Source organism: Alteromonas sp. S005 (genome assembly GCF_036864475.1).
In the GTDB taxonomy this organism is placed as follows: domain Bacteria; phylum Pseudomonadota; class Gammaproteobacteria; order Enterobacterales; family Alteromonadaceae; genus Alteromonas.
Genome location: NZ_JAZETN010000008.1, coordinates 115,343 through 173,013 on the forward strand (window position 1 = coordinate 115,343; position 57,671 = coordinate 173,013).

The window sequence follows — 57,671 nt, forward strand, 5'->3', positions numbered from 1 at the left end:
CATGGCGGTTTCGTTTTTATACCAAAACGATACGCCATGCGCGTGCGGAATCGATTTTACCGCAAGTACCTTGCTTCGCGCGGGTGTGGTTTTACTGGGCTTAAGAATAGCGTTAGGTGACCTGGCAGTGCTAGGTTGGCAAACAGCGCTCATGCTCGCTGGCGCCATTTTTACGACCATTGTTTTGGGCGTAGGCTTGGCAAAAGCGTTGGGGCTTCAAAAACGCTTTGGTGCACTTACTGGTGGCTCTGTCGCTATTTGCGGTGCTTCTGCTGCGCTAGCCATCTCTACCATACTGCCAAAAGGTGAAAACCACGAACGAGATACCCTGCTTACCGTTATAGGTGTAACGGCTATGTCCACTATCGCCATGGTGCTTTATCCCATAATCGCGGGGCAATTAGGTATGACAGACACTGAAGCTGGTATCTTTCTTGGGGGCACAATTCACGATGTGGCGCAGGTGGTAGGTGCTGGTTATTCGGTGTCAGAAAGCGCGGGTGATATGGCAACCCTTACCAAATTGGTGCGCGTAGCCATGCTGATGCCGGTAGTACTGATCATGATGCTTGTTATCAAAAGATTCTATAAAGCCAGTACCCAAGCAGAAGGCGGTGAAGTACCTAAAATGCCTCTGTTTCTCATCGGCTTTATTGCATTGATGCTGCTCAATAGCTTTGTAGCGTTACCTGAATTTGTGGTTGAAGCAGGCACGCAAGTTTCTCGTTTCTTTCTAGTTGTTTCCATTACTGCAATCGGTATGAAATCAAACTTAGGAAAGCTTGCCGAAGTCGGCATGCTCCCCATAGTCATGATAGTGGTTGAAACCCTATGGATTGCACTGCTTATTCTCGGTTTTCTTTACACCATGTAAAGGCTGTTCATCATTTTGCAGCAGTATGTTTTAAATAAAAATCGTTTGCACTGATAAGGTGATCTAAGTGAAAAAACACGGTCTTCACGAACTTTACGCCAAAGACCCTGTAAAAGCCGACGAGCAGGTTTTTCAAAGAACCAGCAATACACTGACTCGCCGTGGCTTTATAAAAGGTTTGAAGTCACTGTCTTTGCTACTCGGTGCCGAAGTGGTCTACGGACAATTTATGCCAGCAGGCCTCATTCCTGCAGCGTTTGCTCAGGCCGACACGCCTTTTTCTATTAAAGGTAAAAACGGCTTAACCATACTCAATGACAGACCATTAAACGCAGAAACACCAGCACACCTATTAGGTGACGCAGTCACACCCGCATCGCGCTTTTTCGTGAGAAATAACGGTATTCCCCCGCAAGCACCAGATGCAAATAGCTGGACGCTTACTGTTGAAGGGGAGTCTGCAACACAGTCAAAAACCTTTACTCTTGAAGAACTAAAAGCTCAATTTAAGCATTACACCTATCAGCTTACATTAGAGTGTGGTGGAAATGGGCGTGCCGAGTTCTCACCGGCCGCTACAGGTAACCAGTGGACAACGGGAGCGGTAGGCTGCCCACGCTGGACAGGGGTGAGGCTAAAAGATGTTTTGGAGTCAGTGGGTGTTAAGGATGATGCGGTTTACATTGGTTATTACGGTGACGATCAGCACTTAAGCCGAACGCCGGGCAAAGCGGCTATTTCGCGAGGCGTGCCCATCGAAAAAGCGATGGAAGATGAATCCTTAATCGCGTGGGCAATGAATGATGAACCCCTTCCCTTAATGAATGGTTATCCGCTGCGACTGGTATTTGGTGGCTGGCCTGCTTCAACGTCAGGTAAGTGGCTTAAGAAAATAGTAATTCGAGATCGCGTTCACGACGGTGCGAAAATGCTAGGGAAAGCTTATCGGGTACCATGTAAACCTGTTGCGCCTGGCGCGAAAGTTGACGACGAAGAGATGTGTATTATCGAAGCCATGCCGGTTAAATCGCTAATTACATCTCCAAAGTCAGGCAGTGATCATCCTGTGGCAAAAAGTCTAGACGTGCGCGGTCATGCATGGTGTGGCGAGGGCAAAATTGCCAAGGTGTTTACTTCTATTGATTTTGGTCAAACCTGGCAGCTTGCTGAGCTGAATGCACCGGTAAACAGGCATGCATGGCAGCAGTTCAGCACGCAGATAAACTTTCCTCAGCAAGGCTATTATGAGGTGTGGGCTAAAGCACAAGATGAGCATGGAAAGTCACAGCCTATGGTGTTACCGGGCTGGAATCCGAAAGGCTATTTAAACAATGCCTGTCATCGTGTCGCTGTGCGTGTGGTGTGAGCTAAATGACGCGATATTTGATTAAAAGGGGCCGTTAAGATGGATGGCTTAACAGTTCGTCTTATATTACTAATAGTGTTCCTTTATTTGCCACATTTAGCTATTGGGAGTGGTAATAAAGTCGTAGAGAAAAATGGAAGCGAATCAACAATACATGAGCAACCCGCTCTCGACGCTCAATCTGGCCTTGTAAAAGCAGACGGTTTTACTTTAGTGCTAGCCCATTGCAGTGCCTGTCACTCACCCTCCCTTATTACTCAAAATGCCATGAACCGTGAACGGTGGCTTGAGACTATCCGTTGGATGCAAGAGACGCAAAAGCTATGGCCACTGGGAGAAGCAGAGCCTTTAATTTTAGATTATCTATCCACCTGGTATGGTCCCAAAAAAAGCGCCCGTCGTGCACCTCTGCCGCCTCATTTGCTGCCCGCCAACTAAAAACAGAATTAATAGTTTTATTAATCCCCCACAGTTTTATGAATTTCTGCCGATAATCAAACAATAACGCTACTTCAGACTAATGGCTAAAATGATTAAATTTCTGTTAGTCTGAACAAAACAAATCTATAAAAACCATTGGTAACCAAACATGTTTGTATCACGCAGCAAATTCGAAGAAAAAGAATCGCAAGTTCAGTTGTTAGAAAAGCGACTTCAAGAGATGTTAGACAAGGTTTCATTACTTGAAGCTGAAAATGCAGAGTTAACTGCGGCTTTAGAGACTGCCAATCATAAAGATGCTACATCTGCCAATGCCACTGTGGTCAAATGTTTAGTTGATTCACTGTCACAGATTGAGGGCGTTCGTGAGACAGTTTTACGTTCTTACGAACGAATTAATGAGGAAAGTAAGTCTATTGTTAATATAAACGACTTATTTAGCGAATCGGCCTCCACATTGAGCAAAATCGTATCGGATATGAGCGGTTTGAATGTTCAGATGGGCAGTATGAGCGAACGCATCTCAGGTCTTTCCACAACGGCCGACAATATCAATAAGTTTGTGACAACCATTACCAGCATTTCTGACCAAACTAACTTACTTGCCTTGAATGCAGCGATTGAAGCTGCCCGTGCTGGTGATGCTGGGCGAGGCTTTAGTGTTGTTGCTGATGAAGTACGAGCACTGGCAACAGAGACCAATAAGTCTGCAACAGAAGTGTCAGAGCTTGTAAACGGGATAATTCAATCCACTTCAAAAGCGGTGTCAGGCGTTAATGAACTGCGCGGTAATAACGAAGAACTAGAAACAGGCATTAACCAGCTAAATAGTAGTTACGAAACTATGGTGCAACATTGCGACAGCATGAAAGCTACAATTAGTGAAGGCGCAATGGCTACGTTTATCCAAACGGTAAAGCTAGATCATGTAGTGTGGAAATCTGGAGTTTATGAAGTGTTGTGTGGATTTAGCAATAAATCGCCTGCTGACTTCAGTGATCATGTAAATTGTCGTTTAGGGCAATGGTTTAATCAAAATGCAAACACTTCAATTGGCCAAACCACAGCTTTTAGAGAAATTGAAGCACCCCACGCAAAAGTGCATAGTAGTGGTATTGAAGCTATCAGAGCAAAACAAGCGGGTAATAATGCAGAAGCAGATGCTAAACTGATAGAAATGGAACAGGCGAGCGAGCGTGTAATGATGCTTCTGGATCGCTTAGCCGGTTAACTATCAAGTGGTGAAGCACACATAAAAAGCGTGCCCTTATTCTTAAATGGGTACGCACATTGGAGGGCTTTTAGGTGAGTGAGAATTCGTATTCCACCGAAAACGAACGCATTCGAGCGCTTGAAGCCCGTGTTAATTCGCTAGAGCGGCAGCTTAAACGTCAAAAAATTGCACGTAAAAACGCTGAATCTTTCTTAGAAACTTATTCACAGGATGCCTATTTAGTCAATCAGGCATTACGCAAAGCACTTAAAGACTCTAAACAAAGGGAACGAGAGCTTCTTTACCTCAATCGAACAGCGTCCCAACTTACCCAAGCAATCTCCGGAGAAAATTACATATTTTCGGCGCTTGAATCTGCCGTAGAGTTTAGCGGTGCGTTTTGCGGTAAAGCCTTTACCGTTAAAAATGGTGAACTAATTATTGGCAATGATGATAGTGTGCTGGTTCAGGGGAAAGGCTGGACAACGTCTCATACTTTAGCGCAATTTATCCAACAGGAAACGCCACTAGATTTACGAGAAAGCTATTCCCACTGGTGTGTTAGTGCGGTAGTACAGCCTGAAACAGATAAAGAATCTCGCTTACTCCACTTTATGCATGAAATGTCGAAGGGGGAATACACGTGGTTAGTATTGTTGACCAAAGACGATAACCTAGAAGAAGAGACGCTTTACGTTTTAGATACCACAAAGCATTACCTCAACATCACCTCTCGATACCAAAATAAGAAAAGTGAATTAGATACCAGGCAGCTAGAGCTGAGTAACGTGAAAAAGGATAGGGATTTCCTTGAAGAAAGGTTAGTCAGTGCTGACAAAATGGCCATGCTAGGTCAGTTAGCTGCTGGTATCGCCCATGAAATTAACAACCCAATCGGTTATGTGCGAAGTAACACTGTCGTTGCAAAAGATATCTTTAATGATTATCAACGCGCTCTCGAGGAAATAGGTAGCCTTTGTAAAGAAGCGGGCGGTGAAATTGAAGTGCAGTTCATGGCATTAGAAAAGCGTTTTTCGCTCAAAGACAGCGCGACCGAAATTGCGGAAATGTTTGATGAGTCTCATGAAGGTATTGAGCGCATAATCGAAATCGTGAAAGCGTTAAGAAGTTTTTCTTATCCAGGCTCAGGCAAGCACTCTGAAATTAGCGCTATCGAAGCCATGAATATAGCGATTAAGCTCACCAATAATTTGCATCGTTATCGCAATGTGGTGCGCTTTGAAGTGCCTGAAGAAGACGCTTTCTTCAACGGTAACTCAGGGCAAATTCAGCAGGTCCTTGTAAACTTCTTAACCAATGCGATATATGCCACTCCTGAAGGGAAAGAAATAACGCTCAAAGTAGAGAAGGAGGCGGACAATGTCCGCTTAATCGTTGAGGACGAGGGCGTAGGCATGTCTAAAGAAACACTGAGTAAAGTTTTTACGCCTTTTTTTACCACCAAACCGCCAGGCGAGGGTACAGGGCTAGGGATGTCTATTTCTATGACTATTGTTGAGGAGCACAATGGCAGGATTGATATCGTCAGTACTGAGGGAAAAGGCACGACAGTATCTGTCATATTGCCATTGGTCTAAAGTATAAAGTTCTTTTTTAACTGATTGATAAAATATAAAATTTCTCAAAGTTTTTTCTCAAACTAGACAGCGGCTGTTTATGTTCTAGTCTTATGAGAAAGCAAAGGTTTTATGCTCTATGGATGAGTACTTTGCAAAATGGAGAGAGTATTTAATGAGAAATAACCAGCCTGTTACCCAAAAAGAGTATAAGTTTCCATCTCACCACCGCCTTATTTCATCAACAGATAAGCGTGGGGTCATCCAACACTGCAATAGTGAGTTTGTGGAGGCGAGTGGTTTTACTCGTGAAGAATTAATAGGAAAAAACCATAACTTGATTCGTCACCCCGATATGCCTGCACCCGTATTTAAGGAAATGTGGCGTACTTTAGAGTCTGGGCAAAGCTGGCTGGGGTTAGTTAAAAACCGAAGAAAAAATGGCGATCACTACTGGGTTTCAGCATTCGTAACGCCTGTATATGACGGCAAAACAATCGTGGGGTATGAATCTGTCCGCGTGCCTGCTTTAAATGATGAAATTGCCAGAGCGGCGAGCGTCTATGCGAGAATGCAAGAAGGCAAGTCGCCGGTATCGCCAGTATCTAGAACTGTGCAGACACTTTCTCATTTAGCTCCGTCATTAATGTTAAGCTTTTTAATGGTGTTGGCTCTTGGTTTTACACATGGCGTAGCTGCGGCTGGCATTGCTCTTCTAGGTGCCATTATTTTAATGGTGACTCAACAAGCAAAAGCCAAAAAAGATTGGCGGGAGCTGATTACACTCAGCCCTGAAAGCTATGCCGATGAAACGGTGGCGCAAACTTACTTCCCAGACCCACCTCATATTAGCCAAGCCAAACTCGTGTTAGGCTGTGAACTTGCTAGAAACCGCACAGCATTAACTCGAATACAAGACGCGTCAGCGGGTCTTGAGTCTATAGCTCACGCAACGCATCATCAGGCTGAAAGCACAAGCGCTGCCGTCGTTCAACAAAACCAGGCTACTCAGCAAATCGCCTCCGCGGTTACACAAATGAGTCAAGCTATCCAAGAAGTTGCTGAGCGGGTTGAAGGTAATGCCAAAAGTGCAAAAACAGCAGCGGCCAACGTAGAAACAGGTAACCAAAAAGCAGAAGAAGCCATGCAGGCCATTGTTGCTTTACGCGAAGCTGTTGAGTCAATATCGACAACAGTAACTGAATTAGCTCAGTCAACTAGTGATATTGGTGAAGCGGCCAACATTATTTCTACCATTGCCGAGCAAACAAACCTGCTGGCACTTAACGCCGCGATTGAGGCTGCAAGGGCGGGTGAGCAAGGAAGAGGTTTTGCGGTTGTTGCTGATGAGGTGCGTACCTTAGCTTCGAAAACTCGCGAATCGACCGACAAAATCCACAACATTATTACAGAACTTGCTGAGCGCTCTGACCGCGCGGTGCGAGTTTCAACAGAAGGGTTAGCCTCAGCAGAGCACGGCAGCGCGATAGTAGAAGAAACCCGAGGAGCCTTGTTTGAAATTAATAATGCGGTGAAAGGTATCGCAGATGCTACTGTGGAGATGTCTTCAGCTGTAGAAGAACAAAGCACGGTTGCGGAACATATTAATCAACAGCTAGTAGAAGTGGCTGATGGCGCATCTGAAACCCAGCGTTCCTCTGAGGCATCGCTCGCGGCCAGTAACGATTTGCGCGCCACGGTGAATCAGGTACATGAACTTATTTTGCGTTTTAGCACAAACAAGCGTGTAGGAGAGTAACACTCTCCTACGCGTTGGTTTTGCCTAGTTCGTATTCAGTCCAGCATGCAGACCGCGTTTATAGGCTGCAACGGCCGGGAACAGCGACACTAAATAGGTACACCCTAATATAAGTAAAATGATAATAGCGCTGCTTTGTACAAACAGAGGGCTACTTAAAAACAGTCCATAAGTGCTGCTTAACCAAGGCTTTAGTACACTCATTAATCCGGCAACTAAGCCCAAACTTAGCGCAGCACTCAAAATGGAAAGCAGCATAGCTTCAATTTGAATTAGCAGTAATAAAGTAAATGGTCCGGCGCCAATAGTGCGTAAAACAGCTATTTCTTGGTAACGCTCACGCATAGTTGCAAGTAGCATGGTTGCAAGCCCAATAAGCGCGCAGATGACGATAAGACCGGAAAGGCCAAGTAATAGCGATTCAACATTTCCCATAATTTGCCAAAGTTCTGCGAGTGCCATGCCCGGTAGAATAGCCATTAGCGGCTCATTTTTACTTTGATTGATCTGGTACTGCAGTTGCAGAGCAGTTACCCGATGTTTAAGCCCTAGCATCACCACAGATACAGACTCAGGCGTAAACGCTTCGCTATTGTAAGACGCATGTTCACCGGTATGCTCGTCGTGCTCGTGCTCGTGCTCGTGCTCGTGCTCGTGCTCGTGCTCGTGCTCGTGTTCGTGTTCGTGTTCGTTCGCCTTGTCAGCAGATTTACGTCCTAACATTGAGGTGGGTGAATGCTTGGGCCCTGTGTGGGCCTCTTCAAGGCCCTGCAAAGTGACATAAACAGCCTTATCCACGGGGGTGCCTGTTTTATCTAAGATTCCGGAAATAGTAAAAGGGTGATCGTCATGATTATTGAATGAAACACTGCCTAAGCCGTGAGAAATAATAATCTTATCGCCTACTTCATATCCCAATGATTCGGCTATATCAGCACCAATTACCGTAGATAGCGGCTGTGTAAATGTCGCTCCATCAGATAGCTGTAGTGACTGCATGTCCCCGTATTTAAAGTGATCAAAAAAGCTGTTGGTCGTACCTACCACCCTAAAACCTCGGTGAGTATCACCCAAAGATAGTGGGATAAGCCACGATATCTGCTTGTTAGATTGAAGCGCCGCAATACTTTTATATTCAATACCTTTAGTGGGAGTGCCTATATTAAACACTGACGACAGAAGTAAATTAAGCTGTCCACTTGGTGCGCCAACGATAAGGTCGACGCCTGACACTGTGCGTGTAAAGCTGGTTTTCACTTGGCTTCGAATAATGTCCACGCACAAAAGTAAACTTATGCTGATAGTAATGCTTAGAAGCGTGAGAACTGCCGTGGTTTTTCTGCGCTTTAAACTTTCAATAGCAATGGTACTTAGCATTATGCACGCTCCTGTACTTGCTCGATGCCACCGAGTGAAGACTTTGCATGGCTTGTACTTAGGCTCAATTCACTCATACTGCAATGACGGTCAAAGTAGCTCTCCATTGCTTTATCATGACTAACGAAAATCATGGTGCTCTCACCTGCTACATCTTTTAACAGCGACATAAAGCTATCTCGCGCGTCGCTATCTAACGCCGAAGTTGGCTCATCGACAATCAATAACTCTGGATCATTAATGAGCGCTCGGGCTATTGCTACACGCTGCTGTTGACCAATACTCAAGGCATCGGCTTTAGCATGCAGTACCCGTGAAGGGAGTTGTAGCTTGTCGAGTAAATGAAGAAGCTTCGCATCTTCCGCCGTTTTGCTTATTTTTTTATTCGCAAAATATACTGCGGCGTTAATATTTTGTGCCACAGAAAGGTAGGGAATAAGATTAAACTGTTGAAAAACAACGCCGATATTGCGTGCTCTAAACTTGTCCCGCTGTCGGTTCGATAGTGCGGAGAAAGGCTGCGCTATTAAGGCAATGTCGCCCTGAGTTGGAGTTAATGTTCCGCACAGCAAATTGAGCAATGTGCTCTTTCCGCTACCTGAAGGCCCTGAAAGAAAAACGTGCTCACCTTGCGAAACTTGCCACGCTTTAATGTCAATGATGGGGGGACTTTCTTTGGTGTACGAAAACTGTAAATTGCTAACTTCAATCGCTGTGTTGCGCTCTTTATTCACTGCGTTGTGCTCTTCAGACACTGCGTTGCGCTGGGAATGAGTGCTATTATTTTTATTGATGGTATTCACGCTAAGCCCGACCTGTATTTACGTCTTATATTCACATTAGCAAAAGCGACACGTCTGTTCACCCTGTTAAAAAGCAGAGAAAACACATTGCCGCGTTGAGGTAATGTTATCAAATAACATTTTTGCGTATAGCTATGCTATCAGATCTCATCAGCCTAAAGCGGCAATTGCTCTTATTAATTGCTCATCATAACGACGCAAAGGAGAAGCGCGCCTAAATTATCAGCCGTTAGCTTGTAGCTTTACCACTTCAGCGCTTTCGTCTTCTAATACGCTTTCTGCAGTAGCGCCTTTGAAAATCTTACTGATTTTATCTTTGTTTTTAGACAACATAATGGTGAGCTCTTCCACTACGCTATCGTCAAGCTTGATGCCCTTCGCATGAATGTAGTCAGCGAGGTTATCTGCCGCATCGAGCATTTTGTCATACTGATCAGCTTCTTTTTTGTCGGTAGTTACCAATTTTTCTACCCCTTTGTGCGTAACAACATACTGTGTGGTAATGGCCATGGTAGGTCCCCTGTTTATTAAAGACACAAAAACTGTACAATAATTTACTGTATAAATAAACAGTATTTTAATTAAATGTCTGAGCGTAGTGTTTGGAGAGAGGGCAAAATGATTGTTCTAAAGGTGATTAATGCTTGTGCAATTAGTAACTGCTGCGTATAATGCGCGCCCTTACAGCCATCCCAATTCGTTCCTTGTCTCCATACAGTCGGCTGTACTGTCGAGGCTACAACCGTAAGGAGCTATAATGCGTCATTACGAAATCGTATTTATGGTTCACCCTGATCAGAGTGAACAAGTACCTGGTATGATCGAGCGTTATACTACTATCCTAAAGCAAGACGGTGGTCAGATTCATCGTTTAGAAGATTGGGGCCGTCGTCAACTGGCTTACCCAATTGAAAAGCTGCACAAAGCCCACTACGTACTAATCAATGCTGAAGCGTCTGCAGAAGCTGTTGATGAATTGGAAAATGCTTTCCGTTTCAACGACGTGATCCTACGTAACATGGTTATGCGCACTAAGACTGCTGTGACTGAGCCTTCTCCAATGATGAAAGAAGAGCCTCGTCGTGAGCGTCGTGACGATTCTGCTCCTCGCCAAGATCGCGCGGAAAAGAAAACTGAAACCACTGAAGACAACGCTTAAGGAGATCACCCATGGCTCGTTTTTTCAGACGTCGTAAGTTCTGCCGTTTCACTGCAGAAGGTGTGACTGAGATTGATTACAAAGATATCGCTACTCTTAAGAACTACATCACTGAGAGCGGTAAAATTGTCCCTAGCCGTATTACTGGTACAAGCGCAAAATATCAGCGTCAGCTGTCTTCTGCGATCAAGCGCGCACGTTTCCTTGCGTTGCTTCCGTACACTGATTCACACAAGTAATTTGGCGAATATAAGGGTTAGCTAAGATGAATATCATCCTACTAGATAAAATCGCCAACCTTGGCGGCCTGGGCGACCAAGTGACTGTTAAGTCTGGTTACGCTCGTAACTTCCTTTTCCCACAGGGTAAAGCGGTTCCTGCAACTAAAGACAACGTTGAAAAGTTCGAAGCACGTCGTGCTGAACTTGAAGCGAAAATTGCTGAGCAACTAGCTGCTGCTAACGCACGCGCTGAGAAAGTTGCTGAGCTTGCTGAAGTTACAATCGCAGCACCTGCTGGTGACGAAGGTAAACTATTTGGCTCTGTTGGTACTCGTGACATCGCTGATGCAATTACTGCAGCTGGCGTTGAAGTACAAAAAGCAGAAGTTAAACTACCTACTGGTACTCTTCGTGAGACTGGTGAGTATGACATCGACTTACAACTTCACTCTGACGTTATCACTTCAATCAAAGTGATCATCATTGCTGAAGCGTAATCGCTGACGTATTTGAAAAAAGCCGCTCTTAGAGCGGCTTTTTTTTGCTTAGAATTTGCCATCAATCTTAAAGACCCCCTAACGCTCAAGTCGTGAAAAAGCAAATTGATATGCAGGCTGATGAAGGTTTAGCAACAAATAGTCCAAGTAACCTTGGTGGCTTAATTCAAGCTATTTTTGTTACAAATTTACTGTGGTGCCGATAGTTTCTCGCTTTACAATAGCGGTTCTTTTGATGTCTGCACAATTGAGTAAATAAAACATAGACGCAGCAGCTAACTAAGCGCTTTGACTGCTAGGTGGAGCTACATGGACGTGATGTTGAAAATGGTAATGAGTTTAAAGAGGTTAACGACGTTGTCGGCGTCGCTAGTTGTAGCAGGAAGTATAATGACTGGCTGCGCCAGTTCTAATTATGTTACTCAAATAGAAGGTGAAGATGCGGTAATCAAATACACAGATGAACCGGGTTTCGAGGACAGGTTCAGCAATATCTACAGCGGTTTTAAAGCATACCCTGTTACCTGTACTAATGATTGCTATCCGGCATCTACTGACATTGAGTGCGAAAGTGACATGCAGAATTGTCAGTTTGTTGGCAACAACCCGACATTGAACTCGCAAACCCCCTTTACCGTAACCTGGTTAGGGCACGCCAGTTTTTTACTGAACATTGACGATGGTGAGCAAATACTTATCGACCCGGTGTTTGGCCAGTTTGATTGGCCCGTTAACTGGGCTTTTCGGTTGGCAGAGGGGTTTAACCGCAACGAACCCGCTAAGGTAGGTGGAGACAGGCTGGCTAAAACCGATGCTGTGGTTTATTCCCATATACACTATGACCATTTTAATAAAGCTGATATTGCTGAATTAGGTACAAGGCCTGAGTATCTTGTACCGTTAGGTTTCGCTGAGCACTTTCCAAATAGAGGCTATTCCATCAGTGAGATGGCGTGGTATACCAGCAAAAACGTAGGTAACACCTCTATTCACTTCGTGCCTGCCCATCATTTCAGTAACCGAATTTGGGTGCCTTATTTGTATGAGGACGACAATGCTACATTGTGGGGTGGTTGGGTATTTGAGAATGAAGGGAGCACTTTGTTCTTTGCGGGAGATACGGGATATTCGCCGCACTTCAAAGACATTAAAGCGCGCTTTGGGGAAATAGATGTTTGCCTGTTACCTATAGCGTCTTATTTTAGCGAAACCTCGCCTAAATGGTATCGCAAGGTGCATACTACACCAGAAGATGCCATTGTTGCCGCCCAAGACCTGGGCTGTAAAGCCGTAGTGCCTTGGGGCTATGGAAACGCCAGCTGGATGATGGGAGACAAAACATCACACTCTGCGCTATTTCGACTGATTAAAATGAAGCGGCAGCTAAACCCTTCCATGCCTTGGATTATTTTGAATGAAGGTGAGCGAGCGTCTTTTTAATTTAAGCTAGGGATAAATGGCCTATTTATCCGCAATCTTATCTGCAATTTTTTGGCATTTTCCGCGCCATTCATCATCAAGCGGTTCAAGCGTAGCCAGCTTTTCAGCCAATGCTGGGTCCGCTTTTGTATGGGCACACTGCATTAAGGTGTGAACATTAACAGTGTCACCTTCTCGGTGCAGTAGTGTTACTTCGTCGCCAACGTTAATGGTGCCGGTTTTAATAACTCGGTAGTACCAGCCAGTGATGCCTCGTTCTCCAACAAATCTATCTAAGTTGGGGATGCCAAAGCGGTGGGATATTTTATTGCAAGGGGCACGGGGTGCACTTACTTGCAGTTCTACCTCGCCGAACTTCCATATATCGCCGATATAAACGGTAGCATCGTCCATGCCCTCTACACTGATGTTTTCGCCAATACTGCCTAACGAAAATTCGCCTTCAGGAAAGTGTTTTTTCAATGTTAGATAGTTGGTCGGATTGAACTGATGAAGCACTTTTTCTGGCCCGCCGTGAAGGCGTTTGTTGGCCTGTTCGTCTTCATCGGTTCTGTCCATATGTACCGTTAACGCGTCGACGGGGGCTTTAACAATACTGCTTGGTGCCCCACGAGGGCCAAGCGGCTGAGGTTTTCCAGCAAACAGAGCGTTAACAGAAAATGAGGTAGACATGGCATCTCCAAAAAATTTTTTGTGCATTTAAACCTTTCTACTATAGGGTACGACTAACCTTATAACTCTAACAAGTGCTAATGCTAATCAGCACCACAAATAACAAAGAGAAAAGAATGGAACACACACAACAACGTGTTGTACACGCCAATGTGGTGTTTGGTAACAAAGGCGAAAACGAGCTTATATCTAAAGCGAAAGAGGGCGATAAGCAGGCGTTTAGGTCCCTTTACGATGAACATATTGGGCGAGTCTACGCGCTTTGTTACCGGCTTACAGGTGAAAAGGGAATGGCAGAAGATGCTTCGCAAGAAGTCTTTATTCAGCTTTGGAAAAAGCTCGGTAACTTTGATGGCCAAAGCCAATTTTCCACGTGGTTACACAGCGTTACGGCAAACATTACCATTTCCTATATGCGCAAGCAGAAAGGGTGGGTGCAGCGGATGTTTAACTTAGAAAATAGCGGCATTAATGAAATGCCTGCTCAAGAGAATAGCACCGATGTGGATTTAGAAGCGTTGATTATTCGCCTACCAGAACGCGCCAGAATGGTTTTTGTACTTCACGCACTTGAAGGTTACCGACACGAAGACATTGCCAACATGTTGAGTATGGCAGTGGGCTCAAGCAAAGCGCAATTTTTCCGTGCTAAGCAATTATTGAAAGATTTTATGGGAGTCGATGATGAGTGATTTTGATAACAAGCTTGCTCAGCATGTGTCTGGGTTATCGAAAGAGAAGCAGCCAGAAAGGGACCTATGGCGTGGAATTGAACTAGGCATAGCGTCTCAGCAGAGTGATGCTTCAAATGAAGAGAGCTCACCTTCTACGGTAACTTCAAGGCAGTGGCTGGCTATAGCTGCCAGTGTTTGCTTGGTTACTGTCTTGTGGTTTGCTGCTCCTTTTGTGTTCAAAAGCGATGAAAGTAGAAGCAGCGGGTACGCGTTGATTGACGCAATGAGCAGCCAACAGCAGCAGCAAGTTAACAGCCTGCTAGCAAATTATGAAAGTACACCAGCACTAACACAAGACTGGCAGGAGCAACTTAAAGAATTAGATGATGCCGCTGATGTTATTAAGGCGGCGTTAAAAGACGATCCAGACAACTCAGCATTAATAAAAATGCTGCATCACGTATACCAACAGCAAATTGCCTTGATTGAGCGAGTGCACGCGCCCAAGTGGCAGCAAATTTAATAAGGGCTTCAACATGAATGTAAATATGAAAAACACAGTATCTGATAAGTTAACGCACACGTTCAGCACATCGAACAGGGTTAAAGCTGTGCTAACTACGGCATTATTAAGCATTACTACTGCCGCCTTTGCGGGTGAAAAAGTTGATAAAACCATTGATACCTCATCCTCTCCTAAAGTTGATATTGAACATATCGATGGAAAGGCTGACATCCGAGTATGGGATAAAGCTCAGGTACGGGTAACAGGGGAGCTTGGTGATCAAACCGAAGAATTTATTTTTGAAAAGCGCGGAGATGTTGTTGTTATTCACGTAGAGGTGGAGCACCGCTCAAAGAGCTGGTATCAGAAGAGTCGAGATGGTGATGACCTGATAATTTACGTGCCATCGGCAAGCGATCTTCATTACACCGCAGTCAACGCAGATGTGAAAGCTGAAGGAATAACAAAAGCGGTAGATGTAGAAGTTGTTAACGGCAATGTCACACTGGAAAACATTGGAGAGCGCGTTGAGGTTGAATCTGTGAATGGCGATATCTTATTAAAGAACGTTAAAGGCCGTTTAGAAGCCGGCACGGTTAACGGCGATATAGAAGCAACGCACGAAGGTACCACGCCTGTGAGTTTTGCAGCGGTCAATGGAAAGCTTGATATCGCATCGAGCAGCCCTGACTTATCTGTTGAAACTGTGAACGGACGTATTGATCTATCGTTGCAAAATATTGATAGCCTGCAGATAAATACCGTTAACGGTCGTACTTTCGCTAAATTGGGGCTGAATTCGAATGGCAGTATTAAAGCTAATTCGGTTGGTGGAGCAATGGAATTTGTTTTCCAAGATGATGTCTCAGCGCAGTTTGATATTGAGACACACGCAGGTGGGAACATTGTAAATAAAATTAGCGGTGAAAAAGCACAAAAACCAAAGTATGGACCTGGAAGCTGGTTGCGCTTTATACACAACGGTGGTGCTGCGAGCGTCGATATTTCAACGGTGCATGGTCGTATAGAAATAGATCAAAAATGAATAAGCTATAGTAAGCTTGATTGAGACTTTAGCTTGAAAAAAGCAATTTAGACCACATTTATTAATCAGTGTATGTGATGACGTTTAAAAAGCTGCGTTTGTACGCAGCTTTTTTTGTTTGGTCGCTAAATGTTGATATTTGAGCGTTTAGTTAGAACTATAGGGAAAGTTTAAAACTCTATAATCAAGCCATTACAAGTAAACTTTTTAGTTGGCTTGTACGTTAAACTATCTGATTTTAATGAATTTTATATATGGAGAGTAAATTGAGTATTATTGGACACGTCAAAAGGTTTTGGCGATTTCATAGCCTAATTATCGGTGCGTTTGGGATATGTGCGCTAACCTTAGGTTGTGCTGTTCAAGAGCCCGCTTATTATGAAGGAACTTGGGTTGTTACTAAAGCTTATAACGTTGGCATTACCGCTCACTCAACAGCTGAATCAGAGCAGTTTCTCGGGCGCTCTGTAACCTACGAAAAAGAGACCGCGAAACTCGACCAAGTCTTTTGCGAGTCACCTGTTTATACCTCCGAAGAGATGAGTGGAAGCGACTTTCACGCTACTTTTGGTGCATCACCGTCGTCACTAGATTTCAGTGATGACACAATTACCCAAGTAAGTTTTGCTTGTTCAGATAACGAGGCAATCATGGGGTCGACACTGATTTTTCAAGAGAACATCAACACTTATACCTTAGTAGATGGCACTTTTCTGAAGCTAGAAAAAACGCTATAGCTTAAGCTGCCTTTTTAGGCTCTCACGATAAAAGACCTGCTTCCTTTGTTGAGACATGTGCGTTAAAAGCGCATAATATCCAACTGGTTTTTGTGCATTGGAATAGGCTTTACTTGTGGCGTCTGCGTCTAACAACGATAAAAATGTTGATAAATTGAAGGTTCCCCCTCATAGCATTGAGGCTGAGCAGTCTGTTTTAGGCAGCATGCTTATCGACCCTGAAAGCTGGGATAAAGTCGCGGAACTCGTTACCGATAACGACTTTTACAATCGTTCACATCAAATAATCTTTCGTGCTATTACGCGATTGCTTAATAGCAGTCAGCCTATCGATCTTATAACGGTTTCAGAAGAGCTCGAAAAGCACGATGAACTGGAAGATGCGGGTGGTTTTGCGTATCTCGGCGAGCTAGCGAAAAATACTCCAAGTTCTGCAAACGTAGTCTCTTATGCACAAATTATCAGCGAGCGTGCTATTACCCGTGAGCTTATCGGTGTAGCCCATGAAATTGCTGAAGTAGGTTACAACCCTGAGGGCCGAGACAGCGCAGACATTCTTGATCTTGCGGAAAGTAAAGTTTTTGAAATAGCAGAACGAAGAACCGGTGAGAACGAAGGCCCTCGCGATGTCGAGTCTGTCTTGGGTAAGACTATTGACCGTCTTGAAGAGCTGGTAAAAACCAACAAAGAAGTGACGGGGGTTACAACTGGCTTTACTGACTTAGACAAAATGACCAGTGGTATGCAGCCCTCTGACCTTATCATTGTGGCAGCGCGTCCATCAATGGGTAAAACCACCTTTGCAATGAACTTGATTGAAAACGCCATGATGGCGGAAGAAAAGCCGGTGCTTGTTTTCAGTCTTGAGATGCCTTCTGAACAAATCATGATGCGTATGTTGGCGTCATTGAGCCGTGTTGATCAAACGAAGATTCGTACCGCTCAGCTAGACGATGAAGACTGGGCGCGTATATCCAATACTATGGCTATGCTTAAAGATAAAGACAGCTTGTTCGTTGATGACTCTTCGGGTCTAACACCTATGGATGTGCGGAGTCGAGCCCGTAAACTCGCGCGAGAGCGCGGTGGAATCAGCCTTATCATGGTGGATTACCTTCAGCTTATGCGTGTACCGTCGCTAAGCGATAACCGTACGTTGGAAATCGCCGAAATATCACGGTCATTGAAGGCGCTTGCTAAAGAACTTGAAGTACCCGTAGTTGCGCTGTCACAGCTTAACCGTACGCTAGAACAACGTGCCGATAAACGCCCAGTTAACTCTGACCTTCGTGAATCTGGTTCAATCGAGCAGGATGCCGACCTTATTATGTTTATCTATCGCGATGAGGTTTATCACGAAAACAGCGAATATAAAGGCATTGCAGAGATTATTATTGGTAAACAGCGTAACGGCCCAATCGGTACCTGCCGACTTACCTTCCAAGGCCAGTTTTCTCGCTTTGATAACTATGCAGGCCCTGCCATCGCAGATGAGTACTAACGCACTTTACTGGTTTGAGTTAATTGTCTATCAAACTAGCAAGCTGTAATTGAATAGCGTGAGACACTCGTTTTTGTAAAACGCTATTTAGGACGGATCAACAGATACAAAAAAGGCGCCTTTCGGCGCCTTCTTCAATTCATATAGTATGAATTATTTTTCTTCAGCTACTTTCACTGTGTCTTTAACTGTCACTGAAATGCGACGGTTAACACGGTGTGCTTCAGAATCGTTATCAGTATCTAGAAGCTGAGTTTCGCCGTAACCGATAGTCTCTAGGCGAGAGCTATCGATACCGTACATGTCTACCATTACTTCTTTGAAGTTAGCAGCACGACGCTTAGAAAGGTCCATGTTGTATGCTTCAGAACCTGGTGCAGAAGTGTGACCTTCTACTACTGCAGTTGTTGAAGGATACTGCTTCATGAACTCAGCAAATTCAGAGATTTCTGGATCTTTAGGCATTTTAACAACAGCGCTTTCGTTGTCGAATAGAACGCGTAGTGTGATTTCTACTGTCTCTTCGTCAAATACTGTACAACCTTTAGCATCAACTTTTACGCCAGCCGGTGTATCTGGACACATGTCTTTGCTATCAACAACGCCGTCATTGTCAGCATCTTTAAGCGCACAACCAGTAGCATCTACTTTAGTGCCAGCTGGAGTGTTAGGACACTGATCAACGCTGTTTAGAACGCCGTCGTTGTCGTTATCAACGCTACAGCCAGTCGCATCAACGCGAACGCCAGCTGGAGTCATTGGGCACTGGTCTTTGCCATCTACAACGCCATCGTTATCGCTGTCTTTAGGTGCTGAAGGTGTCGCTTTACCAAATGGTACGGCTAAACCTAGCTTGATGCTGTAATCGTTATAATCTTCGCCGAAGTCATGGTAAGCGGCAACTTCAGTAATTAATTTAATATTCTCATGAACATCCCAGTGCTTACCAATACCAATGTTACCAAGAGTTGTAGAGTCAAGAACAGCTTGGCGCTTTACACCACCGAATAGGAACCACTGGTCATTTGGCATGAAGTACATTACATCAACGCCGGTCATTTCACCGTCGTCTTCAGCCGAATTTCCCGCATTATCAGTATATTCTAGCTCTAATGCAGTAAATTCAACTCTTGCGGCCCAGCTTTGAGTGAAACGGAAACCGTACTCAACAGTTAGGCCGATACCGTTATCGTCCGCAACGCCCTCATTGAAAGGTCTAGACTCATCAGTGTTGTAGTACATCGCTGAGCCACCAAACCAACTTTTATACGCTGGTTCAGAAGAGTCTTGAGCAAATGCACTGGTAGATGAAAGTACAGCAAGAGATAGCGCTGCCATTTTAAAGTGTTGTTTCATAGTCACATCCTGTTTAACGTTGAGTGATTATCGATTTTAGATAATTTTGTGTTGTGCTTGTCGCTATAAGCAAGCACAAATTGTGCCATTTATAATATGGGTTAGGCTGCAATCCCTTGTAATGTGGCAATAATTGTTCGTCTTCCACCATGATCTCGGTGTTCACCGAGCATGATACCCTGCCACGTACCAAGTGCAAGTTTGCCTTGTTGGACAGGAATGGTAAGTTGACAGCCTAGTATACTCGATTTTAAGTGAGCAGGCATATCATCTTTACCTTCATAAGTATGCCTGAAAAAAGGAAGCTCTTCTTTTACACTATGGTTGAAAAAAGCCTCCATATCATGCCTCACTGTGGGGTCGGCATTTTCGTTTATTGTTAAACTTGCACTGGTGTGCTGAAGCCACAGATGTAGAAGCCCGACTTCAACATGCCGAATACTGGGGAGTGAAGACTCCACCTGTTCGGTGATCAGGTGAAATCCTCTGGGGTAGCTATTGAGTGTAATTTTTTCAGAGTGCCAGAAATTATTTGTCAAAACAGATTTCCAAATGCGCTAATCCTTCATCGCACATGAAAGGGAGAATAATTTTAGCACCGTCAACCTGATGGCTAATAGTGTGTTGCTTTCCTGATACAACGATAGGTGTTGCCATTCCGAACTCGAATCCGCGTTCTGCTAGATCTCGCTTTGCATTCCCGCAAATCATATTAGTGACCTCACCGACCATATCACCCACTTCAGCATCAAGTTTTTCAGGACGCTCTCCCACCATTCGCTCCATAATAGTAAGGGCAAGTGTTTCATCGAACGTGATAGACATAGAACCGCGAACATCTGGACCCACCATGCCTATCAAGCCAGAAACATCACCTTTAGCGATATCGCTTTGCTTGCGTTTAGGCTTGCCCGGCGTCAACTTCGTTTGTGCCATCGTTTCTAGCACGTTTAGCAGGCCGGCAATAAAAGGGTTCACAAAATCAGCATTCATGTGCACTCTCCTGGGCAGTGGGCGCTTCGGTTTGTTGACAGTCGGCACATAATCCATGGGCCTCAATGGTTTGTTTCGACACTTTAAAGCCGTGTTGTTTTGCCTGATTATCGAGAGTATCTTGAAGGCCTTCAGACTGAATCTCGGCAACATCACCGCAGCTGTCACAAATTAAAAACTGAACGGGGTGGTTACATCCAAAATGGTAACAGGCAACGAACGCATTGGTAGACTCTAAGCGATGAATAAAGCCAAAGTCGAGAAGAAAATCCAAGGCGCGATACACTGTCGCAGGCTTTGCGCTGGACTCTGTTTCTTTTAATGAGTCGAGTAGTTCATAAGCACCCATGGGGCCGTGCTTCGATACAAGAATCTCGTACACCTTTTCTCTAAGCGGTGTAAATCTGGCGCCGCGCTGTTCGCAATAAGCGCGCGCTTTATGAATAAGTGTGGTTTTGTTCATTGATGATAACCGTAAACTCGACTGTCATTGTTATATTAAAGCGTCACTTCTGGATCACGTTTGTTTGTGTGGACGTGAGCAATTAACTCATCCTCCAAGGCAAAACGCTCTTCTAGTGTTTCTCCTAACTGGGCTAGGGCGCAATCGAAGCGCGACGCTTGCTCTGGGGTCACGGCTTGTGCAAACGTATCGTTGAATTCCAGTGCAGCGTCAGTAGTTTTTGTCAATTCAGGGTAAAGCTTGTCCCGCAGTGCCGAACCCTCACTGTCACCCTCAACTAAAATATCGAAAACTTCGAAGTGACCAGCAGAGAGATAATCGAGTAAAGCACCACAAAAGTTTGCGATTTCATCGGCATCGGGTAAACACTCGCTCTGACTGTTAATACCGGCAAGCTCACAGTACGAGACTAGTAAAGCTTGTCTGTCTAAAAGCCAGCGGTCTATGACCTGGCTTTTACCACCCCATTTAGATTTAACGCTTTCCAACTGTTGCAACATTGTATGCTACTCGTTTAGCGACAATAAGTTTCAGTATAACACCGTGCACTAGCGACACAAATTTTGCACGAAAAAGATTACAGTAAAAACATGGTGCTAAGATAGACTGAAAAGCAATTAGCGTTTCGCTGGCCTTGAATTTACAACTTTTGGTCTGAATGAACGGTAACCTTTATTTGTCCCTAGTGTATGATGAAGTTCAGGAGCACAGGAGTAACACAAGATGATGATGAAGTTAGATGAGGGAAAATTGATTACCCAGCAGGCAATGTGGGTGGTATTCAGCCGCAGTAAAGTTCTAATACATGAATCATCTGAGTCTATCCCCGTCGCTTACTTAAGTGAAATTCCGTTTTTGGCATCGTATGTTGATGAAATACATCAACTTCCCCCCCTAAATGACACTGCGCACAGAGACTTGCCTGTTTTTGTTGTGGATTTAGGAGCTGAATATGTAGACGAACCCGGCTGGGAAACAGTTTCACTTAGGCAGCTTCTTTTTGCTGAGTATGACATTGCTTTTTCTGTAATAGGCAGAGCATGGCAATATATTCATTTTTTGCGTACCCATCAGTTTTGTGGTCAGTGTGGTGCTAAAACGGAGCGCGTTGATTGGGAAATGGCAATGCAGTGTCACCGCTGTCAGCATCGAACTTATCCAAGGGTTTCACCTTGTATAATCGTCTCTATTCACAACAATGAAAAAATACTATTAGCAAAAGGGGTTCGCCACAAAGAATCCAATATGTACTCAACCCTTGCCGGCTTTGTAGAAAGTGGTGAAAGTCTGGAGCAAGCTATTCATCGAGAAGTATTTGAAGAGGTTGGCGTAAAAGTTAAAAACCTTCGTTACTACAATAGTCAACCTTGGCCGTTTCCTCACTCTCTCATGGTCGGATTTATTGCTGAGTATGATGGGGGAGAAATTCGTTGCCAGGAAAACGAGATAGATGACGCACAGTGGTTTGACGTAGATGCATTGCCGACTATTCCACCGAAAGTATCTATCGCGGGACAACTCATCGCCAAAACAATGTCTCTAATTAGCAACAAATAAAAAACCCTGCCGAGGCAGGGTTTCAATATGTTTAGCACGGCCCCATAAAGGGCTTCTTTTCGTTTAACAGCAATAGTAATAGCAAACGCTCACTTTAAGTGCAAGTTACTTTTTAAATGCCGTATGAGAAATACTCGTCTTTAATTATCGACACTACATCGATTTGTCATGGAAACTCCGAGTTTTTAATACAGGTTTTAGCACACCTTGGTCAGAATGCTGGTATACTTCGCGGCTCTAATATGTACAGTTATTTAGGTGAGTTATATGTCGCAAAATTTCCCCAGTGTTGATAAGCCCGCGTTGAAGAACGATCGTTACTTACGTGCGTTACTTAAACAGCCGGTTGATGTGACACCTGTATGGATGATGCGACAAGCGGGACGTTACCTGCCAGAATATAAGGCGACCCGTGCGGTGGCAGGCGACTTTATGTCGTTATGCAAAAATGCTGAGCTTGCCTGTGAAGTTACGTTGCAGCCTTTACGCCGTTTTCCTCTTGATGCCGCTATTCTTTTCTCTGATATTTTGACTATCCCAGATGCAATGGGGCTTGGTCTTTACTTTGAAACAGGCGAGGGTCCACGTTTTAAGAATCCAATTACGTGCAAAGCGGATGTGGATAAAATCGGTCTGCCGGATCCAGAAGGCGAGCTGCAGTATGTAATGAATGCGGTTCGCACCATTCGCCGAGAGTTGAAAGGTGAAGTACCATTAATTGGCTTTTCTGGAAGTCCTTGGACACTAGCCACCTATATGATCGAAGGTGGTTCGAGTAAGGCCTTTACCAAAATCAAAAAAATGGCGTTTGCTGAGCCAGCCACGCTACACGCATTGTTAGCCAAACTAGCCGACTCGGTAACTGAATACCTTAATGCGCAGATTGCAGCGGGCGCCCAATCTGTCATGGTATTTGATACATGGGGCGGTGTGTTATCTCCTCGTGATTACAAAGAGTTCTCGCTTCAGTACATGGAGCGTATTGTAAGTGGTTTAACTCGTGAAAATGAAGGCCGTAAAGTGCCTGTTACTTTGTTCACGAAAAACGGTGGTATGTGGTTAGAATCAATTGCAGCAACAGGTTGTGACGCAGTCGGTTTAGATTGGACTATCGATATTAAAGAAGCGCGTGCACGTATTGGCGATAAAGTTGCGCTTCAAGGCAATATGGATCCTTCTATGCTTTACGCTCAACCGCAACGAATCGAACAGGAAGTGGCATCTATTTTAGAAGGCTATGGCGAAGGAAGCGGTCACGTATTTAATTTAGGGCACGGAATTCATTTAGACGTGCCACCAGAGAACGCTGGCGTGTTTGTAAACGCAGTGCATGAACTTAGTAAGCAGTACCACAAGTAAGCGTTTCGACAAAAAGGACTGGAATGAAAGCGTGGCTTGTGGTGCTACTAATAGCGTTTACGTTGATAGCGGGATATAAATTCTCTGGTTATCAACATCAGCTAAGTGAATCCAATGCAGAGAAAGAGCGACTAACAACGGTGTTAGAGCGCTCTCGCGCCACGGAAGCCAGCGAACTTAAAGTCATTAAGCCTGCTGCTAAGCTAGCTAAAAGCGAAAGCAAAGCACCGCGCCTTGTTGACGTCGACGATACTGAACTAGCCAGCGCGCAATTTGCACAAAGCACTCATTCAATACTCCCCGACTCGTTTTATAAGAAAACAGAAGGTTCACTTAATAACTTTTTTGCTTTATCCCCCAATAAAGAACGCTTCATGTTGGAATCGGTAAAGTGTGGAAATGGGCTCTGTGAAATAACAGGTGAGTACGATGGTTCTGAAACTGAGTTATCTTTGGTGATTGCAGCTTTAGAAAAAGAACCATGGTGGCAGTTTGGTTCACCAACCATTACTACAAAGGAAATTCAGCGCGGTTTGAGACTAAATGTGTCTTTTGTTGCCTCACATTTGCCAAGCGCTAAAGTACAAAATGGTACAAGTGCCCGAGTACAAAATACAAATGGTGCTCAGCCCGACTCGAATAATCAAATTGGAGCGGACCACATAGCATCAGCAGGATAACGTTATCATTCACGTTTAATGCTGCTGTTACGAGTAAATCTTAAGCGTCTCTGGGTAAGCCTTTTTCAACAACCCGTATCAGCCGAGCTTGTTGTCTGCTGTCACCACTTGCAGTTTGTTGTTTGTCTTGCTGTTGCGCAATAGCCCAGTCAATGTGCCTGTCTACTAAGTCGCTTACACACCCCCGCCTTTCTTCTAAAAGCTTAATGCTTTTTTCATTATAAGGAGCATTGCCTAGCGCAACGGCGATATTTCTCTGCCACTTTTCAAATCCGATACGCCTGATAGGCGAGCCTTCGGTATTGCGTAAAAAGGTTTCTTCAGACCAACTAAACAAATCATTAAGACTTTGACCATGCAATACCTGCCTAGGATGAAAGTCTTCTTCATTAGTAATATCGGCGAAACGATTCCAAGGACAGACAAGCTGACAATCATCACAGCCGTAAATGCGATTGCCCATCTTGGGTCGCAATTCTTCGGGTATGTCCTTATCCGACTCAATGGTGAGGTATGATATACAGCGTCGACCGTCCACTTTATATGGCGCTACAATCGCGTTTGTCGGGCAGATGGTTAAGCACGCCGTGCAGCTTCCGCAGCCTTCTTCAATTGGTGTATCTACCGGCAGCGGTAAATTAATAAAAAGCTCCCCTAAGAAAAACCAAGAGCCCGCTTCTTTATTAAGTGTCAGGCTGTGCTTACCTGTCCAGCCAATCCCCGCTTTTTCGGCAATGGCGTGTTCCAGAACGGGTGCTGAATCCACAAACGGGCGGTATTGGGTATGCGCAAGAGAGGCGGTTATTTTTTCGCCTAGCTGTTTTAAGCGCTTACGTAACACTTTGTGGTAGTCACGGCCTAACGCATAGCGGCTGATATAGCCTATTTCTGGCTTTTTTAAATGCTTAGCAAACGAGGCATCAGGAGGTAAGTAATTCATGCGAACACTGATTACACGCAATGTGCCCGGGACCAGTTCATCTGGCCGAGCACGCTTCATCCCATGGCTTTCCATAAAGGCCATATCACCGTGGTAGCCCTTGTCTAACCATTCCTGTAGGTGCGACTCGTGCTGATGTAGATCAATATCGCTGATGCCAACCTGTTGAAAGCCTAGCGCTGTACCCCAAGCCTTGATATTGTTGGTCAATTCAACAAGGTCGATAGAACTAATTTCGGACATGTGCTTATGCTAGATACTCAATTAACGTCAAGTTTATCATACAAACTATTTCGGGCCGATCAGGTTAGAGAAAATGAAGGGCAAGCTGCTGCCGACTCTGGCTGTGACATGTTTACCTTAATGCAAAGAGCCGGTGACGTGGTATTTAAGCAATGCTTAGAGCTAATGCCTAATTCAGATATTTATTTGGTGTTAGTAGGCCAAGGTAACAATGCAGGCGACGGCTATATTGCTGCTATTAACGCAAAACTCGCAGGTAAACAGGTTCACCTCTGTGCGGTTGAGCCCGAACGTACCCTCGAAGGGGACGCGGGTAAAGCACAGCAGCGCTGGCTTGATGCAGGTGGTAGCATAAACGGCTTCGATGCAGGGTTATTGGAAAAATCTGATGTTGTTATTGATGCCCTTCTAGGTACAGGTATAAATAGTTACATTCGCAACGAGTTTGCCGATGTTATCGACGCTGTAAATGCTTCAGCAACACCTGTTGTAAGTGTAGATGTGCCATCTGGACTTGATGCAAATACAGGACAGAGCTTGGGCCGTTGTGTTCAGGCCGATATCACAGTGACATTTGTGGGTATAAAGCCTGGGCTAGTCACTGGTGCAGGCAAACAATCATGCGGCAAACTGGTCTACGCTGATTTGGGTATAGGTAAAGCTTTTCAAGCATTAGCCAAAGCCAGCGCCACTATGCTGAATATCGACCACTTTAAAGGGATGGGTCCTAGGGAGATCAACAGTCACAAAGGCACTTACGGACGGTTGCTATGTATTGGCGGAAACCGAGGAACTGCAGGAGCTATCCGACTCGCCAGCGAAGCGGCACTTCGAAGCGGTGCGGGTATGGTGCGTGTTTACACCCATGAATCTTCAGTGGTTCAGGTTAGTGCCGGCAGGCCTGAACTTATGGTAACCGACTTTAATTTGGAAGACGCACTTGCTTGGGCGACCTGCGTGGTTATTGGACCAGGTCTTGGGCAAGATGACTGGGCTGAAGAAACATTTGAAGTCACAATGAAGCATTGTCAAAGTCAAAATAAGCCTGTGGTTATCGACGCTGACGCGCTTAACCTTTTGTGTCAGCAATCCACCGCGTACACCCTGTCGGACAGTATTTTAACCCCTCACGCGGGTGAAGCAGCGCGCCTACTGGGTGTTTCTATTGACGATGTAGAAAGTGACCGCTTTAACTATGCAAGACAATGTTCACAGCGATACCACTCCGTCTGTGTACTCAAAGGGGCGGGCACGCTTATCGATAACGAGAAGAAAACCTGGGTTTGCCGTCACGGTAACCCCGGTATGGCCACGGCAGGAAGCGGTGATGTGCTAAGCGGAATTCTAGGCGCATTGCTTGCACAAGGTGTAGAAACGGATATTGCAGCAAAGTATGGTGTGGTGCTTCATGCAAAGGCAGGTGATGATATTGCCCAACTGTACGGTCAACGTGGTATGATAGCGAGTGATTTGTTCGACGCAGTACGTGCGCTTATCAACCACTAAATAGGTTGGTTTTGTCTTAAACGGGCAGGCATCTACTGTGTTATCTTCTATTACTGTGGAATATTGTTGATGTCTTACCCGCATACCTCTTTTTTTGCTAATGAAGTAGATGATACCGCGCAGCTTGCCAAAGACTTAGCGCAAGCTGTTTCTAGTCAACTCCCTACCGATGCTGTTATTTATCTCAACGGCGATTTAGGGGCAGGAAAAACGACATTTAGCCGTTATTTTATTCAGTCTTTAGGCCATTCAGGTAGCGTTAAAAGTCCAACTTATACACTGGTTGAACCTTATGAGTTGGATAGCGTCAATATATATCACTTCGACCTGTATCGCTTGGCCGACCCAGAAGAGCTGGAGTTCATGGGAATTCGCGATTACTTCGGCTCGGGCGCAATAGCGCTTATTGAATGGTCGGAAAAAGGCGGCGAATACTTGGCATCCCCAGACTTAGTGATTAGTATAAATATTACGCCATCGGGTAGACAGTTTAATTTGGAAGCAAAAAGTGCCCATGGTGCTAAGTTGCTTCAACAATGTAAACGCGTGTAGCGAACATTTGAGTTGAAAGAAACATTGAACAATTAGCGGCTCCGATGTTTACGAGAGTGGCATGACAATAACATAAAGGCTAATTATGGTGCGCAGTATAGTTTCGGTATTATTCTTGTGTTTCGTGGTGCAGTTTGCATACGGCGCACAAAATAACATCGACGGAGTAAGAATATGGCCGTCGCCGGACAATACACGTGTCGTTTTCGATATGAAGTCTGCGCCAGATTTCACCTACTTTACTCTGAAAAACCCAGTTCGGTTGGTTATCGATCTTAAAAATACTAGCGATTCTGCAAACCTTTCAGGCGTTGAAAATAGCGGTAACTTAATTAAAAAACTGCGATATTCGACCCCTAAAAATAAGTCATCGGCTAGGATAGTTGTTGAACTTAACAGAAGTACAAAGCCCTCATTGTTTGCTGTGACGCCTAGCGGCTCTCTTGGCCACAGGCTTGTGGTTGACCTACCTGACAGTTCGCCTAAAAAGTCCACTACATCGTCGGCATCGACATCAATAGGCTCAGTGGTAATTGACGATAAAAGCAGCGCCCGTGACAGAGATATTATCGTTGCCATTGATGCCGGACACGGTGGACACGACCCAGGCTCAGTTGGGCCTGCAGGGACGTATGAAAAGCACATCACGCTGAGCATAGCCAAAAAGCTTGAAAGCAAAATCAATCGAGAACCCGGTATGCGTGCCATAATGACACGCGGCGGTGACTATTATATTTCTCCCAATCGTCGTCCTGAGATTGCCAGAGAGAAAAAAGCTGACTTACTTATCTCTATTCACGCCGATGCGTTTAGTCAACCACAGCCGCGAGGTGGCTCGGTATGGGTGCTCTCAACACGCAGGGCCGACACTGAACTAGGTCGCTGGTTAGAAAAATCAGAGCGCCATTCTGAGCTGTTAGGCGGTGCCGCTGAAGTTATCAATGATAAGTCCAGCGAACGATACCTTACTGAAACCATACTGGGCTTATCTATGGATCACAGCATGGCGACCAGCCATGATTTAGGTAATAAAGTGGTAGAAGAGTTGAAGCAAGTGACCAGCCTTCATAAAAGAAAGCCACAAGCTGCTAGCTTTGCTGTGTTGACTGCGCCAGATATCCCGTCAATATTAGTTGAAGTTGGTTTTATATCGAACCCGCAGGAAGAGAAAAACCTAAACTGGTCGAAATATCGCGAGCGCTTGGCGAATGCTATGTTCAAGGCAACCAAGCGCTACTTCAAGCAAATACCGCCTGATGGTACACTGTGGGCTCAAGAAAAAGCGAACAGCAGGACGCACAAAGTCAGAAGCGGTGAATCGCTTTCACTATTGGCACAGCGCTACAATGTGAAAGTGAGCAGTATTAAAGCTGCTAACGATCTTTCGAGTGATGTTGTTCGCGTAGGACAGGTATTAAATATTCCGAGAACATAAACCAAGGTTCAGTTTTACCGGACATTACCAGTGCTTCCATGCGCTTACATAAAACCTCATTACGAATTCATATAGTGAATACTATACATTGAATACCATAGGGTAGCCCTTTGCCTATACAGCTTTTATCTCCTCAACTCGCTAACCAAATTGCCGCAGGTGAAGTGGTTGAACGTCCAGCATCTGTCGTTAAAGAACTGCTAGAAAATAGTCTTGATGCCGGCGCCACCAAAATAGAGATCGATATTGAAAAAGGTGGCCACAAGCGCATTCGTATAAAAGACAATGGTTCAGGCATTGTGAAAAGTGAACTGCAGTTGGCCTTGAGTCGCCACGCGACAAGTAAAATTTCTACACTCAATGATTTGGAACAAATTCTATCCCTTGGGTTTCGCGGGGAAGCACTCGCTAGTATTAGTTCCGTGAGTCGGTTAACTTTAACATCACGTACGGAGTGTCAAACCGAAGCGTGGCAGGCGTATTGCGAGGGTAGGGAAATGGCAGTAAATGTTCAGCCAGCTGCCCACCCTGTTGGGACCACAATTGATGTGGCAGACCTCTTTTATAATACGCCAGCAAGGCGTAAGTTTTTACGCACCGAAAAAACCGAATTTCAACATATCGAAGACGTTATTAAGCGTATTGCGTTGAGTTATCCAAGGGTTTCTTTCGTTTTAAAGCACAATGACAAAGTAGTAAGACGCTTTATCGCCGATAAAGAAGGTAGCTTATCAACGCGGATCGGCGCCGTAGTTGGGCAGAAGTTTGTTCAAAATGCGGTGCATATAAATACCGAGTATGAATGTCTTCACATAGACGCGTGGCTAGGCAACGAAGCTATGTTGCGTAGCAGCAACGATTGCCAGTTTAGCTTTGTGAACGGTAGGGGCATGCGTGACAAGCTTATTATGCATGCTATTCGGCAAGCCTATGAGAGTGTCTGGGGAGTTATCGAGCAGCCAAGCTTTGTGGTGTATTTAGATGTTAACCCTAGAGATGTTGATGTGAATGTGCATCCTGCCAAGCATGAAGTTAGGTTTCAACAAGGCAGGTTGGTACATGACTTTATCTGTAAAACGGTAAGTGATGCATTGCACGCCATGACCGACGAGCAACCTTTGGCAGGAGTCGACACAAATCGCGCTTCGGGCTCTGACTTCATGTCTTCCCAGGTTGAGCACGACTACATTAGGCCCTTGCAAGAACAAGCGCCTGATAATGCACGCGCGTTCAATGAAGCCTCACATTATCCTTCGGGTGCACACTCACACAATGCGACACAGAACCAAGGTCAATATACCGGTAATGCGAAACCGTCGTCAGCGGGAAACTTTAGTGGGGGCGCTGGCGCTAAGCTCTTGCAAGGAAGAGGACAAAGTCGAGGGCCAAGCGCCGCGTATCAATCTAGTTACAATGCCTTAATGACGCCAAATGGTGACATTGCTGATGATGGTAGAGACGAGAAGCGCATTAATGAGCATGTTAATCTTTCTCCGTCGTGTAGAATTTATCCAAAATTAGAAAAAATTTACCTTCTTTCTGCCACTAAAGTTGCAAGTATCTGGTTAAGCGAACTATTTTTAAAAGCAGAACATGGACAACCACTCTTGATGCCAGTCGCTGTTTCGTTAGAACACGTTGATGAAAAGCTAGTTGCGTTATTAAACGCATCACATTTTGAGATCAACAAAGTCGCCAGCAAATACCGCTTGCAGCAGGTGCCTGCTGGAACAAGGCACTTACCTTGGCTAAAGTGGTTTGAATTTTTCTTATCCATAAAGGGTGCCAGTGAAGCCGGTTCTCTTGAAGAAGCTATGAAATTGCTCGTTTTAAATGAACAAGTATTAGACGAGGATGTACTTAATACCCTTTGGTACTGGTTGGATCAGCAAAAAGAAGCGAAACAATGGGAAATTATTGAGCAATTTGCTAAAGTGCGCCCCTTAGATTTGGTGCTAGATGTGTGGGGAGAATAACGTGTCTAATGGCATACATTCTGCATTGCCCGTTATAGCAATTATGGGCCCCACAGCGTCAGGTAAGACGGGTTTGGCGCTAGACATAGCAGCTCAGGTAGATAGTGAAGTGATTAGTGTGGATTCAGCCCTTGTATACAAAGGCATGGATATTGGCACAGCAAAACCGACGCAGGAAGAGCAAGCGGGAGTAGTGCACCACTTAATTGATATTATCGACCCGGCAGATAGCTATTCGGTGTCGCAATTTGTAAACGATACGAATGGGCTTATCGGCGATATTTTAGCTCGAGGCAAGGTGCCAATTTTGGCTGGAGGTACAATGATGTACTTTAATGCCTTGATAAATGGAATTTCGCCACTACCTAAGTCAAATGAAAAGATACGAGATGATATAACACAACAGGCACAACGCTTGGGTTGGTCTAAATTACACGATGAATTACGTGGTGTAGACCCAATTAGTGGTGAGAGAATCCACCCCAACGACCCACAGCGTATTACTCGTGCTCTGGAAGTGTATAGAAGTACCGGCAAGACGTTGACATATTGGCAACAACAAAAGGGTGAAAAGTGCCCTTATAACATTGCACAATTTGCCATAGCGCCCACAGACAGGGCAGTGTTGCACGAACGAATCGCGACCAGGTTCGACATAATGTTAGAGCAAGGGTTCGAAAAAGAAGTATTGAAACTCTATGAGCGTAGTGATCTACATGAAGAATTACCTTCTATACGTTCAGTAGGGTACAGACAAATGTGGCAGTACCTAGACGGCCAGTTGAGTTACGCAGAAATGCGTGAAAGAGGTATTATCGCTACAAGGCAGCTTGCCAAGCGCCAGCTCACGTGGTTACGGGGGTGGGAGCAGGTTACATGGCTTGACACATTTGCTAACGATAATTTGCTTAAAATTACAGCGAAAGTCACACTTTAAGTATTTGAGTGTGGTATATATTAGACGTGCAGTGATAGTTCAATTTCTATCATGAATAATAAAAACTAAGGATATCAAATGGCTAAAGGGCAATCTTTACAAGACCCATTCTTGAACGCTTTGCGTAAGGAACGTATTCCAGTATCAATTTATCTGGTAAACGGTATTAAACTTCAGGGGCAGGTTGAATCATTCGACCAGTTCGTTATTTTACTGAAGAACACAGTAAGCCAAATGGTGTATAAGCACGCAATTTCTACTGTTGTTCCAGCACGCGCTATTACTATGCCTAGCGCAGGAGATTCCGAAAATACTAAAGGTGAATAAATTAAAAGGTAACGCGCTTGTTTGACCGTTATGAAGCCGGTGAACAGGCTGTACTTGTTCATGTTAATTTTTCCGACGAGAACAGTAAAGAAGACTTAAGTGAGCTTGAATTACTTGTGTCTTCAGCAGGGGTAAATGCGGTCGAGGTCATCACGACGTCACGCAGTGCGCCTCATGCTAAGTTTTTTGTTGGTTCAGGTAAGGCAGAGGAAATAGCAGCAGCAGTAAAAGCACACGATGCTAACGTTGTTATTTTCAACCACGCGCTTTCTCCTTCTCAGGAGCGTAATTTAGAAGCAGTGTGTAAATGCCGGGTGTTAGATAGAACTGGGCTTATCCTCGATATTTTCGCGCAGCGCGCGCGAACTCATGAGGGTAAGCTCCAGGTCGAACTAGCCCAGTTGAGGCATATCTCAACCCGTCTCATCAGAGGATGGACCCACCTCGAGCGTCAAAAAGGTGGTATTGGTCTTCGCGGTCCAGGTGAGACACAGCTAGAAACTGACCGTCGATTGCTTCGTGGACGTATTAAAGCCATTCTTCGTCGATTGGAGAAAGTGCAAAAGCAACGCGAGCAGGGTCGTCGCTCGCGCAAACGCGCTGAAATTCCAACGGTATCCTTAGTTGGCTATACGAATGCGGGAAAATCGACGCTGTTTAACACCATTACCGACTCACACGTTTACGCTGCCGATCAGCTGTTTGCAACGCTGGACCCAACGTTACGTAAAATCGAGTTAAAAGATGTTGGTCCCGCTATTTTGGCCGACACGGTTGGTTTTATTCGTCATCTTCCCCACGACTTAGTTGCTGCGTTCAAAGCGACTCTTCAAGAGACTCAAGAAGCAGATTTACTGCTCCATGTGGTTGATATTGCCGATGCGAAATATCGTGAAACCATGGACGAAGTAAACAACGTGCTCGAAGAAATTGAAGCAGGGGACATTCAACAATTACTAATCTGTAATAAGATTGATAAACTAGACGACGTTCAACCGCGTATAGAAAGAAACGACGAAGGCGTGCCTGTTAGAGTGTGGCTATCTGCACAAACAGGCGAAGGAACGGAATTATTGAGCCAAGCTTTAACCGAATGTTTAGGTAAAAGCATGGTGAATTACACGTTGAAGATTCCGCCTGCACAAAGTCGATTGCGCGGCGTGTTGTTCGAACTAAACTGTATTGCTAGTGAAGAATACGACAGTCAGGGAGACTGGGTAGTTGATGTAAGAATGCCCGCCGCTGACTGGAACAGGCTTGAAAAGCGTCTGGAAAACGGAATATCAGAGTATGTTGTGCGACATTAGTCAGTGCTAGTCACTGCATTGAGCATGCGAAATTCAAAAATATAACAGTAATCTATGGAGTATCAGCATGGCTTGGAATGAGCCGGGTGGCAATAATAACGACCCGTGGAAGAATCGCGGTGGGAAAGAGCAAGGTCCCCCAGATTTGGACGATGTGTTTAAAAACTTATTTGGTAAGTTTGGAAAGTCAGGTGGCAACGGTGGCGGCTCAGGCAAAAGCCTAGGCGGTATTGGTGCTGGTATTCTTGTAGGTTTACTTGTCGTAATTTGGTTCATTAGTGGCTTTTACACCATTCGTGAAGCAGAGCGCGGCGTAGTCCTTCGTTTTGGTGAGTATCACGAGCAGGTTGAACCAGGTCTTCGTTGGGCACCAACGTTTATTGATTCAGTTATTCCTGTAGATGTTCAGTCAATTCGCGACCAGTCATCTTCAGGTTCTATGCTTACAGAAGACGAAAACGTGGTAAGCGTTCAAATGGAAATGCAATTTCGCGTTGTAGATCCGTATCGTTGGACGTTTGCCGTTGAAAGCCCTGAGCAGAGCTTAAGCCAGTCGCTTGATAGTGCTATTCGCTACGTTGTTGGTCACTCTAAGATGGATGATGTGTTGACTGACGGTCGTGAGGTAACGCGTCAGCGCGTTTGGGAAGAGCTACAAGCTATCATTGAACCCTACAACATGGGTGTTTCCATTATCGATATGAACTTCCGTGATGCTCGTCCACCTGAGCAAGTTAAAGATGCATTCGATGATGCCATTGCTGCACAGGAAGATGAACAGCGCTTCATTCGTGAAGCTGAAGCTTATGCGAGAGAGATTGAGCCACGTGCACGTGGTCAAGTAAATCGTATGAATGAAGAAGCGCAAGCCTATAAAGAGCGTGTAACGTTGGAAGCGCAGGGTGAAGTGGCACGTTTTGAAGAGCTGCTTCCACAATATGAGCGTGCTCCTCAAGTTACTCGCGAGCGTATTTATCTAGAGACCATGGAAGAAGTGTTGGGTAATACCAGCAAGATCATGGTTGATAGTAAAGGCGGCAATAACATGATGTATTTGCCTTTAGATAAGATTATGGAACGCCAGCAATCAACTAATAACAAGAATACTCGCAATACACTGGAAGGCTTACAAGCACCAGTAACTGATGCTAACGGCCGCAGCCGCAACAGCTCGCCAAGTATGGGCTTGCGTGGCGATAGCTACAGAGAGGGGAGATAAGCACAATGAAGAATTTGTTAATTGCAGTATTTGTTCTTCTTGTAATGCTTGCATCAGGCTCACTGTTTGCAGTTAAAGAAGGCGAGCGCGCCATTGTTATTCAGTTTGGTAAAGTGCAAAGAGACGATGCGACCGGCGATACAAAAGTATTTGAACCAGGCCTTCACTTTAAACTTCCATTTATCGATTCAGTCCGTGTTCTTGATGCGCGAATTCAAACGTTAGATGGATCACCAGACCGCTTTGTAACAAGCGAGAAGAAAGACCTGATTGTTGACTCTTATGTTAAGTGGCGCATAGAAGACTTTGCACGTTACTATCTATCAACGGGGGGCAACAAGCTGCAAGCAGAAGCGCTACTGAAGCAAAAAGTAAACAACGGCCTACGTTCTGAGTTTGGTACTCGTACTATTGCACAAATCGTTTCTGGTGAGCGTTCAGCGCTTATGAACCAAGCAATGGAACAAGCTTCTACATCGTCTGACGAGCTTGGTATTGAAATTGTAGACGTACGCGTTAAGCAGATTAACTTACCTACTGAGGTGAGCAACTCGATCTTCCAGCGTATGCGCGCAGAGCGTGCCGCCGTAGCTCGTGAGCACCGTTCAGAAGGTCAAGAGCAAGCCGAAGTCATTAAGGCGAACATCGATGCTAAGGTAACGGTAATGCTTGCTGATGCTGAGCGTAATGCTCGACAACTTCGCGGTGAAGGTGATGCGATTGCGGCACAAATTTACGCTGACGCTTACTCAAAGAACGCTGATTTTTACAGCTTCCTGCGCAGTATGGATGCGTATAAGCAAAGCTTTAACAGCAAACAAGATGTCATGGTTATTGCACCAGATAGCGACTTCTTCAAGTATATGAACAAGTCAAACGGTAACTAAATAGCCGTAATTTGAAGCTTTAAAAACCAGTCTTTTTAGACTGGTTTTTTTACGCCTTTCAAAAGGCTAAAGGTATGATATAGCGAGTTATATTTCATCTGTGTAGCCGGGCAATTTTAGGAAAATATACACTGACTTAACCCTTCATTTACCCTACCTACTGCCAAATTTTCACAGAATCGGGTAAAATACCACCTGAATATTATTAAAACACGTCACTATTTATGTACAAGGTTGACGCCTTCCCAGCATTAACCTTGGTGTGGTAGACGTCAATAAACGACAGAGGGAAGATTTTGACAACGGAAAATACAAATACAGTGTCTGCCGATGATAGGGGCGGACAAGGTGGGTTATTCTCGCGATTTCTCACCACGGTGGAATGGTTAGGAAACCTGCTCCCACATCCAGTAACGCTGTTCGCTCTGCTTTCACTTTTTATAGTGTTACTTAGTGGGATACTTGGTTACTTTGACATTGCTGTAGCTGACCCTCGCCCAATAGGTGCAAAGGGGCGCGAAGAAGACGGTATGATTGAAGTCATATCGCTGATGAGCGCAGAAGGTTTGCAGCGAATAGTGACAGGCTTGGTTACCAATTTCACAGGCTTTGCGCCGCTGGGTACCGTACTTGTTGCGCTTCTTGGTGTATCGGTAGCAGAACATTCTGGCCTTTTGTCGGCAGCTATGCGCGCATTGGTGATGAATGCCTCTAAACGTGCCGTGACCTTTGCTATCGTCTTCGCAGGTATCATTTCAAACACAGCATCAGAGCTTGGCTACGTGGTACTTATTCCACTGGCAGCGATGATTTTCCACTCGTTAGGTCGTCACCCGTTAGCGGGTCTGGCCGCCGCGTTTGCAGGTGTATCGGCTGGCTATAGCGCCAACCTACTGCTTGGAACTGTTGACCCACTGTTGTCGGGTATCACGGAAGCCGCTGCTCACATGATTGACCCCGACTATATGGTAGGCCCAGAAGTAAACTGGTACTTCATGTTCATCAGTACCTTCGTTGTAGCCACAATGGGAGCGTTGGTCACCGAAAAGGTTGTTGAGCCGAGACTCGGTAAATTTGACCCTGCTGATGCTTCCATAGATTTAGGCAAGCAATCAATGGACGCGCCTACGGATTTAGAAAAGAAAGGCCTGCGTTGGGCAGGGATATCGTTTGTTATAGTTTGCGCGATATTAGCGCTAACGGTAGTGCCAGAAAACGGTATTTTGCGTCACCCAGAGACAGGTGAAGTGGCGGGCTCCCCGTTCCTCAAAGGGATTGTTGCATTCATTTTTATTACCTTTGCTATTCCTGGCTTTGTTTACGGTAAAGTTACCAAGTCGATGAAGAACGACAAAGATGTTATTGATGCCATGTCTAAAAGCATGGGGGCAATGGGTCTTTACATTACGCTAGTGTTCTTTGCTGCGCAGTTTGTTGCGTTTTTCAAATGGACAAACCTAGGCACAGTATTAGCCGTTAAAGGTGCTGCGTTGTTACAAGCGGCAGGGTTAGATGGCCCAGCGGTGTTTATTCTGTTTATTTTGATGTGTGGTGTAGTGAACCTGTCGCTAGGGAGTGCATCAGCGCAATGGGCGGTAACAGCACCTATTTTTGTGCCAATGCTCATGCTCATAGGTTACGCGCCTGAAGTGATTCAAGCTGCATACCGTATTGGTGATTCAGTCACAAACGTTATCGCACCTATGATGAGCTATTTCGGACTCATCTTGGCCATGGCTGCAAGGTACAAGAAAGACTTGGGAATGGGCACGCTCATTGCCATGATGCTGCCTTACTCAATGGTGTTTATCGTAGGTTGGACAATTTTGTTCTACATTTGGGTGTTCCTACTCGGTATGCCGGTAGGCCCGGGCGCAGCGACTTACTATCAGCCTTAAATAGATAGCTTTACGGGCTGCCACACGCATAATGCGGCAGCAAACTAAGAAAGCGGCATGTGTTTTTGAAAAGTATTTTCGAACACCTGTCGCTTTTTTAATGTCCAAAATCTATTAACGCAATCGCACTTTTTTGGCGTTATAGCAGATCATAATCTAAGGTAATTCAGTATAATACGGATATAGCGCAGTACTTCTCGGACTATGAATATATGAAATACAAATCGAACAAAGGTTTTACTCACGGGCAACCAGATAAAATTGGCGTACTGGTAACGAATTTGGGGACACCGGAAGCGCCAACTAAGCAGGCGTTACGCCCTTATTTGAAAGAGTTTCTTTCTGACCCGCGGGTTGTGGAAGTGCCTAAAGCGATTTGGTGGTTTGTATTAAATGGTATCATTTTAAACTTTCGCCCTAAGCGTTCTGCTGAGGCTTATTCCACCGTATGGACTGAAGAAGGCTCTCCACTTATGGCTATTACTAAAGCGCAAGCATCAGCTATTGCTGAACGCTGTAAAGCCCAATATGGCGATGACGTAATTGTTGATTTTGCCATGCGCTACGGCAAGCCCGCCATTGGTGATACCATCGAGTCCATGTTGGAAAAAGGCGTACGCAAACTCGTCGTTTTACCGCTTTACCCTCAATACAGCGCGTCGACAACTGGCTCCACATTTGATGCTATCGCTAAGGATTTCACCTCTCGCCGTTGGCTCCCAGAACTTCGCTTCGTGAATCACTATCACGACCGCGATAATTTCATTACCGCGCTGGCGAACAAAGTAAAAGCGCATTGGGAAACCCATGGAAAAGCGGACAAGCTTATTTTGTCTTACCACGGTATTCCTAAGCGCTATTTAATGAATGGTGACCCCTATCACTGCGAGTGCCACAAAACGTCGCGCTTGCTTGCCGAGAAACTTGGCCTTTCACACGACGAATATATGACAACCTTCCAATCTCGTTTTGGTCGAGAAGAGTGGTTGAAACCGTATACAGATGAAACGTTAAAATCTTTACCTGAAAAAGGGGTGAAATCCATTCAGGTTATGTGCCCTGGCTTCTCAGCCGATTGCTTGGAAACTATTGAAGAAATTGGTGAAGAGAATCGCGAGTACTTTATGGAAGCTGGTGGTGAACGCTATGAATACATAGCGGCATTAAACAGTGATGAAGAACACATTGATGTGCTCTTTGACATAGTGCAAGAAAATTTACATGGTTGGACGGTAGAATCGGACAATGGTTTGCGTGCAGGCTTAGCAAGAGCGCTAGGCGCTGAAAAGTAGCGTTTGAAAAGCTGACAGTAAACGTTTCGAGAGAAACCAATAGGGAAGTCACCCTTGGTGGCGCATTTATTATATTAAAAGGGAGATAAGGTCGTGGAAGGAAAAGCACCAAAGGCACTACTTAAAGCGCAAAAACTGGCGAACTTGCTGGATACTGCTGTAAAGCTCCCTTTTATCCCAATAAGAATAGGCTTGGATTCAATCGTGGGCCTCATTCCAGGAGCCGGTGACGCGCTGATGCTCTTCGTTTCACTTCGAATAGTTTGGCTGGGAAAATCATTGGGTATGCCCAAAGCGTTAATAGCTCAAATGGTAAAAAACTCAGCCATCGATTTTGGCTTAGGTTTTATCCCATTTGTTGGCGACATCGCGGACATATTTTATAAAGCCAATCAGAAAAATGTCCGTATCATGGAACGCTGGTGGATAAGCGAAAACAAACATGAAGTAGATAAAGTCACACAGAGGGTGCTATCCGAATGGAGTGCTGAATAACCTAGGTTTAGTGACCCAAATGCCTGCGTTTTTTCCACTTTTGCTTATTTACTGTGTAAAGCTACGTAAATCTTGAGTAAATAAGAGAACCTTGTCCTTTAGCTAAATGTCTTTTTTGCAAAGACAACCAAGGGCAATATACGATGACATCAAACAAACTAACGGAAAAGCCGCTCAAGCGACGCCGCTTTATGAAAACTGCGGTAGGACTTACATTGGCTCCTATTGCTATCGGATTGTGGGGGTGTGGAGGTTCCAATTCCACCTCTGACAGTTCCACAGCATCTAACTCCTCATCTTCCAATAACGACACCGACTCAAATGCAGGATCAGACGAAGATTTTGACGGTTGGGCAAGCGGTGGCACGTCAGCTATGACATCAGATTTTCCAGACGATAGTTTATTTGACACTGCTTCTGTATGCAGTGTGGCTCTCACAGGTTCTCAAACGGAAGGCCCGTGCTATTTTCAAAGTGACTATATTGACGACATATCATATGAGCAAACAGGTTTGCCGATGATGTTGTGTCTGCAGTTAATTGATGAAGCCTGCAATCCCCTATCGGGTTATGAAATTGAAGTATGGCATTGCGATGTAGATGGCGTTTATTCAGGAGATACCAGTGATAGTGCCGATGCCAGAGGATTTAATTCGGCATTTTGCACGGGAAATGAGGCGGATGCATTACGTGCGAAGTGGTTCAGAGGTATTGCGGTGACAGATGCTAGCGGAAGAATAAACCTAAAAAGCTGTTTTCCCGGCTGGTACAGCAGCCGAGCTATCCACATCCATTTTCGTATACGTCGCAACAATACTGATCAATTGGTTTCTCAATTTGGCTTTTCCGATAGCTTTTGCCAAGACATTTGTACCAATCATCCCGACTACAGTCACCGGGGTGAGCCAGACACGTTGCTGGGGCAAGATACAGTGTTTGGCAGTGACTACAATGAATATACATTCAGTGTGTCTCAAAACGAAGATGGTTCTTTGCTCGCATACAAGCGCATAATAATCAGTGATTAGACTTCCTTTTTCTCTCCTATACACTATTTTTTAACATGCCCGTTAGCTACGGGCATTTTATTACGCACAGTAAACCCATTCGCAGCATTGTTTCGTAGCACAACTAAGAATAACTTTATTTCCTGCTCAAATTACAAGGAGCGTGCAGCACATGAAAGCGTCCGACTTATTTGTGAAAGCGTTAGAAGCAGAAGGCGTGGAGTACGTCTTTGGTATCCCAGGCGAAGAAAACCTAGACTTACTTGAGTCGTTGCGCGAGTCCTCCATTAAGCTGGTGCTGACGCGTCACGAGCAAGGTGCTGGTTTTATGGCTGCTACTTACGGCAGGCTTACCGGAAAAGTGGGAGTGTGCCTTTCGACCTTAGGGCCTGGTGCCACTAATTTAGTTACGCCCGCAGCCTATGCTCAGTTAGGCGCGATGCCAATGTTGATGATAACGGGGCAAAAGCCAATCAAAACCAGCAAGCAAGGTCGCTTTCAAGTTATCGATATCGTGGACATGATGCGGCCCATTACCAAATTCACCAATCAAATAGTAAGTGGAGACCGAATACCTTCTACCGTTCGAGAGGCTTTCCGACTGGCGTCAGAAGAGCGCCCTGGCGCAGTGCACTTAGAATTGCCTGAAGATATTGCAGCGGAGCAAACGAATGCGCAGCTTTTAACACCCAGTAGAACGCGTAGACCCATCGCCGAATATAAAGCAATCGCTTCTGCCATTACAATGATAGAAGAGGCTCAATCTCCTTTGTTATTGATTGGCGCAGGCGCAAATAGAAAGCTTACTGCAAAAATGCTAAGGGAGTTTGTTGATAAAACCTGCATTCCGTTTGTTACAACTCAAATGGGTAAAGGGGTGCTGAACGAAAGCGATCCTCGTTTTGCAGGAAACACCGCATTGTCTGACGGCGATTTTGTGCATAGAGCTATTGAGCGTGCAGACCTTATTATCAACGTAGGCCACGATGTGGTAGAAAAGCCACCATTCTTCATGCATCACAACGATAAAAAAGTGATTCATGTTAACTTTGATTCGGCTGCAGTAGACCCTGTTTACTTCCCACAACTCGAAGTAGTTGGAGATATTGCTAATAGCATTTGGCAGATAAAAGAAGGCATTACTCCCCAAGACAGTTGGAAACTCGACTTCTACAAAGATGTGCATCAAGCCTATGTAGACCACCGTGCTGAAGCAGAAGATGACGACCGGTTCCCCATTTTACCCGAACGCTTAGTACGCGACATACGAAAGGTGATGCCAGACAATGGTATCGTCACTTTAGACAACGGGGTTTATAAAATTTGGTTTGCAAGAAACTACCCGGCTTATCACCCAAACACGCTGCTGCTGGATAACGCGCTTGCGTCGATGGGGGCTGGCTTGCCCTCAGCGATCGCTGCAAAACTCGTTAACCCAGATGCGCCCGTGTTAAGTGTATGTGGTGACGGTGGCTTTATGATGAATAGCCAAGAAATTGAGACCGCCGTCAGGCTTAAGCTAGACCTTGTGGTGATCATCTTGCGTGATGACGCGTACGGAATGATTAAGTGGAAACAAGCAAACATGCAGTTTGATGAGTTTGGCTTAGATTATGGTAATCCCAACTTTGTAAAATATGCGCAAAGTTATGGTGCGCAGGGCTGGAGAGTTGACGACGCGGATGTACTTATTCACTTAGTTGATAAGTGTTTGAACACAAAAGGCGTACATATTATCGATTGTCCAGTTGATTACAGTATGAATGACAAAACACTAAATCATACGATTAAAGAGCTTAGCGCCAAGCTTTAAGCCAAACGTAACAGAAAGGTAAGGAGTAAAAAATGTTGAAGGAAAGCTATCCCTATTATTTAGCGAGTGAGCCACATTATGCCAATACCGACTTGGACGTGACTAATAAATACACCGGAGAGGTAGCAACCAAGGTGGCGATGGCCGATGCGGATACCATCGATAAGGCCATTGCTGCAGCAGAAGAAGCGCAGCCTGCGATGGCCGCCATGGCTCCTTTCGAAAGACAAGCGGTGCTAGAGCACTGTGTGAAGCGCTTTACCGAAAGAGCCGATGAGTTGGCACAAGCGCTTTGTATAGAGGCTGGTAAGCCAATTAAAGACGCTAAGGGCGAAGTCAGCCGCCTTATCGATACCTTCAAAATAGCGGCAGAAGAATCAGTGCGTATTAACGGCGAGGTGGTGAATTTAGAAATCTCGGCGCGCGCCAAAGGTTATCAGGGCATGACCAAGAAAGTCCCTATAGGCCCATGTTCATTCATATCGCCGTTTAACTTTCCTCTGAATTTGGCTGCGCACAAGGTGGCGCCTGCAATCGCGGCAGGCTGTACTTTTGTACTAAAGCCTGCCTCGCGAACTCCTATTGGTGCGCTCATTATTGGAGAGGTATTAGCTGAAACCGACTTACCCAAAGGCGCATTTTCTATTCTACCTTGTAGCCGTGACGGCGCTGATTTATTCACCACTGATGAAAGACTAAAGCTGCTTAGCTTCACAGGTTCACCTGATGTGGGCTGGGCGCTTAAAGCAAAAGCAGGAAAGAAACCTGTGGTATTAGAGCTTGGCGGTAATGCGGCCTGTGTAATTGATGAAGATGCTGACATTGAAGACGCTATCGACCGCGTAATTGTTGGGGCTTACTACCAATCTGGTCAAAGCTGTATCAGTGTTCAGCGCCTTTTAGTGCATAGCAAAATATACGATGAATTTAAGTCTCGCTATGTAGAAAAAGTGAAAGCCTTAGTGTCTGGCGACCCGTCTAATGAAGACACCTTTATTGGCCCTATGATCTCAGAAGGCGAGGCAGAGCGCCTTCACGGCTGGATTGAAGAAGCAAAAGAGAAAGGTGCCACCATTCTATGCGGCGGAACGCGAGACGGCGCCATGCTTGAGGCTACGGTAATGGAAAATGTACCAAAGGATTGTGATGCCAGTGCCGAAGAAGCGTTTGGCCCTCTATCTATTCTGGTGCCATTCGATGACTATGACGAAGCGCTTGAAGAAGTAAATAACAGCCGCTACGGACTGCAAGCAGGTGTGTTTACCCGCGATATATACAAAGCGCACAAAGCATGGGACGTGCTTGACGTTGGTGGTGTGGTCATTGGAGATGTACCTAGCTGGCGGGTGGACAACATGCCCTATGGTGGCGTGAAGGACTCAGGTCTAGGGCGCGAAGGTATTCGCTATGCGATTGAAGATATGTCTGAAACACGCCTTATGGTTATTCGTACTCCTCAGTAGTAGATTGAACTTCACTGCTCAATCAAGCAATGTTCGCGCAATAGTGCGAATATAAGCATTCGAGGGCGAGGCGGCAGGTTTAGATTAATCTGCCGCGTACTCTTCTAGCAGTGAAAGTGGAATAATGTCTAACGCTTTTTCATGTGTGGCTTCCAAGCGTACTTTCGGCGCTACACCTGCCTCATAGGCTTGTAGCCAGCGAGCGGCACACAAACACCATCTGTCGCCTGCTAACAGGCCTGGAAATGTCATACTAGGCCACGGCGTGATGAGGTCGTTGCCTTGTCGTAGCGAAAACTGAAGGAATTCGTCAGTTACAACCGCGCATACGCTGTGATTACCCACATCAGCGTCTGGTACATAGCAAAACCCTTCTCGCGTAAAGCCAGTATTTCCACAGCATAGCTGTAGCGGTCGACCATAGACATTTTTTGCGTTCGCCAAAATCAGAACCCTCTCTTACAACGTATATTTTAACAGGTATGACTAATTCAAACCGCCAAGTGCGAAATTAGAGTGAATAGAACCTTATCTGTCCACCTTATGACCCTGCTCGATAAGGGTCAACAACAAAGCGCTACGGTAACTACGTTTTAAGGTAAAAAATCGTGCTCGATAAAAGCAAAAAAACAGGCGACAGTAACTTTTCTGAACAAGAAATTTCGCGCTTTGACGCACTGGCAGAGTCTTGGTGGGACCCGCAAGGAAAATATAAAACTGCGCTGGATTTTAATCGGGCAAGACTAAGCGTTATAAAAGCACAAATAGAAAATCATTTCGGTCAGGGCAACTTGCCTCCCGATTATTCCGCCTTATCAGTGATAGATATTGGCAGTGGCGGTGGGCTAATAAGCGAACCGCTAGCAAAATTAGGCGCTCAAGTTACGGGTATAGATGCCAGTGCAGTGAGCGTAGAAGTGGCAAAGCGCCATGCTCAAAATACAGGAGTAAAAGTAGACTATCAGCATAAACTTTCAAGCGAGGTAGTAGAAGAAGGTCGGCAGTATGATGTGGTAATTAACGCCGAAGTTGTTGAGCACGTGCCTGACCAGCAGCAGCTTATGCGAGAGTGCGCAAGTTTAGTTAAGCCGGGTGGCCTGCTGATTTTGGCAACGCTGAACCGCACGCTGAAAAGTTATGTTGTTGCCATAGTGGGAGCGGAATACGTAATGCGCTACTTACCTATAGGAACCCATGACTGGAAGAAATTTGTTAAGCCCAGCGAATTAAAAAGCTGGATTGGAAATGAGTTTACCCTTAAGTATCAGGTCGGTATGAGGCTAAACCCACTTAAAGGAGAGTGGCTAACCACTTCGAGCCTGGCCGTAAACTACATTCAAACATATTCCAAACATAAATAAGCGACTATAAGTGTTATTTATGTCCTGTATGTATAGTGAAAATGGTATGGGTTAACATACTTCATACCTGACGCTATCTTTCTGAATTAACTGATTAATAGTAACTAACTCCGTCGAAAACTTACCTATACACAGTAAAAGCCTTTATTAAAGATTTCACACAAAGGTTGATCTTTACATTGTGTTTACATTATTATAACAAAGGTCTGACCACAGACTACACATAACCATAATTATGGGACACACTCGATGACACTATATAACCACTTACGCTCTATAAGAATACGCTCTACAAAACCATGGCTCGGTAAATTCGCCGTTATATTAGCTTTGTTCAGTATGACATTAGGCTTGTCTGGCCAAGCCTACGCTGGCACCTACGCAAAAACCAAGCACCCTATTGTATTAGTTCACGGTCTGTTTGGGTTCGAAGATATCTTATTTGTTGATTATTTCTATAAGGTACCGCACAAACTTAGCCGAAACGGCGCTGTTGTCTATATCGCAGAGGTCTCACCAGCAAACTCGACCGAAGTCCGCGGTGAACAGTTACTCGAGTATATTGATGAAGTTTTGGCGCTATCAGGAGCTGACAAAGTGAATTTAATTGGACACAGTCACGGTGGTCCAACGGCACGTTACGCCGCAAGCGTTGCCCCAGATAAGGTTGCTTCGGTAAGTTCAGTTGCCGGCGTAAACTGGGGAAGCAAAGTGGCAGATGAACTACGGGACGCTTTTTCTGAAGGTTCAGTGGGCGAGGGTGCTGCGGGCGTTGTAGCTAATGCGTTCGCTAATATCATCGAGATTGCCTCTGGGTCAGATCCGCGAGACAAACCTACAGATTCAATCGCTGCGCTTAACTCACTTTCAACAGAAGGCTCGGTGGCTTTCAATAAAAAATACCCAGAAGGCATGCCAACGGCCTACTGCCGCAACGATGGAAAAATGTTGGCTGAAAATGGCGTGTACTATTTCTCGTGGAGCGGAGGCAGAACTTACACCAATGCTCTTGATGTAGTTGACCCATTCTTAGCTATTACTGGCACCGCATTCAAAGAGCCAAACGATGGGCTAGTATCGACCTGTAGTTCTCATTTAGGCAAAGTACTTAAAGACAACTATAAGATGAACCACCTTGATGAAGTGAATCAGAGCTTTGGCATTACGCATTGGTTTGAAACTGATCCAGTAGACGTATTTGTTCGTCAGGCCAACCGTCTTAAAAGATTGGGGCTGTAGTGACGACGCGTAAAGTACGCAATGTTTACCCAATATTGGGAGGGCTTCTGGCCCTCTTAGTATTGGCCTGTATTTTTTATGTGAAACCTGCTTTCAAAGCAGATACCCTCAACCAAGCTTCATTGGAAGAGGCTCGTGACAATACTAGTGGAAAAACGCTAAATGAGAGCGGATATACGCAAGTTGACTCGGTAGTCAGTGATCGGTTGCAAAACGAAACAGTTGCCGCAAATACTGGCCTTAACGTTTTTATGCTCGACTACTCAACAAAAGACCGCTTCGATCGTTTTATACTTATGCGCACCTCTGAGGAGCCTCATGTCGTTAAGCTTTCTTACTCAACCCATGTAATTACCGTATTTACCCCTGACACGCGGGTGGTGGCTATAGACTTATTTAATCGTTACGTTGATTACAAAGTGGCACTCTCTTCAATTGAAGTTGAGGTCGACCTTTCAAGTCACAGTTTGCAAGATGTGTCTTATAAGCTCGATGAGCGCGAAAAAATTCGACGTACTTATTTCAATGATACTGAATACCACTATCTATTTAGCCAAGAAGCCCAAGTGGACGAGGCGGCGTTAGCGCGCTTACAGCTTGCTCAGGAAAGAACGCTGTCTAGGGATGAAAGAAAAGCGCTTATTGTTGAGTCGCTAGAAACGGGAAGTCAAACCGAACGCGACGTCTTTCAGCCAACGCTGAATATGCACCGTATTAATGAAATAAAACGCAGCCACAGTGATCTTAACGACCGATACAACGCCGTGGCGGCTGAGTTCGGCAGTGAGATCGCAGACCGCTTCGCAAGGACCTGGGAAAAACAAGCACAGTGGAAAAACAAAATCGCCGACTATGAAAGGTTTCGCGATAACCTGGCAAAGCAGTCGTTAACAGCGAGCGAGTTTGAAAGCACGCTACGCGAATACCAATCTGAAAAATTCACTGTTAATGAAATAAAGCGCCTAAAAGTTATTACTGGGTCTTAAAGCAATGCTTCCAAGGTTGCGGTCTAGCTGTTGCGACAATGAGAAATAGCAAAGAGGTATAACCATAAAAGCACTGAATAGTTTTGTGCATAGGCATAGTGATTTGAAAGCAGTTTGTGCAGTTACTAATCTAGGTAATACCCTACTTTCAACAATCCGCAATAAGGTTTGTGACAATCATTATGAAAATCTACGAAACGAAGACTGCGCCCAACCCACGTCGAGTACGCATATTTTTGGCTGAGAAGGGCATTGACGTTGACTACGTTCAGGTCGACATTCAAAAGGGTGAAAATTTAACTGCGGAAATGCGCGCGAAGAACCCGCTGGGAAAGATACCTATTTTAGAGCTTGATGACGGCACCTGTATTGCCGAAACCGATGCCATTTGTACGTATTTTGAAGCTCTGCACCCAGAGCCACCTTTAATGGGAACAACACCCGTTGAAAAAGCGACTATATCTATGTGGCAGCGGCAGGTCGAATTAGCGTTTATGATGCAAGTTGGTATGTGCTTTCAGCACACTACAGGGTACTTTAAAGATCGCATGACTCCGGTGCCCGAATATGGCAAAGAAGCGGGTATCAATGCGTCGAAATATTTGAACATTTTAGAACGTCGACTTGGGGTAAAGGAGTTCATCGCCGGCGATACATTTTCTATTGCCGATATAACCGCGTTATGCGCCATGGATTTTGCGCGGGTGGTAAAAATTCGTATGCGTGATGAGCATGTTAATTTAGCGCGCTGGTATGAGGCCGTAAGCAACCGAGCGAGTGCAAAAGCCTAATGATTGATTTATATACCGCAGCCACGCCCAATGGTTGGAAAGCGTCAGTAGCGCTTGAAGAAATGGGGCTTAAATACACCGCCCATGCCGTAAACCTGATGAAGGGAGAGCAGAAAACTCCTGAATTTTTGGCAATGAACCCCAATGGCCGCATTCCTGTAATTGTGGATAGAGAAGCCGATGGTCACGTAGTGTTCGAGTCTGGCGCTATTATGGCTTATCTTGCTGAAAAGACAGGGAAGTTTCTACCGACTGACGTTAAGCGCAAGAGTCAGGTGATGCAGTGGGTGATGTTTCAAATGGGCGGCATCGGTCCCATGATGGGACAAGCCAACGTCTTCCATCGTTATCTAGAAGAAAAAATTCCGGTAGCGATAGCGCGTTATCAAAACGAAGTGCGACGTTTATTTACCGTACTAGACGGCAGGCTAGAGGATCACGAGTATTTGGTCGACGACTACAGTATTGCCGACATGGCGAACTGGTGTTGGGTGCGTACCTATGAGTGGTCTGGTGTAAGCATAGAAGGGTTGGACAACTTAATCCGTTGGAAAAACAGTATTGAAGCGAGGCCAGCCGCCCGGCGTGGAGTGGAAGTCCCTAATAAAATTGACAGAGAAGCACTGATCAAAGGGGCTAAAAATGTTGTTACGAAATAGCGCTTTTAACTGAGTCGACAAACCGGTTGAGCCATCCCGATTCCATGCTAGGTTTGTAAACAAGTTCGAAGTGCTCCGTATGATAAAAGTCATAACCTAATACATCGACGCTAGTAAGGTTATGACTTTTTGCTATGAAGTCAGGCACGTAGGCCAAAGCCAGTCCTTGCCGAACAATAGATATCAGCGTGCCAAAATCATTACATTGATAGCGAATTGAGCGGGGCACTTTGTCGTCTCTCCATCCATCAGAACCGATGCCGCGTTTTATTCCACAAAAGGGCGAAACACAGGACTTTGCGCTGTGAAGCTAGCCCCGTCTATTTAGTGCTTTTTTGACCAAAAACGTCGCTGATGGCTTTAATATGCTCAGGGCCGATACCACAGCAGCCCCCGATGATAGTTGCGCCAGCAGCTACCCAAGTCTTAACGTATTCAACATAGCGGGCGGGGGTTATATCGTCACGTATTTCGGAAAGTAGCGCGTTGGCCGCGTGTGTACGTTTTCTCTCAGAAAAGCTATTTGCATAAGCGCCAATATTAATCGAAGCATTTAAACTTCGCGTTATTGAAATAGCGTCTTCCATCTCTTCCGGCTGCGAGCAATTGAAAAGTACGCTCTGTACTTCGCTCAATATTGGCGCTATCTCACTTAGCGGCTCACCAGAGCGCAATGTCACAGGCTCGTTAGATGTTTCTCGATTACTAACGGAAAATGACAGCCATAAAGGCAGTGTAGAGTGCTGTTTTATAAGTGATACCACGGCTTCAGCTTCTTCTACCGAGCTTGCAGTTTCAATCAACCAAACATCAACGTAGGGCTCCTGGGCTTTAATAAGCGGGGTGAGAATGTCGGCTACACGGCTCGCATCAAATAAATCCGGGCGGTAAGAACCAAAAGCTGGAGGAACGCTACCCGCGACAAATCGCCTCTTGTCACCATCGCTCTTTAGTGCGTTTACTGCACCTCGAGCGAGTTCGGCCGCATTCTGAGCGAGAGTAAAAGCCTGCTCCCTAAATGTATTTTCCCCAATATGAAAAGGTACAAGCGCATAGGCGTTAGTGGTAATAACGCAGGCACCAGCTTCAAGAAAACGTTTGTGCACATCACTTACTAATTCTGGTGTTTGCATTAGTGCCAGTGCTGACCACTCTGGCTGCTTAAAGGGCGCACCTGTCTTTTTCAGCTCTCGCCCCATGCCGCCATCTAAAATTAAAATGTCATGCATTCCTTCTTTCATACTGCCCAAAGCCAAACCTTTTGAGATGGTTAGTAATAATTTGCCTGAAGGGCTAGGTTTGCACTTCCAATGGATTGCGCTTTTCTGCCTACAAGACCTTCGCTTATGTGTACCTGAGCAAGGCCACGCATATCAAGCGTCTCCATCGCGCTTTGCGTATGCGCGACCAATGCGTTTTTGACATCATCAGGAATTGCGCCATCTATGATTACGCCGTCTAGGTCTAACAAGCTCATTGCACATTGAGTCGCAAAAGCCAATCCTCTGGCGGTTTCGCTCAACCAGTCTTCTATTGAGCGCGTGTCACAAGACCAGTGGGATGGCGATTCATAAATATGCTGACCGTTGTGCCCAGCGTCGTTTAGCTTTCTTTCCAGCAAATAAAGTGAAGACTGGGTTATTAGCTGGCTTTGTGTACTGCCATTGTAAAAGGGCAAAGAGCCAATGGCCCCAGCGTTGCCTGTTTTTCCATTAACTAACTGGTTATTGAGAACTAGGCCACCACCTAAGAATGTGCCAACAAAGATATAAAGAAAACTACTGTAGTTTTGGGGATTACCGAACGACATCTCTGCGCTGCACGCTGCTCCAGCGTCATTTTTTATAAAAACAGGCAGTGATAATAAATCTTCCAACGCGGCTTGTGGATTAAACTCTCTCCACTCTTCCAATTCATTTTTTGGGGCGCCGGCTTCTTCTGCCCAGCTCCAAATTTCGAAGGGCATAGCAACGCCTAAACCTCGGATCAGGCGCTGTTGGTCGGCATCCAAATTTTTAATTAATACGTTGAAAGCACGTTTTGCAAAGGTAAGCAGGTTGCTTACGGTCGGGTAGGCAAACTTCTCGTGAAGTGTTGCTCTTACATTGCCTTTTAAGTCGAGTAACGTCATATCGAAACTTCGTCGACCTACTTTCAGCCCTATACCAAACGCGCCGCTTTCATTTAGACCAAACGGCACCTTGGGCTGGCCTACACCGCCTTTGATTGGCTTTAGTCGCCTTACTAGGCCGTCAGCCTCTAGTTTTTTAATGATCACTGTCGCTGATTGTGCAGACAGCCCTGTTAATTGGGCTATTTCAGCTTTAGGTAATGAAGAACGTTGGCGAATTAGGGTAAGAATATCCCGTTCATTCGCTGAGCGGCTATCAAGCAATGTAGGTGCTTTCTGTGATGGTAGGTGAAAGGCCGATTCTTTATTCAATGTATTTACAATCTATCGTTTTAAGAAGCTAGAGTGTAATAACAACCTAGCCGTGTATCAAATTTAAGAAATGGTGTAGGTACTTGTTCCGACATAACTTTATTCGACAGTACTACGACAACCCTATCACACCCATTGATTTTTACGCAAAATGTTAAATCAATCAGGTTGATTTAATTTGTGCTTTCGACAATACTATGCCCCAATTAATTAACGATTCGTTAACCTTGTGCGAACTGTGCATAGGTAAGCTGCAATTTTTAAATTTTGTTAAGAGAGGCTGGTATGAAAATTTTGTGTTTAGGTGAAGTACTCATTGATATGTTAAGCCAAGGTGCTGCGCCCAAAGATGGTAACATACCGGCAATGAAGCCTTTTCAGCCTTATGCTGGCGGTGCACCTGCTAACGTAGCGGTTGCTGTTGCTCAGCTGGGTGGAGAGAGTGCAATGGTATCAAAGGTAGGTGACGATACCTTTGGCGCCTTTCTTAAAGAAATGCTTGAGCACTACAAAGTAAATACGGACTTTGTGTGGACTACACAGGAAGGTAATACGGCGCTGGCATTTGTGAACTTAGACGAAGACGGCGAGCGTTCGTTTGATTTTTATGTTGATAATGCCGCACATAAACATATTTCAGAGCAAGACTTGTCGACAATTGATTGCGACAAAAATACAGTGCTTCACTTCTGTTCAGGTTCAATTTCAGGCCCTGAACTTATTCCTGGCACCGAGTTTATTTTAAACAAGGCGAAGGAAAACGGCATGATGGTGTGTTTAGACATTAATTATCGCCCAGCATTTTGGGATGACACTGCAAATGCGCCGACACGTATTGATGAAGCAGCAAAGAAAGTTTCTATACTTAAGGCAAGCCGTGAAGAACTCGCAGAGCTATATGGCGAAGAAAATGCTGATACAAAGGTTCAGCAGTGGTTAGATAGTGGCGTTAAAGTGGTGCTAGTCACCGATGGTGGTGAGCCCATTCACTATATTACCAAGTCGTTTAGCGGCACGTTAGCGTCACCTAAAATGGATGTAAAAGACACGACGGCAGCGGGTGACTCTTTTATTGGTGGCTTCTTATATTTCCTATCTACAAAAGTGAAAAGCGCTGATGACTTCGACGCATGGGCGGAGAACTTCGAGAATGTAAGCGAAGCTACGGAATTTGCTATCCGCTGTGGTGCTTACACGGTAACGCAGTATGGTGCATTTAGTGCGCTGCCTACACAGGCTGATATCGCTAAGTAAAAGGCGTTGAACAACGTTTTCAAAACTGATTTCAAGGCAATTAAAAAAGGGTTCGATATGAACCCTTTTTTGCCATTTTAGAGCTTAACAAGCGTCGATGGCAGGTTAATTTAATAAGTTAATTCAGCTCAGTGCTTATCGGCTCTGCTTTGGAACTTACGTTCCTCGGTGTTGACCTTTATCCATTCACCGGTGCTGATGTATTCTGGCACTTGTACTACTAGGCCGGTCGAAAGCGTGGCTGGTTTGGTACGAGAGGTAGCAGATGCACCTTTAATGGACGGGTCGGTCTCAACTACTTCAAGCTCCACGCTCATAGGCAAGTCCAAGGCAACGGGTACTTCACTAACAATGACCACTTGAATGCCGTCGGTTTCTTCGTTAATAAACAGGGCTTCGTTTTCAATACTTTCTTTGTTCAAATGATAAGGGGTGTAATCTTCTTTATCCATGAACACATATTCTTCGCCATCAATATACGAAAACATAGCAGGACGACGAATTAAGTCAGCCATATCTAGGGTATCTGAGTCTTTAAAGGTCTCATCGTATTTGGTGCCGGTTACTACATCGTACATGCGCATGCGATAGATGCTGCCACCAGCACGACCTTGGGGTACAGAACGTTCAATGTCTCGCACTATGCAAGTTTTTCCGTCAAACACTACAGTGTTATTCTTTTTAATTTCACTAGCCTTAGGCATGGCGATTTCCTATTGTTTTATTTTCTTAAGGTGCAAGCCTTGTTTCTTTCTCGCTCCATTCTCTGCGATTTTACACGACTAAGAAAGTGTTTTTGTTGGGCCTACCCTTCGATTAGCGCCTTTACATTCGCCAAGGTATCAGCTTCATTGGCAGGCTTGTCCCAACGAATTCTATGTATACGGGGAAAGCGCAGTGCTACCCCAGATTTATGCCTAGATGAAGGGTGTACAGCGTCGAAAGCAACTTCAAGTACTAGTTCTTTTTTCACTTCTCTCACCGGGCCAAATCGGCCTACGGCGTTGCGTCTTACCCAATTATCCAGTTTTTTGAGCTCTTCATCGGTGAACCCGGAATACGCCTTCCCGATAGGCAGAAGCTGACTGTCCTCCCAAGCGCCAAACGTGTAGTCAGAATAAAAGCTGGAGCGCTTACCGTGCCCGCGCTGCGCATACATCATTACCGCATCCACAACTAGCGGATCGCGCTTCCACTTAAACCACTGGCCTTTAGTTCTGCCAGGTACATAATGACTATCTAAGCGTTTTATCATCAGCCCTTCTACCGCACGATTTTTGCATACTTGGGTGTGAAGCTGGCGCAAAGTTTCGGGGGAGGTGGCATTGAGTGTTTCAGAAAGAAATAAACGGCTGTTATTCGTTTTACTAAACCATTCTTCAAGGACGTGGCGCCGCGCTTTTAGTGTTTTTTCTGTTAGATCTTCACCATTAAGCACTAAAGCATCGTAAACGATTAGTCCAACCGGGGCGGAAGACTGTAACGCTTTGCTCGGTTTCTTTTTATTAAGGCGCTGCTGGAGGGCATTAAAGGTATCCACATTAGGCTGTGTGGCGGATGAAGCCTGTTTATCGCTTTTATCACTACTCGTGCGTTGACTAGCTGCACTTTGGACAGTCGATTCTTCAGATGGGTGAAAGCCAGGTTCTGCATTATGGATAACCAGCAATTCTCCATCTAAAACCATATCGCCATTTATAGACTCAAGCAAATCAGGGAATGAGTGGCTAATATCATCGCCAGTGCGGGAGAAAAGGGCTTTTTGGGGCTTATCGCCATCGGCCCCACTACCGTTCTGAGCCTTATCATTGACAGGGTTATTTGACTTAACGACAAGCTGTACACGAATGCCGTCATACTTGTTCTCAATTTGCCAAGTGTTCTTGGTGAAAGCGTTGATATCGCTATCTTCAATGGGGTGAGAAAGCATAACTGGATGAAAGGTGACGGCATTTTTAATATCAGGCTTGTCGACTTTTCCTTCTAGCCAACTAAGCATATCTATATAAGGCGGGGTAACTGCGTGCCAAAGTGTCTCAACTTCTTTAATGTCTTTATTGCCATAGTCGGCCAAGATTTGTTTTATAGAGCGTGCCGAAACGCCTATACGCAGGCCTCTGGTGCCTAATTTTAGTAACGCCCAGCGTTGGGCAGGCGTCATTATCGTAAGGTAGTGAGCTAGTGTGGCAGAAACTTTCTGCTTACTTATAGACGTAAAGGTTTCTACCACCTCGGTAAGCGTGGGTAGTGAATCTGAAGGCTCGCTATATGGCCATAAATGAGCCACGGTTTCACTAACCTCACCCACATAGTCATAGCTCATAGCAAAAAGCGCAGGGTCGGTATGTTCGGAAATAAGCTTTTTTACCGTATTTCGCTTAAAGAAGTCGAATCTTAATGTGCCTGCCATAGCAGCAATAGCCCATCCACGATCGGGGTCTGGCGCATTGGCAATGTAGTCGGCAATCAGCTGCGCCTTGGCTTTGTTTGCAGACGTGAAATACAGCTGTTCAAGTAAGTGACTGAATGCTTCCACTAGTCGCCTCCTTGCTCATCTTCATCATAACCAACTAGCGATAGCGCTCTGGCTTTATACCCCATTTTCTCTGCCTGATACATCAGCGCATCTTCTCTGCCATGAGTCACCCACACTTCTTTCGGATTGACTTCTTCAATGGTTTGCAGTAATTCAGGCCAGTCGCAATGATCAGAGATAATAAGCGGTAGCTCGGCATTTTTTTGCTTAGCGCGAGCGCGAATTTGCATCCAGCCAGATGCTACAACAGGGCGTACATTAGGTAAGCTTCGCGACCACCTATCGGCAAGTGCAGAAGGGGGAGCAATGATTATCTCACCGGCTAACGTTTTTTTATCCGCGACCTCAGACACCGGAATTAACTCGCCTAAGTCTATTCCTAATTGCTTGTATAGATCGCACAATTTTAGCTGCGCACCGTGTAAGTAAATTGGCTTGGCGTAACCCGCCTCGCGCAGCGCCAATATCACTCGTTGACATTTGCCCAGCGCATAAGCGCCTACTAAATGGCATCGTTCTGGAAACACCCGTAGTGAATGAAGGAGCTTTTCAATTTCATGTTCAATGGGCGGGTGCTTAAAGACAGGAAGCCCAAAGGTGGCTTCGGTAATCAATACATCGCATGGAACGACCTTAAACGGTGGGCATGTAGGATCGTGGCGACGTTTGTAGTCGCCTGAAACCACAACTCGGTAGCCTGCATATTCAATAAGAATTTGTGTAGACCCAAGAATATGGCCAGCAGGATAAAATGTGGCTCTTACATCGTTAAAATTGACGGCTTCACCCATTGCTACAGCGTGCTGGTGGATAGCCATATCTTCACCGTATCGGGTTTTCATAATTGCCAGTGTTTCTGAACTTGCGAATACACTGTGATGACCTGCCCGTGCATGGTCTGCGTGCCCGTGGGTGACAAGCGCGGTGGCGACTTCATTCATGGGGTCAATGTAAAACTCACCGGGTTCACAATACAAGCCAGTATCATCAGTTTTTAGCCATGTTGATGGGTGCACTACTTACCATTCCTGCCAAATTAGAGAATGCTTGTTACTACGTATTCACTCCCTTAAAACGACCACTTGAAGTATGCAAGACCAATAACTCAATATGTGTGCTGAATTAGTTTGGCTTTATGAATTGTCACAAAATATGTCGATATGCTGTCAACTATTGCACTACACGACCTTTTAATTTAACTTCAACGCCTACTAAAAAAGAGCTTTTTTTTGGATGCTCACTATAAATAAGGATATTGCCTAATGCTGCGTTTGAGCGCTTGTTTGCTAGCTATTTCAACCCTTCCTGTGTTTGCCCAATCAACTGATATTCAGCATGAAATTGCGTTAGGGTTTTCTGATGTACGTGATGCCGACGACAACTTTATTGGTGCAAGTTACCGCTACTATTTTCAATCAGTGAATATAGATCAGCAACCTTGGTCGATTAGCCCCTACCTTCAAAGAAAGAACAATGTTTCTGTGGATTATTTTGGTATAGATAACATTGACAGCGTAAATGTTCGAGGAGAATGGTTTTATTCAAATGCGCTGGTAATTCGAGGGCGTTACGGGCGTGTAACCAACGACAATAGATATTTTGACGAAACATTAAATCGCTATGCTGTAGAAGTATCTACGTTCGCCAACCAGAATTGGGAATATGGCATTGGCGTAGAGTACTTTCACCTAAATGAAGAGCTTTTTAGCTCCATTGATGCTGGCATTAGCGAAGAGCGTTCAGATTCAGAGTTTAGTTACAGTGCATTTGCGCGGTATACAAGCTTTGGGCAGCGCGCTGGTGAGTTTTCTCCAGGCTGGGATACAAAATTGAAAGCGACACAGTTTGATGGCGAGTTCTCCGTCGAGCTAGATGCAGATTATTATTTCCGTCCTGATTGGAGCGTGGGCGTAACCTACATTCACGAAAGCAATGAAGTAATAGGCTCTGACAATGTTATTGAATTAGGTACTCACTACTGGTTTAACCCGCATTCATCTATCGAATTTGGGTTAGGCTATGATACTGACGAAAACCAATTAGGCTCGGCTACTTTGCTAGGCACTTTCAGATTCTAGATAGTTACGCCAATATGCCAAAGGACCAGGTTTTACCCTGGTCCTTTTTGGTTGAATCGGATTTATATAACGTCTTTTAGCACAGATGTTAGCTATGAGGTTTTGTTTGCCTCTGTCGCCAACTTTTGCTCTGCAACCAAACCGTCATCTAGCTTACTTTGTTGCTTCTTATAAAAGCTGCGCAGGTACAGTCTTCGCCATGCTGCTTCAAATGGCCCCTGCTCAAAGTGCTTAGTAATAAAATTCGCCAGCAAAATTTGAATTGCTGTAAGCGCAAGGGTAATTAACATCAAATCGAGCAGCGTTACGGTATAGGCAAATTCGGGGTAGTAAGCGGGCATAATCACACGAAACAGCACAGCCAAAACAATAGACTGTGTTAGATAGAGGGTAAACGCCACCTTGCCGCAGTTAATAAGTGACTGATACCACCAGGTGGTTGTATTTTTCACTTTGATTAACAGATGAGCGTAGGCAAAAGCGCAGAAAATAGCGGGGATACTGGTAAACATGGGAATAACATCTGAGGTTACCTGCTCAAACATTAATTGAGGAATAACAGTAACAACAGAGGTGGCAACGGCAATTATAGCCACTTTTATAAATACAGTAGATGAAAACCCAATGCTAAAGAAACCACTTCTATAAAGGTAGGCGCCAAACATCATAAGCCCCATCGACTGCCACAGCATGGAAAAAGGGGCTGCAATAACGGTAGCAAGAACAAAAGCAGCTTGAACGCCAATTTGGAACAAATA

Annotated in this window: 58 protein-coding genes (2 of these 58 running past the window's edge); 40 read left to right on the forward strand and 18 right to left on the reverse strand. The window is 45.1% G+C overall.

The genetic code is table 11. The annotated features are described in order from the left end of the window. The 6 genes from V7R55_RS11335 to V7R55_RS11360 form a co-directional block, all read left to right on the forward strand. Positions 1-874, forward strand: the 3' portion of a protein-coding gene (locus tag V7R55_RS11335; protein ID WP_334059581.1) for a YeiH family protein. It extends 131 nt beyond the left edge of the window; 874 of the gene's 1,005 nt are visible here — the last part of the coding sequence; its start codon lies off the left edge, out of view; it ends in the stop codon at positions 872-874. A gap of 67 nt (positions 875-941) precedes the next feature. Further along, the gene (locus V7R55_RS11340) at positions 942-2,240 is read left to right on the forward strand and encodes a sulfite oxidase (protein ID WP_334059582.1); all 1,299 of its coding nucleotides are present in this window, start codon (positions 942-944) and stop codon (positions 2,238-2,240) included. Between the two features lie 39 nt (positions 2,241-2,279). Beyond that, positions 2,280-2,678 (forward strand): hypothetical protein, encoded by a 399-nt coding sequence (locus tag V7R55_RS11345; RefSeq protein ID WP_334059583.1) that lies wholly within the window; start codon positions 2,280-2,282, stop codon positions 2,676-2,678. Positions 2,679-2,829: 151 nt separating this feature from the next. Next, positions 2,830-3,912: a methyl-accepting chemotaxis protein gene (locus tag V7R55_RS11350; RefSeq protein WP_334059584.1), complete on the forward strand. Its 1,083-nt coding sequence runs from the start codon at positions 2,830-2,832 to the stop codon at positions 3,910-3,912. Positions 3,913-3,986: 74 nt separating this feature from the next. Then, the gene (locus tag V7R55_RS11355) at positions 3,987-5,492 is read left to right on the forward strand and encodes a sensor histidine kinase (protein ID WP_334059585.1); all 1,506 of its coding nucleotides are present in this window, start codon (positions 3,987-3,989) and stop codon (positions 5,490-5,492) included. Between the two features lie 154 nt (positions 5,493-5,646). Beyond that, the gene (locus tag V7R55_RS11360) at positions 5,647-7,230 is read left to right on the forward strand and encodes a methyl-accepting chemotaxis protein (RefSeq protein ID WP_334059586.1); all 1,584 of its coding nucleotides are present in this window, start codon (positions 5,647-5,649) and stop codon (positions 7,228-7,230) included. A gap of 24 nt (positions 7,231-7,254) precedes the next feature. Here V7R55_RS11360 and V7R55_RS11365 read toward each other — a convergent pair whose 3' ends face one another. The 3 genes from V7R55_RS11365 to V7R55_RS11375 form a co-directional block, all read right to left on the reverse strand. Next, positions 7,255-8,607: an ABC transporter permease gene (locus tag V7R55_RS11365; protein WP_334059587.1), complete on the reverse strand. Its 1,353-nt coding sequence runs from the start codon at positions 8,605-8,607 to the stop codon at positions 7,255-7,257. Next, positions 8,607-9,410 (reverse strand): ABC transporter ATP-binding protein, encoded by an 804-nt coding sequence (locus tag V7R55_RS11370; protein ID WP_334059588.1) that lies wholly within the window; start codon positions 9,408-9,410, stop codon positions 8,607-8,609. Before V7R55_RS11370 ends, V7R55_RS11365 begins: the two co-directional genes overlap by 1 nt. 222 nt (positions 9,411-9,632) lie before the next feature. Further along, positions 9,633-9,920: a YebG family protein gene (locus V7R55_RS11375; protein ID WP_014951121.1), complete on the reverse strand. Its 288-nt coding sequence runs from the start codon at positions 9,918-9,920 to the stop codon at positions 9,633-9,635. 247 nt (positions 9,921-10,167) lie between these two features. On the opposite strand from V7R55_RS11375, the gene rpsF reads away from it, so the two are divergent. From rpsF to V7R55_RS11395, 4 genes are all read left to right on the forward strand, one after another. After that, on the forward strand, positions 10,168-10,569 hold the full coding sequence (gene rpsF / locus V7R55_RS11380) for a 30S ribosomal protein S6 (RefSeq protein WP_014951120.1): 402 nt from the start codon (positions 10,168-10,170) through the stop codon (positions 10,567-10,569). Between the two features lie 11 nt (positions 10,570-10,580). Further along, positions 10,581-10,808 (forward strand): 30S ribosomal protein S18, encoded by a 228-nt coding sequence (gene rpsR / locus V7R55_RS11385; RefSeq protein WP_012519954.1) that lies wholly within the window; start codon positions 10,581-10,583, stop codon positions 10,806-10,808. Between the two features lie 26 nt (positions 10,809-10,834). Further along, positions 10,835-11,287: a 50S ribosomal protein L9 gene (rplI, locus tag V7R55_RS11390; protein WP_012519953.1), complete on the forward strand. Its 453-nt coding sequence runs from the start codon at positions 10,835-10,837 to the stop codon at positions 11,285-11,287. A 327-nt stretch (positions 11,288-11,614) separates the two neighbouring features. Further along, entirely contained in the window at positions 11,615-12,727 is a 1,113-nt protein-coding gene (locus tag V7R55_RS11395) for an MBL fold metallo-hydrolase (RefSeq protein WP_334059621.1), read from the forward strand. Between the two features lie 21 nt (positions 12,728-12,748). Here the strand turns inward: V7R55_RS11395 and V7R55_RS11400 are convergent, their stop codons facing one another. Then, on the reverse strand, positions 12,749-13,399 hold the full coding sequence (locus V7R55_RS11400) for an MOSC domain-containing protein (RefSeq protein ID WP_334059589.1): 651 nt from the start codon (positions 13,397-13,399) through the stop codon (positions 12,749-12,751). 116 nt (positions 13,400-13,515) lie between these two features. Between V7R55_RS11400 and V7R55_RS11405 the strand changes: the two genes are divergently transcribed. The 5 genes from V7R55_RS11405 (at position 13,516) to dnaB (ending at position 17,861) form a co-directional block, all read left to right on the forward strand. Continuing rightward, complete coding sequence (locus V7R55_RS11405; protein WP_334059590.1) at positions 13,516-14,091, forward strand: RNA polymerase sigma factor; 576 nt, start codon at positions 13,516-13,518, stop codon at positions 14,089-14,091. Further along, positions 14,084-14,596 carry a hypothetical protein gene (locus V7R55_RS11410; protein ID WP_334059591.1) on the forward strand — a complete coding sequence of 171 codons (513 nt, stop codon included), beginning with the start codon at positions 14,084-14,086 and terminating at the stop codon, positions 14,594-14,596. Before V7R55_RS11405 ends, V7R55_RS11410 begins: the two co-directional genes overlap by 8 nt. 13 nt (positions 14,597-14,609) lie before the next feature. Next, entirely contained in the window at positions 14,610-15,623 is a 1,014-nt protein-coding gene (locus tag V7R55_RS11415; protein ID WP_334059592.1) for a DUF4097 family beta strand repeat-containing protein, read from the forward strand. 266 nt (positions 15,624-15,889) lie between these two features. After that, a complete protein-coding gene (locus V7R55_RS11420) occupies positions 15,890-16,360 on the forward strand; it encodes a hypothetical protein (RefSeq protein WP_334059593.1) in 471 nt (156 codons plus the stop codon). Between the two features lie 115 nt (positions 16,361-16,475). Further along, complete coding sequence (gene dnaB / locus V7R55_RS11425; protein ID WP_118491572.1) at positions 16,476-17,861, forward strand: replicative DNA helicase; 1,386 nt, start codon at positions 16,476-16,478, stop codon at positions 17,859-17,861. Positions 17,862-18,014: 153 nt separating this feature from the next. Here dnaB and V7R55_RS11430 read toward each other — a convergent pair whose 3' ends face one another. The 5 genes from V7R55_RS11430 to rsd all read right to left on the reverse strand — a co-directional run bounded on the left by V7R55_RS11430 (position 18,015) and on the right by rsd (position 21,173). Beyond that, positions 18,015-19,217, reverse strand: a complete 1,203-nt coding sequence (locus V7R55_RS11430; RefSeq protein ID WP_334059594.1) for an OmpA family protein — start codon at positions 19,215-19,217, stop codon at positions 18,015-18,017. Positions 19,218-19,318: 101 nt separating this feature from the next. After that, a complete protein-coding gene (locus tag V7R55_RS11435) occupies positions 19,319-19,756 on the reverse strand; it encodes a secondary thiamine-phosphate synthase enzyme YjbQ (RefSeq protein ID WP_334059595.1) in 438 nt (145 codons plus the stop codon). Next, positions 19,746-20,210 (reverse strand): chemotaxis protein CheX, encoded by a 465-nt coding sequence (locus V7R55_RS11440; RefSeq protein WP_334059596.1) that lies wholly within the window; start codon positions 20,208-20,210, stop codon positions 19,746-19,748. Before V7R55_RS11440 ends, V7R55_RS11435 begins: the two co-directional genes overlap by 11 nt. Beyond that, positions 20,200-20,673: a transcriptional repressor gene (locus tag V7R55_RS11445; protein WP_334059597.1), complete on the reverse strand. Its 474-nt coding sequence runs from the start codon at positions 20,671-20,673 to the stop codon at positions 20,200-20,202. The genes V7R55_RS11440 and V7R55_RS11445 overlap by 11 nt, the downstream gene beginning before the upstream one ends. A 35-nt stretch (positions 20,674-20,708) precedes the next feature. Continuing rightward, positions 20,709-21,173, reverse strand: coding sequence for a sigma D regulator (rsd, locus tag V7R55_RS11450; RefSeq protein WP_334059598.1), 465 nt, complete (start codon positions 21,171-21,173; stop codon positions 20,709-20,711). 223 nt (positions 21,174-21,396) lie between these two features. Between rsd and nudC the strand changes: the two genes are divergently transcribed. The 3 genes from nudC (at position 21,397) to V7R55_RS11465 (ending at position 24,269) form a co-directional block, all read left to right on the forward strand. Then, positions 21,397-22,230, forward strand: coding sequence for an NAD(+) diphosphatase (gene nudC, locus V7R55_RS11455; RefSeq protein ID WP_334059599.1), 834 nt, complete (start codon positions 21,397-21,399; stop codon positions 22,228-22,230). A gap of 267 nt (positions 22,231-22,497) precedes the next feature. Next, the gene (gene hemE / locus V7R55_RS11460) at positions 22,498-23,589 is read left to right on the forward strand and encodes a uroporphyrinogen decarboxylase (protein WP_014951100.1); all 1,092 of its coding nucleotides are present in this window, start codon (positions 22,498-22,500) and stop codon (positions 23,587-23,589) included. Positions 23,590-23,612: 23 nt separating this feature from the next. Continuing rightward, entirely contained in the window at positions 23,613-24,269 is a 657-nt protein-coding gene (locus V7R55_RS11465) for a hypothetical protein (RefSeq protein ID WP_334059600.1), read from the forward strand. A 40-nt stretch (positions 24,270-24,309) separates the two neighbouring features. On the opposite strand, the gene queG is transcribed toward V7R55_RS11465, so the two are convergent. Then, on the reverse strand, positions 24,310-25,452 hold the full coding sequence (queG, locus tag V7R55_RS11470) for a tRNA epoxyqueuosine(34) reductase QueG (protein WP_334059601.1): 1,143 nt from the start codon (positions 25,450-25,452) through the stop codon (positions 24,310-24,312). Positions 25,453-25,458: 6 nt separating this feature from the next. On the opposite strand from queG, the gene V7R55_RS11475 reads away from it, so the two are divergent. From V7R55_RS11475 to V7R55_RS11545, 15 genes are all read left to right on the forward strand, one after another. Beyond that, positions 25,459-26,958 (forward strand): NAD(P)H-hydrate dehydratase, encoded by a 1,500-nt coding sequence (locus V7R55_RS11475; protein WP_334059602.1) that lies wholly within the window; start codon positions 25,459-25,461, stop codon positions 26,956-26,958. A gap of 69 nt (positions 26,959-27,027) precedes the next feature. Beyond that, complete coding sequence (gene tsaE, locus V7R55_RS11480; protein WP_334059603.1) at positions 27,028-27,510, forward strand: tRNA (adenosine(37)-N6)-threonylcarbamoyltransferase complex ATPase subunit type 1 TsaE; 483 nt, start codon at positions 27,028-27,030, stop codon at positions 27,508-27,510. An 85-nt stretch (positions 27,511-27,595) separates the two neighbouring features. Next, positions 27,596-28,945 (forward strand): N-acetylmuramoyl-L-alanine amidase, encoded by a 1,350-nt coding sequence (locus V7R55_RS11485; protein ID WP_334059604.1) that lies wholly within the window; start codon positions 27,596-27,598, stop codon positions 28,943-28,945. A 110-nt stretch (positions 28,946-29,055) separates the two neighbouring features. Continuing rightward, positions 29,056-30,921, forward strand: a complete 1,866-nt coding sequence (mutL, locus tag V7R55_RS11490; RefSeq protein WP_334059605.1) for a DNA mismatch repair endonuclease MutL — start codon at positions 29,056-29,058, stop codon at positions 30,919-30,921. After that, positions 30,905-31,858, forward strand: coding sequence for a tRNA (adenosine(37)-N6)-dimethylallyltransferase MiaA (miaA, locus tag V7R55_RS11495; RefSeq protein ID WP_334059606.1), 954 nt, complete (start codon positions 30,905-30,907; stop codon positions 31,856-31,858). Before mutL ends, miaA begins: the two co-directional genes overlap by 17 nt. Before the next feature lie 78 nt (positions 31,859-31,936). Further along, positions 31,937-32,185: an RNA chaperone Hfq gene (hfq, locus tag V7R55_RS11500; RefSeq protein WP_014951092.1), complete on the forward strand. Its 249-nt coding sequence runs from the start codon at positions 31,937-31,939 to the stop codon at positions 32,183-32,185. Between the two features lie 17 nt (positions 32,186-32,202). Beyond that, the gene (hflX, locus tag V7R55_RS11505; RefSeq protein WP_334059607.1) at positions 32,203-33,492 is read left to right on the forward strand and encodes a ribosome rescue GTPase HflX; all 1,290 of its coding nucleotides are present in this window, start codon (positions 32,203-32,205) and stop codon (positions 33,490-33,492) included. A 67-nt stretch (positions 33,493-33,559) separates the two neighbouring features. Next, entirely contained in the window at positions 33,560-34,711 is a 1,152-nt protein-coding gene (gene hflK, locus V7R55_RS11510) for an FtsH protease activity modulator HflK (protein ID WP_283632447.1), read from the forward strand. Positions 34,712-34,716: 5 nt separating this feature from the next. Next, positions 34,717-35,598, forward strand: a complete 882-nt coding sequence (gene hflC, locus V7R55_RS11515) for a protease modulator HflC (RefSeq protein ID WP_039221808.1) — start codon at positions 34,717-34,719, stop codon at positions 35,596-35,598. A gap of 296 nt (positions 35,599-35,894) precedes the next feature. Next, positions 35,895-37,496, forward strand: a complete 1,602-nt coding sequence (locus V7R55_RS11520; protein ID WP_207198752.1) for an AbgT family transporter — start codon at positions 35,895-35,897, stop codon at positions 37,494-37,496. Positions 37,497-37,708: 212 nt separating this feature from the next. Beyond that, positions 37,709-38,788 carry a ferrochelatase gene (gene hemH / locus V7R55_RS11525; RefSeq protein ID WP_039221813.1) on the forward strand — a complete coding sequence of 360 codons (1,080 nt, stop codon included), beginning with the start codon at positions 37,709-37,711 and terminating at the stop codon, positions 38,786-38,788. Positions 38,789-38,881: 93 nt separating this feature from the next. Next, a complete protein-coding gene (locus V7R55_RS11530; RefSeq protein ID WP_039221816.1) occupies positions 38,882-39,283 on the forward strand; it encodes a DUF4112 domain-containing protein in 402 nt (133 codons plus the stop codon). 143 nt (positions 39,284-39,426) lie between these two features. Beyond that, positions 39,427-40,311, forward strand: coding sequence for a dioxygenase family protein (locus V7R55_RS11535; protein ID WP_287498399.1), 885 nt, complete (start codon positions 39,427-39,429; stop codon positions 40,309-40,311). A gap of 151 nt (positions 40,312-40,462) precedes the next feature. Continuing rightward, a complete protein-coding gene (locus V7R55_RS11540) occupies positions 40,463-42,103 on the forward strand; it encodes an acetolactate synthase large subunit (RefSeq protein WP_039221823.1) in 1,641 nt (546 codons plus the stop codon). Between the two features lie 32 nt (positions 42,104-42,135). After that, positions 42,136-43,566, forward strand: a complete 1,431-nt coding sequence (locus V7R55_RS11545) for an aldehyde dehydrogenase family protein (protein ID WP_039221826.1) — start codon at positions 42,136-42,138, stop codon at positions 43,564-43,566. 84 nt (positions 43,567-43,650) lie between these two features. Here the strand turns inward: V7R55_RS11545 and V7R55_RS11550 are convergent, their stop codons facing one another. Next, on the reverse strand, positions 43,651-44,010 hold the full coding sequence (locus tag V7R55_RS11550; RefSeq protein WP_014951082.1) for a DUF2237 family protein: 360 nt from the start codon (positions 44,008-44,010) through the stop codon (positions 43,651-43,653). A gap of 164 nt (positions 44,011-44,174) precedes the next feature. On the opposite strand from V7R55_RS11550, the gene ubiG reads away from it, so the two are divergent. The 5 genes from ubiG to V7R55_RS11575 all read left to right on the forward strand — a co-directional run bounded on the left by ubiG (position 44,175) and on the right by V7R55_RS11575 (position 48,602). Next, positions 44,175-44,927: a bifunctional 2-polyprenyl-6-hydroxyphenol methylase/3-demethylubiquinol 3-O-methyltransferase UbiG gene (ubiG, locus tag V7R55_RS11555; protein ID WP_334059608.1), complete on the forward strand. Its 753-nt coding sequence runs from the start codon at positions 44,175-44,177 to the stop codon at positions 44,925-44,927. Positions 44,928-45,176: 249 nt separating this feature from the next. Further along, positions 45,177-46,166: an esterase/lipase family protein gene (locus tag V7R55_RS11560; protein WP_334059609.1), complete on the forward strand. Its 990-nt coding sequence runs from the start codon at positions 45,177-45,179 to the stop codon at positions 46,164-46,166. After that, the gene (locus V7R55_RS11565) at positions 46,166-47,152 is read left to right on the forward strand and encodes a lipase secretion chaperone (RefSeq protein ID WP_334059610.1); all 987 of its coding nucleotides are present in this window, start codon (positions 46,166-46,168) and stop codon (positions 47,150-47,152) included. The genes V7R55_RS11560 and V7R55_RS11565 overlap by 1 nt, the downstream gene beginning before the upstream one ends. Positions 47,153-47,334: 182 nt before the next feature. Continuing rightward, positions 47,335-47,943 (forward strand): glutathione S-transferase family protein, encoded by a 609-nt coding sequence (locus tag V7R55_RS11570; RefSeq protein ID WP_334059611.1) that lies wholly within the window; start codon positions 47,335-47,337, stop codon positions 47,941-47,943. Next, on the forward strand, positions 47,943-48,602 hold the full coding sequence (locus tag V7R55_RS11575; protein ID WP_334059612.1) for a glutathione S-transferase family protein: 660 nt from the start codon (positions 47,943-47,945) through the stop codon (positions 48,600-48,602). Before V7R55_RS11570 ends, V7R55_RS11575 begins: the two co-directional genes overlap by 1 nt. On the opposite strand, the gene V7R55_RS11580 is transcribed toward V7R55_RS11575, so the two are convergent. From V7R55_RS11580 to V7R55_RS11590, 3 genes are all read right to left on the reverse strand, one after another. Then, positions 48,592-48,831: a hypothetical protein gene (locus V7R55_RS11580; RefSeq protein WP_334059613.1), complete on the reverse strand. Its 240-nt coding sequence runs from the start codon at positions 48,829-48,831 to the stop codon at positions 48,592-48,594. The genes V7R55_RS11575 and V7R55_RS11580 overlap by 11 nt on opposite strands. A gap of 91 nt (positions 48,832-48,922) precedes the next feature. Next, the gene (locus V7R55_RS11585; protein WP_039221845.1) at positions 48,923-49,843 is read right to left on the reverse strand and encodes a homocysteine S-methyltransferase family protein; all 921 of its coding nucleotides are present in this window, start codon (positions 49,841-49,843) and stop codon (positions 48,923-48,925) included. 29 nt (positions 49,844-49,872) lie between these two features. Beyond that, positions 49,873-51,045 (reverse strand): ROK family transcriptional regulator, encoded by a 1,173-nt coding sequence (locus V7R55_RS11590; RefSeq protein ID WP_039221849.1) that lies wholly within the window; start codon positions 51,043-51,045, stop codon positions 49,873-49,875. 285 nt (positions 51,046-51,330) lie between these two features. On the opposite strand from V7R55_RS11590, the gene V7R55_RS11595 reads away from it, so the two are divergent. After that, the gene (locus V7R55_RS11595) at positions 51,331-52,299 is read left to right on the forward strand and encodes a carbohydrate kinase family protein (RefSeq protein WP_334059614.1); all 969 of its coding nucleotides are present in this window, start codon (positions 51,331-51,333) and stop codon (positions 52,297-52,299) included. Positions 52,300-52,427: 128 nt separating this feature from the next. Here the strand turns inward: V7R55_RS11595 and efpL are convergent, their stop codons facing one another. From efpL to V7R55_RS11610, 3 genes are all read right to left on the reverse strand, one after another. Beyond that, the gene (gene efpL / locus V7R55_RS11600; protein ID WP_118491632.1) at positions 52,428-53,003 is read right to left on the reverse strand and encodes an elongation factor P-like protein EfpL; all 576 of its coding nucleotides are present in this window, start codon (positions 53,001-53,003) and stop codon (positions 52,428-52,430) included. 101 nt (positions 53,004-53,104) lie between these two features. Next, positions 53,105-54,835 carry a cisplatin damage response ATP-dependent DNA ligase gene (locus tag V7R55_RS11605; protein WP_334059615.1) on the reverse strand — a complete coding sequence of 577 codons (1,731 nt, stop codon included), beginning with the start codon at positions 54,833-54,835 and terminating at the stop codon, positions 53,105-53,107. Next, entirely contained in the window at positions 54,835-55,851 is a 1,017-nt protein-coding gene (locus V7R55_RS11610) for a ligase-associated DNA damage response exonuclease (protein WP_039221863.1), read from the reverse strand. Before V7R55_RS11610 ends, V7R55_RS11605 begins: the two co-directional genes overlap by 1 nt. Positions 55,852-56,097: 246 nt before the next feature. On the opposite strand from V7R55_RS11610, the gene V7R55_RS11615 reads away from it, so the two are divergent. Beyond that, positions 56,098-56,913 (forward strand): putative porin, encoded by an 816-nt coding sequence (locus V7R55_RS11615; protein WP_334059616.1) that lies wholly within the window; start codon positions 56,098-56,100, stop codon positions 56,911-56,913. 92 nt (positions 56,914-57,005) lie between these two features. Here the strand turns inward: V7R55_RS11615 and V7R55_RS11620 are convergent. After that, positions 57,006-57,671: part of a DUF418 domain-containing protein coding region (locus tag V7R55_RS11620; protein WP_334059617.1), annotated on the reverse strand (this coding region is incomplete at its 5' end). The annotated region continues 169 nt past the right edge of the window; the window shows 666 of its 835 annotated nt.

Coding starts and splice junctions, on each gene's coding strand:
- V7R55_RS11345 (WP_334059583.1), top strand. CDS start 2,280: ATGGATGGCTTAACAGTTCGTCTTATATTACTAATAGTGTTCCTTTAT.
- V7R55_RS11350 (WP_334059584.1), top strand. CDS start 2,830: ATGTTTGTATCACGCAGCAAATTCGAAGAAAAAGAATCGCAAGTTCAG.
- V7R55_RS11360 (WP_334059586.1), top strand. CDS start 5,647: ATGAGAAATAACCAGCCTGTTACCCAAAAAGAGTATAAGTTTCCATCT.
- V7R55_RS11365 (WP_334059587.1), bottom strand. CDS start 8,607: ATGCTAAGTACCATTGCTATTGAAAGTTTAAAGCGCAGAAAAACCACG.
- V7R55_RS11375 (WP_014951121.1), bottom strand. CDS start 9,920: ATGGCCATTACCACACAGTATGTTGTTACGCACAAAGGGGTAGAAAAA.
- rpsF (WP_014951120.1), top strand. CDS start 10,168: ATGCGTCATTACGAAATCGTATTTATGGTTCACCCTGATCAGAGTGAA.
- rpsR (WP_012519954.1), top strand. CDS start 10,581: ATGGCTCGTTTTTTCAGACGTCGTAAGTTCTGCCGTTTCACTGCAGAA.
- rplI (WP_012519953.1), top strand. CDS start 10,835: ATGAATATCATCCTACTAGATAAAATCGCCAACCTTGGCGGCCTGGGC.
- V7R55_RS11395 (WP_334059621.1), top strand. CDS start 11,615: ATGGTAATGAGTTTAAAGAGGTTAACGACGTTGTCGGCGTCGCTAGTT.
- V7R55_RS11400 (WP_334059589.1), bottom strand. CDS start 13,399: ATGTCTACCTCATTTTCTGTTAACGCTCTGTTTGCTGGAAAACCTCAG.
- V7R55_RS11405 (WP_334059590.1), top strand. CDS start 13,516: ATGGAACACACACAACAACGTGTTGTACACGCCAATGTGGTGTTTGGT.
- V7R55_RS11410 (WP_334059591.1), top strand. CDS start 14,084: ATGAGTGATTTTGATAACAAGCTTGCTCAGCATGTGTCTGGGTTATCG.
- V7R55_RS11415 (WP_334059592.1), top strand. CDS start 14,610: ATGAATGTAAATATGAAAAACACAGTATCTGATAAGTTAACGCACACG.
- V7R55_RS11430 (WP_334059594.1), bottom strand. CDS start 19,217: ATGAAACAACACTTTAAAATGGCAGCGCTATCTCTTGCTGTACTTTCA.
- V7R55_RS11440 (WP_334059596.1), bottom strand. CDS start 20,210: ATGAATGCTGATTTTGTGAACCCTTTTATTGCCGGCCTGCTAAACGTG.
- V7R55_RS11445 (WP_334059597.1), bottom strand. CDS start 20,673: ATGAACAAAACCACACTTATTCATAAAGCGCGCGCTTATTGCGAACAG.
- rsd (WP_334059598.1), bottom strand. CDS start 21,173: ATGTTGCAACAGTTGGAAAGCGTTAAATCTAAATGGGGTGGTAAAAGC.
- nudC (WP_334059599.1), top strand. CDS start 21,397: ATGATGATGAAGTTAGATGAGGGAAAATTGATTACCCAGCAGGCAATG.
- hemE (WP_014951100.1), top strand. CDS start 22,498: ATGTCGCAAAATTTCCCCAGTGTTGATAAGCCCGCGTTGAAGAACGAT.
- V7R55_RS11465 (WP_334059600.1), top strand. CDS start 23,613: ATGAAAGCGTGGCTTGTGGTGCTACTAATAGCGTTTACGTTGATAGCG.
- queG (WP_334059601.1), bottom strand. CDS start 25,452: ATGTCCGAAATTAGTTCTATCGACCTTGTTGAATTGACCAACAATATC.
- V7R55_RS11475 (WP_334059602.1), top strand. CDS start 25,459: ATGCTAGATACTCAATTAACGTCAAGTTTATCATACAAACTATTTCGG.
- tsaE (WP_334059603.1), top strand. CDS start 27,028: ATGTCTTACCCGCATACCTCTTTTTTTGCTAATGAAGTAGATGATACC.
- V7R55_RS11485 (WP_334059604.1), top strand. CDS start 27,596: ATGGTGCGCAGTATAGTTTCGGTATTATTCTTGTGTTTCGTGGTGCAG.
- miaA (WP_334059606.1), top strand. CDS start 30,905: ATGTGTGGGGAGAATAACGTGTCTAATGGCATACATTCTGCATTGCCC.
- hfq (WP_014951092.1), top strand. CDS start 31,937: ATGGCTAAAGGGCAATCTTTACAAGACCCATTCTTGAACGCTTTGCGT.
- hflK (WP_283632447.1), top strand. CDS start 33,560: ATGGCTTGGAATGAGCCGGGTGGCAATAATAACGACCCGTGGAAGAAT.
- hflC (WP_039221808.1), top strand. CDS start 34,717: ATGAAGAATTTGTTAATTGCAGTATTTGTTCTTCTTGTAATGCTTGCA.
- hemH (WP_039221813.1), top strand. CDS start 37,709: ATGAAATACAAATCGAACAAAGGTTTTACTCACGGGCAACCAGATAAA.
- V7R55_RS11535 (WP_287498399.1), top strand. CDS start 39,427: ATGACATCAAACAAACTAACGGAAAAGCCGCTCAAGCGACGCCGCTTT.
- V7R55_RS11540 (WP_039221823.1), top strand. CDS start 40,463: ATGAAAGCGTCCGACTTATTTGTGAAAGCGTTAGAAGCAGAAGGCGTG.
- V7R55_RS11545 (WP_039221826.1), top strand. CDS start 42,136: ATGTTGAAGGAAAGCTATCCCTATTATTTAGCGAGTGAGCCACATTAT.
- V7R55_RS11560 (WP_334059609.1), top strand. CDS start 45,177: ATGACACTATATAACCACTTACGCTCTATAAGAATACGCTCTACAAAA.
- V7R55_RS11570 (WP_334059611.1), top strand. CDS start 47,335: ATGAAAATCTACGAAACGAAGACTGCGCCCAACCCACGTCGAGTACGC.
- V7R55_RS11575 (WP_334059612.1), top strand. CDS start 47,943: ATGATTGATTTATATACCGCAGCCACGCCCAATGGTTGGAAAGCGTCA.
- V7R55_RS11585 (WP_039221845.1), bottom strand. CDS start 49,843: ATGAAAGAAGGAATGCATGACATTTTAATTTTAGATGGCGGCATGGGG.
- V7R55_RS11595 (WP_334059614.1), top strand. CDS start 51,331: ATGAAAATTTTGTGTTTAGGTGAAGTACTCATTGATATGTTAAGCCAA.
- efpL (WP_118491632.1), bottom strand. CDS start 53,003: ATGCCTAAGGCTAGTGAAATTAAAAAGAATAACACTGTAGTGTTTGAC.
- V7R55_RS11615 (WP_334059616.1), top strand. CDS start 56,098: ATGCTGCGTTTGAGCGCTTGTTTGCTAGCTATTTCAACCCTTCCTGTG.